At 48.7% G+C, this 57,671-nt stretch carries 49 protein-coding genes (2 of these 49 cut by a window edge); 28 read left to right on the forward strand and 21 right to left on the reverse strand.

Features of this window, described 5'->3' with window-relative positions; all coding sequences use genetic code 11:
* The 5 genes from IC230_RS11145 to IC230_RS11165 form a co-directional block, all read left to right on the forward strand.
* A protein-coding gene (locus IC230_RS11145; RefSeq protein ID WP_191039063.1) for a nucleoside permease crosses the window boundary here: on the forward strand, positions 1–658 show its 3' portion. 566 nt of this gene lie to the left of the window's left edge; the window shows 658 of its 1,224 coding nt (coding positions 567–1,224); its start codon lies off the left edge, out of view; the stop codon is at positions 656–658.
* Between the two features lie 12 nt (positions 659–670).
* Positions 671–868, forward strand: coding sequence for a hypothetical protein (locus tag IC230_RS11150; RefSeq protein ID WP_191039064.1), 198 nt, complete (start codon positions 671–673; stop codon positions 866–868).
* The gene (locus IC230_RS11155) at positions 859–1,350 is read left to right on the forward strand and encodes a DUF6036 family nucleotidyltransferase (RefSeq protein ID WP_191039065.1); all 492 of its coding nucleotides are present in this window, start codon (positions 859–861) and stop codon (positions 1,348–1,350) included. Before IC230_RS11150 ends, IC230_RS11155 begins: the two co-directional genes overlap by 10 nt.
* 30 nt (positions 1,351–1,380) lie before the next feature.
* Positions 1,381–2,157: an exodeoxyribonuclease III gene (locus IC230_RS11160; RefSeq protein ID WP_191039066.1), complete on the forward strand. Its 777-nt coding sequence runs from the start codon at positions 1,381–1,383 to the stop codon at positions 2,155–2,157.
* Between the two features lie 72 nt (positions 2,158–2,229).
* Entirely contained in the window at positions 2,230–2,823 is a 594-nt protein-coding gene (locus IC230_RS11165; RefSeq protein WP_191039067.1) for a pseudouridine synthase, read from the forward strand.
* Between the two features lie 12 nt (positions 2,824–2,835).
* Here IC230_RS11165 and radC read toward each other — a convergent pair whose 3' ends face one another.
* The 3 genes from radC to IC230_RS11180 all read right to left on the reverse strand — a co-directional run bounded on the left by radC (position 2,836) and on the right by IC230_RS11180 (position 4,422).
* Entirely contained in the window at positions 2,836–3,531 is a 696-nt protein-coding gene (gene radC, locus IC230_RS11170) for a RadC family protein (RefSeq protein WP_191039068.1), read from the reverse strand.
* 125 nt (positions 3,532–3,656) lie between these two features.
* A complete protein-coding gene (rpsT, locus tag IC230_RS11175; RefSeq protein WP_191039069.1) occupies positions 3,657–3,920 on the reverse strand; it encodes a 30S ribosomal protein S20 in 264 nt (87 codons plus the stop codon).
* A gap of 103 nt (positions 3,921–4,023) precedes the next feature.
* Complete coding sequence (locus IC230_RS11180) at positions 4,024–4,422, reverse strand: Dabb family protein (RefSeq protein WP_191039070.1); 399 nt, start codon at positions 4,420–4,422, stop codon at positions 4,024–4,026.
* A 103-nt stretch (positions 4,423–4,525) separates the two neighbouring features.
* Between IC230_RS11180 and IC230_RS11185 the strand changes: the two genes are divergently transcribed.
* A complete protein-coding gene (locus IC230_RS11185) occupies positions 4,526–5,590 on the forward strand; it encodes a zinc dependent phospholipase C family protein (RefSeq protein ID WP_223860588.1) in 1,065 nt (354 codons plus the stop codon).
* Between the two features lie 89 nt (positions 5,591–5,679).
* Here the strand turns inward: IC230_RS11185 and IC230_RS11190 are convergent, their stop codons facing one another.
* On the reverse strand, positions 5,680–6,564 hold the full coding sequence (locus IC230_RS11190; RefSeq protein ID WP_191039071.1) for a sugar phosphate isomerase/epimerase family protein: 885 nt from the start codon (positions 6,562–6,564) through the stop codon (positions 5,680–5,682).
* Positions 6,565–6,795: 231 nt separating this feature from the next.
* On the opposite strand from IC230_RS11190, the gene IC230_RS11195 reads away from it, so the two are divergent.
* A complete protein-coding gene (locus IC230_RS11195; RefSeq protein WP_191039072.1) occupies positions 6,796–8,004 on the forward strand; it encodes a class I SAM-dependent rRNA methyltransferase in 1,209 nt (402 codons plus the stop codon).
* Positions 8,005–8,197: 193 nt separating this feature from the next.
* Positions 8,198–9,946, forward strand: coding sequence for a pyruvate dehydrogenase complex dihydrolipoamide acetyltransferase (locus tag IC230_RS11200; protein ID WP_191039073.1), 1,749 nt, complete (start codon positions 8,198–8,200; stop codon positions 9,944–9,946).
* A gap of 97 nt (positions 9,947–10,043) precedes the next feature.
* Here IC230_RS11200 and trxA read toward each other — a convergent pair whose 3' ends face one another.
* Both trxA and dnaE read right to left on the reverse strand, forming a co-directional pair.
* Positions 10,044–10,388, reverse strand: a complete 345-nt coding sequence (gene trxA, locus IC230_RS11205; protein ID WP_191039309.1) for a thioredoxin — start codon at positions 10,386–10,388, stop codon at positions 10,044–10,046.
* A 72-nt stretch (positions 10,389–10,460) separates the two neighbouring features.
* Positions 10,461–14,096, reverse strand: coding sequence for a DNA polymerase III subunit alpha (dnaE, locus tag IC230_RS11210; RefSeq protein WP_191039074.1), 3,636 nt, complete (start codon positions 14,094–14,096; stop codon positions 10,461–10,463).
* A 490-nt stretch (positions 14,097–14,586) separates the two neighbouring features.
* Between dnaE and IC230_RS11215 the strand changes: the two genes are divergently transcribed.
* The 4 genes from IC230_RS11215 to IC230_RS11230 all read left to right on the forward strand — a co-directional run bounded on the left by IC230_RS11215 (position 14,587) and on the right by IC230_RS11230 (position 17,997).
* The gene (locus tag IC230_RS11215) at positions 14,587–15,915 is read left to right on the forward strand and encodes a rhamnogalacturonidase (protein ID WP_191039075.1); all 1,329 of its coding nucleotides are present in this window, start codon (positions 14,587–14,589) and stop codon (positions 15,913–15,915) included.
* Positions 15,916–15,925: 10 nt separating this feature from the next.
* A complete protein-coding gene (locus IC230_RS11220; RefSeq protein WP_191039076.1) occupies positions 15,926–16,750 on the forward strand; it encodes an SGNH/GDSL hydrolase family protein in 825 nt (274 codons plus the stop codon).
* A gap of 147 nt (positions 16,751–16,897) precedes the next feature.
* Entirely contained in the window at positions 16,898–17,407 is a 510-nt protein-coding gene (locus IC230_RS11225; RefSeq protein WP_191039077.1) for a hypothetical protein, read from the forward strand.
* Positions 17,408–17,508: 101 nt separating this feature from the next.
* Positions 17,509–17,997 carry a nuclear transport factor 2 family protein gene (locus IC230_RS11230; protein ID WP_191039078.1) on the forward strand — a complete coding sequence of 163 codons (489 nt, stop codon included), beginning with the start codon at positions 17,509–17,511 and terminating at the stop codon, positions 17,995–17,997.
* Positions 17,998–18,092: 95 nt separating this feature from the next.
* Here the strand turns inward: IC230_RS11230 and IC230_RS11235 are convergent, their stop codons facing one another.
* Positions 18,093–18,611 (reverse strand): acyl-CoA thioesterase, encoded by a 519-nt coding sequence (locus IC230_RS11235; protein ID WP_191039079.1) that lies wholly within the window; start codon positions 18,609–18,611, stop codon positions 18,093–18,095.
* A 202-nt stretch (positions 18,612–18,813) separates the two neighbouring features.
* Between IC230_RS11235 and IC230_RS11240 the strand changes: the two genes are divergently transcribed.
* The 8 genes from IC230_RS11240 (at position 18,814) to IC230_RS11275 (ending at position 29,185) form a co-directional block, all read left to right on the forward strand.
* Positions 18,814–19,686 carry a sterol desaturase family protein gene (locus IC230_RS11240; protein ID WP_191039080.1) on the forward strand — a complete coding sequence of 291 codons (873 nt, stop codon included), beginning with the start codon at positions 18,814–18,816 and terminating at the stop codon, positions 19,684–19,686.
* Positions 19,687–19,821: 135 nt separating this feature from the next.
* A complete protein-coding gene (locus IC230_RS11245) occupies positions 19,822–20,850 on the forward strand; it encodes a fasciclin domain-containing protein (protein WP_191039081.1) in 1,029 nt (342 codons plus the stop codon).
* Positions 20,851–21,069: 219 nt separating this feature from the next.
* Positions 21,070–24,150, forward strand: a complete 3,081-nt coding sequence (gene polA, locus IC230_RS11250) for a DNA polymerase I (RefSeq protein ID WP_191039082.1) — start codon at positions 21,070–21,072, stop codon at positions 24,148–24,150.
* Positions 24,151–24,337: 187 nt separating this feature from the next.
* On the forward strand, positions 24,338–26,080 hold the full coding sequence (locus tag IC230_RS11255; RefSeq protein WP_191039083.1) for a serine hydrolase: 1,743 nt from the start codon (positions 24,338–24,340) through the stop codon (positions 26,078–26,080).
* Positions 26,081–26,289: 209 nt separating this feature from the next.
* Positions 26,290–26,451 (forward strand): lmo0937 family membrane protein, encoded by a 162-nt coding sequence (locus tag IC230_RS11260; RefSeq protein ID WP_171741392.1) that lies wholly within the window; start codon positions 26,290–26,292, stop codon positions 26,449–26,451.
* A gap of 155 nt (positions 26,452–26,606) precedes the next feature.
* Complete coding sequence (locus tag IC230_RS11265; protein WP_191039084.1) at positions 26,607–27,572, forward strand: SPFH domain-containing protein; 966 nt, start codon at positions 26,607–26,609, stop codon at positions 27,570–27,572.
* A gap of 287 nt (positions 27,573–27,859) precedes the next feature.
* A complete protein-coding gene (locus IC230_RS11270) occupies positions 27,860–28,363 on the forward strand; it encodes a GNAT family N-acetyltransferase (RefSeq protein ID WP_191039085.1) in 504 nt (167 codons plus the stop codon).
* Positions 28,364–28,456: 93 nt separating this feature from the next.
* Positions 28,457–29,185 carry a universal stress protein gene (locus tag IC230_RS11275; protein WP_191039086.1) on the forward strand — a complete coding sequence of 243 codons (729 nt, stop codon included), beginning with the start codon at positions 28,457–28,459 and terminating at the stop codon, positions 29,183–29,185.
* Positions 29,186–29,252: 67 nt separating this feature from the next.
* On the opposite strand, the gene IC230_RS11280 is transcribed toward IC230_RS11275, so the two are convergent.
* From IC230_RS11280 to IC230_RS11295, 4 genes are read right to left on the reverse strand one after another with little or no spacing between them, the layout of a single operon-like run.
* Positions 29,253–29,729, reverse strand: coding sequence for an OsmC family protein (locus tag IC230_RS11280; protein WP_191039087.1), 477 nt, complete (start codon positions 29,727–29,729; stop codon positions 29,253–29,255).
* Positions 29,730–29,756: 27 nt separating this feature from the next.
* Positions 29,757–30,101, reverse strand: coding sequence for a cupin domain-containing protein (locus IC230_RS11285; RefSeq protein WP_191039088.1), 345 nt, complete (start codon positions 30,099–30,101; stop codon positions 29,757–29,759).
* A gap of 20 nt (positions 30,102–30,121) precedes the next feature.
* A complete protein-coding gene (locus tag IC230_RS11290) occupies positions 30,122–30,769 on the reverse strand; it encodes a LysE family translocator (RefSeq protein WP_191039089.1) in 648 nt (215 codons plus the stop codon).
* A 7-nt stretch (positions 30,770–30,776) separates the two neighbouring features.
* On the reverse strand, positions 30,777–31,406 hold the full coding sequence (locus IC230_RS11295; protein ID WP_191039090.1) for a pyridoxamine 5'-phosphate oxidase family protein: 630 nt from the start codon (positions 31,404–31,406) through the stop codon (positions 30,777–30,779).
* A gap of 116 nt (positions 31,407–31,522) precedes the next feature.
* Here IC230_RS11295 and IC230_RS11300 point away from each other — a divergent pair, with 116 nt between their 5' ends.
* Positions 31,523–33,001, forward strand: a complete 1,479-nt coding sequence (locus IC230_RS11300) for an aminotransferase-like domain-containing protein (RefSeq protein WP_191039091.1) — start codon at positions 31,523–31,525, stop codon at positions 32,999–33,001.
* Between the two features lie 21 nt (positions 33,002–33,022).
* Here the strand turns inward: IC230_RS11300 and IC230_RS11305 are convergent, their stop codons facing one another.
* Both IC230_RS11305 and IC230_RS11310 read right to left on the reverse strand, forming a co-directional pair.
* A complete protein-coding gene (locus tag IC230_RS11305; RefSeq protein ID WP_191039092.1) occupies positions 33,023–33,280 on the reverse strand; it encodes an Ada metal-binding domain-containing protein in 258 nt (85 codons plus the stop codon).
* Entirely contained in the window at positions 33,277–33,966 is a 690-nt protein-coding gene (locus IC230_RS11310) for a 2OG-Fe(II) oxygenase (protein ID WP_191039093.1), read from the reverse strand. The genes IC230_RS11305 and IC230_RS11310 overlap by 4 nt, the downstream gene beginning before the upstream one ends.
* A 205-nt stretch (positions 33,967–34,171) precedes the next feature.
* Between IC230_RS11310 and IC230_RS11315 the strand changes: the two genes are divergently transcribed.
* A complete protein-coding gene (locus tag IC230_RS11315; protein ID WP_191039094.1) occupies positions 34,172–34,546 on the forward strand; it encodes a nuclear transport factor 2 family protein in 375 nt (124 codons plus the stop codon).
* Positions 34,547–34,593: 47 nt separating this feature from the next.
* Here the strand turns inward: IC230_RS11315 and IC230_RS11320 are convergent, their stop codons facing one another.
* The 6 genes from IC230_RS11320 to IC230_RS11345 all read right to left on the reverse strand — a co-directional run bounded on the left by IC230_RS11320 (position 34,594) and on the right by IC230_RS11345 (position 44,329).
* Complete coding sequence (locus IC230_RS11320) at positions 34,594–35,466, reverse strand: methylated-DNA--[protein]-cysteine S-methyltransferase (protein ID WP_191039095.1); 873 nt, start codon at positions 35,464–35,466, stop codon at positions 34,594–34,596.
* 37 nt (positions 35,467–35,503) lie between these two features.
* The gene (locus tag IC230_RS11325) at positions 35,504–36,226 is read right to left on the reverse strand and encodes a lysoplasmalogenase (protein WP_191039096.1); all 723 of its coding nucleotides are present in this window, start codon (positions 36,224–36,226) and stop codon (positions 35,504–35,506) included.
* A 139-nt stretch (positions 36,227–36,365) separates the two neighbouring features.
* Positions 36,366–40,439 carry a hybrid sensor histidine kinase/response regulator transcription factor gene (locus IC230_RS11330; protein WP_191039097.1) on the reverse strand — a complete coding sequence of 1,358 codons (4,074 nt, stop codon included), beginning with the start codon at positions 40,437–40,439 and terminating at the stop codon, positions 36,366–36,368.
* Positions 40,440–40,718: 279 nt separating this feature from the next.
* Positions 40,719–41,567, reverse strand: coding sequence for a sugar phosphate isomerase/epimerase family protein (locus tag IC230_RS11335; protein ID WP_191039098.1), 849 nt, complete (start codon positions 41,565–41,567; stop codon positions 40,719–40,721).
* A 139-nt stretch (positions 41,568–41,706) separates the two neighbouring features.
* On the reverse strand, positions 41,707–42,684 hold the full coding sequence (locus IC230_RS11340; protein WP_191039099.1) for a pentapeptide repeat-containing protein: 978 nt from the start codon (positions 42,682–42,684) through the stop codon (positions 41,707–41,709).
* Positions 42,632–44,329 (reverse strand): C1 family peptidase, encoded by a 1,698-nt coding sequence (locus IC230_RS11345; protein ID WP_191039100.1) that lies wholly within the window; start codon positions 44,327–44,329, stop codon positions 42,632–42,634. Before IC230_RS11345 ends, IC230_RS11340 begins: the two co-directional genes overlap by 53 nt.
* 328 nt (positions 44,330–44,657) lie before the next feature.
* On the opposite strand from IC230_RS11345, the gene IC230_RS11350 reads away from it, so the two are divergent.
* From IC230_RS11350 to IC230_RS11360, 3 genes are all read left to right on the forward strand, one after another.
* Positions 44,658–44,996 carry a PadR family transcriptional regulator gene (locus tag IC230_RS11350; RefSeq protein WP_191039101.1) on the forward strand — a complete coding sequence of 113 codons (339 nt, stop codon included), beginning with the start codon at positions 44,658–44,660 and terminating at the stop codon, positions 44,994–44,996.
* A gap of 57 nt (positions 44,997–45,053) precedes the next feature.
* Positions 45,054–47,687, forward strand: a complete 2,634-nt coding sequence (locus tag IC230_RS11355) for a permease prefix domain 2-containing transporter (RefSeq protein ID WP_191039102.1) — start codon at positions 45,054–45,056, stop codon at positions 47,685–47,687.
* Positions 47,688–47,774: 87 nt separating this feature from the next.
* Positions 47,775–50,381, forward strand: a complete 2,607-nt coding sequence (locus tag IC230_RS11360) for a permease prefix domain 2-containing transporter (protein ID WP_223860589.1) — start codon at positions 47,775–47,777, stop codon at positions 50,379–50,381.
* 229 nt (positions 50,382–50,610) lie between these two features.
* Here the strand turns inward: IC230_RS11360 and IC230_RS11365 are convergent, their stop codons facing one another.
* Both IC230_RS11365 and IC230_RS11370 read right to left on the reverse strand, forming a co-directional pair.
* The gene (locus IC230_RS11365; RefSeq protein WP_191039103.1) at positions 50,611–51,129 is read right to left on the reverse strand and encodes a dihydrofolate reductase family protein; all 519 of its coding nucleotides are present in this window, start codon (positions 51,127–51,129) and stop codon (positions 50,611–50,613) included.
* 101 nt (positions 51,130–51,230) lie between these two features.
* Positions 51,231–52,028, reverse strand: a complete 798-nt coding sequence (locus tag IC230_RS11370; protein WP_191039104.1) for a helix-turn-helix domain-containing protein — start codon at positions 52,026–52,028, stop codon at positions 51,231–51,233.
* A gap of 185 nt (positions 52,029–52,213) precedes the next feature.
* Between IC230_RS11370 and IC230_RS11375 the strand changes: the two genes are divergently transcribed.
* The 3 genes from IC230_RS11375 to IC230_RS11385 form a co-directional block, all read left to right on the forward strand.
* Entirely contained in the window at positions 52,214–52,552 is a 339-nt protein-coding gene (locus IC230_RS11375) for a PadR family transcriptional regulator (protein ID WP_191039105.1), read from the forward strand.
* A 95-nt stretch (positions 52,553–52,647) separates the two neighbouring features.
* Positions 52,648–55,209 carry an ABC transporter permease gene (locus IC230_RS11380; RefSeq protein ID WP_223860590.1) on the forward strand — a complete coding sequence of 854 codons (2,562 nt, stop codon included), beginning with the start codon at positions 52,648–52,650 and terminating at the stop codon, positions 55,207–55,209.
* Between the two features lie 75 nt (positions 55,210–55,284).
* On the forward strand, positions 55,285–57,671 hold the 5' portion of the coding sequence (locus tag IC230_RS11385) for an ABC transporter permease (RefSeq protein WP_223860591.1). It continues 235 nt past the right edge of the window; the window shows 2,387 of its 2,622 coding nt (coding positions 1–2,387); its start codon is at positions 55,285–55,287; its stop codon lies off the right edge, out of view.

Genomic DNA, 57,671 nt, shown 5'->3' on the forward strand with positions numbered 1-57,671 from the left:
GTTCTCGCAAATTCTGGGACTTGATGCTTTCAAGTTATTCAAAGATCGTTCGTTCGCCATTTTCTTCCTGTCGTCGGTGTTGATCTGTATTCCGCTGTCGTTTTATTACGCCATGGCCAACCCCTCGCTGACGGATGGTGGTATGCAAAATGTGGAGAATAAAATGTCGCTCGGACAGGCTTCAGAAGTGATTTTCATGTTGCTGATCCCGCTGGCTTATACGCGCCTGGGTGTCAAGAAAATGCTGATAGTAGGCTTAATCGCCTGGATTGTCCGTTTCCTTTGCTTTGGCTACGGCGATGGTGGGTCAGGGGAATGGATGCTGTATCTGGCTATTGTTCTGCATGGCGTTTGTTACGACTTTTTCTTCGTAACGGGCCAGATCTATACAGACAATAAAGCGGGCGAAAAAATCAAATCGTCGGCACAAGGGTTGATTTCGCTTGCTACGTATGGTATCGGTATGGGGATCGGCTCCAAACTGTCGGGTATGGTGCTGGATATGTATACTCGCCCTGATGGTACCAAAGATTGGCTGGGTGTCTGGCTCGTTCCGGCAGGTATTGCAGCCGCCGTTCTCCTAGTCTTTGTGCTGTTGTTTTCCGACAAAAAGCGGATTCAGCCTAAAGAAGACGAGTTGGTACCGGGAAATTTATAGAATCACCACGTTATGGAAAGGAAACGTCGTATTACGTTTTATACGGATCTGAATGGACCGCATGAAGATCAGGTTCGGGAACAGGTGGCTATGACACCTGAGGAACGTTGGCAAGTTTATCAGCGAATGAAGCGCAGACATTACGGGTTGTTTGGTAGACCCCAAAAACGCTCGAAACGTATCACATTGGAGCAACCAGCATGGATTTAGACAATGATGATTTTGTTCGATTTGTGGTAGCCGCCAATCTCAACCAACTGGGATACATACTGATTGGCGGACTGGCTCTCATCTTAAACGGTGGTATTCGCTACACTGAAGATGCAGATGTATGGATGGAACCCACGAATGAAAACCGGGACAGGCTTGTCAATACATTACGTGATTTAGATTTTACGGATGATGAATTATTGCCACTTGCATCAACGGATTTTACCCAGCCTCAGATTGTTCGCCTGGAAGAAGGGGTTGATATCCTGACCCAAGTTCACGTCCGGTTGAATTATCGGGAATGTCGCCAGCGGGCCAGACCTTTTACAATGCCAGGTGGTCAGGTTATCTACTTCCTACACATAAATGATCTGCGTGAAACAAAAGTCTTGGCTCGGCGGACAAAAGATTTGAATGATATTCTGATGATTGATGAAATTATTGATGAAGTCAAAAAACGAGACGAACGAGCAGATGACTAGTCTCTTCTGGTTCTACTCTTTCCTTACTAAATGCAACTCATTTCCTATAATATTAACGGTATTCGGGCGGCTCTCCGCAACGGCCTGATCGACTGGCTGGCTCAGAACCAATTCGACATTCTTTGCTTTCAGGAAGTTAAAGCGACGACCGACGTAGTGGATTTGTCAGTTTTTGACCAGTTGGGTTATCAGTATCATTGGCACGCGGCCGAAAAGAAAGGCTACTCGGGCGTCGCAACGTTTTCTAAAATTGCTCCAACTAACATAGTGCCGGGCTGCGGTTTGCCCGTTTACGATTGTGAGGGGCGTATTCTTCGAACAGATTTCGACGACCTGACGCTGCTAAATTGCTATTTCCCGTCGGGCACTACCGGGGAACTGCGGCAGGGCGTTAAGATGGAATTTCTGCGCGATTTCTTCGACTACGTAGAAAAGCTACGGCAGACTCGTCCGAAGTTAATCGTAGTGGGTGACTACAACATCGCCCATAACACCATCGACATCCACGACCCCGTGCGGAACAAGAACACGACGGGTTTCCTGCCCGAAGAACGCGCCTGGATGGACCGCTGGTTTGGGACTGGCATGACGGATTCTTTTCGGTATAAACATCCTGACGACGTAGCGTATAGCTGGTGGAGTTATCGCGCGGGTGCCCGCAGTAGCAACAAGGGCTGGCGTATCGATTACGCTTCTGTAACTGACAACCTCCGCGACCAGATCATCGATTGCAAAATGCTTCCCGACGCTGTTCACGCGGATCATTGCCCGGTATGGCTGTCAATGGCTGAACCAGAATTTGTATGATCTGCTTGATTGACTATGATTTCGTTATCTAACGTAACGGTACCTTAAAATCAAGAAAATCAGTATAATCAGATGAATCCCGGTTCAGACTATTTCATCATCTATAAACCGTATTTAACGCTCTCCCAATTTTCGCGAGAGGGTAATAAACCCACGTTAGCTGATCTGAATTACGATTTCCCCGCCGACGTGTATCCGGTTGGACGACTCGATGCAGATAGCGAAGGACTATTGTTGCTGACGAATGATAAGCAGTTAAATCACCGCCTGTTAAACCCGAAATTTCGCCATAATCGGACGTACTACGTTCAGGTTGACGGGGCACTGACAGAGGATGCCTGCCAACATTTGTCAAACGGGGTTACGATTTCGGTAGACGGGAAATCCTATGCTACGTTTCCTGCTAATGCTCAACGTATTGTGGAGCCTGCCTTACCCGAACGTAATCCGCCCATCCGCTATCGAGCCAGTATCCCAACCTCTTGGCTGTCTATTTCGCTTCATGAAGGCAAAAATCGACAAGTCCGTAAAATGACGGCTGCCGTCGGTTTTCCAACACTGCGTCTAGTGCGCTGGGCCATTGAAGAACTAACGGCTGAAGGAATGATGCCTGGTCAGGTTCGGGAGCTGAGCCGGGCGGAGGTAATGCAGAGTCTAAAATTGTAACCTGGACGGCTACTACAAAATGCCCTCGTCAGCGAAACTGTAATACGCCTTATCGGTAAAAATCAGGTGGTCGAGTACCGGAATGTCTAAAATTCGCCCGGCTTCCTTTAGTTTGCGGGTTAGGTCTTTGTCGGCTTGGGAGGGCATTAGGTTGCCGGATGGATGGTTGTGAAAGAGAATCATCGACGAAGCCAGGTGTTCGATGGCCTGTTTGAAAATAATTTTCGGGTCGGCAACTGTGCCCGATATACCACCTGTACTGATTTGAACGGGCCGCAGAATTTCGTTGGCCCGGTTCATGAGTAGAATCCAGAACTCTTCGTGGGGCTTGTCGATCAGGTGCGGAATCATTTCGTTATAAGCATCGCGGGAGCACGTAACACGCGCCCGTTGCGGTCGATCCTGTTCCTTCCGTCTGCGCCCCAGTTCAAGAGCTGCTACGATGCTGATGGCCTTTGCTTCACCAATTCCCCGAAATTTCGACAGATCTTTAATACTAAGCTTAGCCAGGTCGTTGAGATTGTTACTGACGCTTTTGAGAATGATTTTTGCCACGTCCACAGCCGTTAGGTCGATCGTACCGGAGTTGATCAGAATGGCAATCAGTTCTGCTTCTGAGAGGGCGGCCTTGCCTTTCAGCATAAGTTTTTCACGGGGGCGGTCTTCTTCGGCCCAGCTTTGAATAGTACCGGAAGTTTGATACGACATAGGTGCAAGTATATTACGAAGCTGTTTTCGTTGACAAAGTGCACAAAAAAACCTTACCCGCAAAAAGGTAAGGTTCTCAAAGACGAATCAACCGCAACGATGACTGGACGAAAACGGTGCGGCAATTAAGCAGCAGCTTGTAGACCATTCACCAAACGAGCCAGTTTCGACTTGTTGTTGGCGGCTTTGTTTTTGTGGATGATGTTGCGCTTAGCCAGTTTGTCCAAAGCAGATGAAACCGTTTTGAACAGCTCAACAGCCATGGCATGGTCAGTTGTGAGACGAAGCTTTTTCACCATGTTCCGGGTTGTTACGTGCTGGTAACGGTTCTGCAACCGCTTCTTGGCACTTGACCGGATTGCTTTTTTTGACGACTTGTGGTTTGCCATTGGTATATAAATGAGATCGTTGTCGCGATATGAGGGCGCAAAATTAAGAATTTCGGTTGGAACAACCAAAGCTCCAGCTGAAATTCTTTACATGGTGCAGCGCTTATTGACGAATATCCGCGTTGACTGTCAGCGTTTTTTCCCAGACACCTTTATTCTGCGTCACAAATTGTTTGTAGGCAGGACTATTCTCAAATGTTTTTATATCTGCTTCACTCTGAAACGTCAGGTAATGTACTACGTCATACTCAGAAACAGCCTGATTGGGCAGAATTGTCTTACCAGACGTGTAACCAACGACCTGTGGAATTTCATGCTTTAGGGCCGCAAAACCGTTCATATGCTGCTCAACAGCTTGCGATTCGACCCCTTTTTTGAATTTAATACACACAATTTGCTGTTTCTGGGCTTTTCTGGCGGGTGAGTAAGCACCATAGATTGTTAAAGCAAATGCGCACATTAACACAACAACTAGTGTATAACCCTTTGATTTTGCATTCATGATTAGTTGATATTTTTCGGTTTTTCAGAATTTTATTCGGTATATCATGGCAGTTTAGTTGAATAATTAAATATTTTTCCTTAAAAGTACCATAATTTGTCAAATGTACAACTGTTTTATTTGGCTAATAGTTTCTTCTACTATTTTTTTTGGGAGTTTAGCAAACGGTAAGTCCGAAAAGCATAAGAATCTGAATGACAATAGCGCTGAATGGCATTGTTTAGCTGAGCGAAACTCTGGCTGTCAGCGGCCGGTCTGGGGGTTTTATGCACATCAGCAAATCAACCGGCTGGCGGTTTTTACACTACCAGTCGACATGATGCCATTCTTTAAAAAGCATATTGGGTTTTTAACCGACAATGCGGTCAATCCGGATAAACGCCGGTACGCGGTTGTTGGTGAAGCGCCCCGGCATTTCATTGATCTGGACGCTTACCCGGATACGTTGACCACAACGTTGCCCCGTTTTTATAAGGAGGCCGCCGAGCGTTATGGAGCCGATACGTTGGCATTACATGGGATTGTACCCTGGCAAATTCAACTAACCAAGTTTCAGTTGACAGAAGCTTTTAAACAACGTAACGTCCGACGGATTTTACGGGTAGCGGCTGATTTGGGTCACTATATTGCCGATGCGAACGTACCGCTGCACACCACCCGTAACTACAACGGGCAGTTGACCAACCAGCAGGGCATTCATGGATTCTGGGAGTCGCGTCTGCCGGAATTGTTTAGTGTCGATTATGACTTTCTGACGGGGCGGGCGGAGTACCTTTATTCACCCCAAAAGGCGGCCTGGCGTGCTGTGTTCAGGGCTAATGCGGCTTTGGATTCGGTATTGCGGTTTGAGCAGCAATTAACCGGAGAGATGGGCGAAACCCGAAAATTTGGTTTCGAAGAACGTAACGGGATTACGACCAAAATGTATTCAACTGATTTCTCACAAAAGTATCACGAACGACTGCGGGGCCAGGTCGAACGGCAGATGCGAGCGTCAATCAAAATGGTTGGCGATTTCTGGTATACGTGCTGGGTCGACGCAGGGCAACCCGATTTGCGGGCACTGGCAACGTATCAGCTCACGGAAGAAGAACAGAAGGAGGAAGCCGACGAAAAGAAGAGTTGGCTGAAACGGCTGTTTTCAGCACGGGAGGAATCTGAACCATGATGTTAACAAGATGATAAAGATTTACAGGATTCGAATAATCTTGTGTGATCCTTTCAATCTTGTTAACATCATGGTTCTGAAGGATCGGACTATACTTCCAGTTGTTTCATGTACTCGGCGTCGTTTTTCAGGCTAGCCAGCGACGATTGTGGATATTCTTCCTGTTCAACAAGGTAATATTTTATGCCACTGTCCATGGCGATACGTAGCGTTTTTTTGAAATCTACGTTTCCCTTGCCAATATCATTCTGAACCGGCTTTCCGTCTTTCACGGTATAATCCTTAACGTGGCAAAGCTCGTAGCGCTTTCCGTATTTTTTAAGATGCGATGCCGTATCCACGCCTGCTACGTCAATCCAGCATAAATCCAGCTCGAACATGACGTTTTTCGGATCCGTATTATCCAGGAGATATTCCTGCGGAAGTTTGCCATCCAGCGGGCGGAACGAATAATCGTGGTTGTGATAACCGAATTTCAGCCCGGCTTTCTTGACCTCTTCACCAACGGTATTGAACTGCTCGGCAATTTTTTTCCAGTCGTCCCAGGATTTTTGCGGTCCCATATACGGGCAAAGCAGATACGACAACCCCGCGTCATGCGCCATCTCAATGCTCTTCTTTAACTCATCAGGCTTATCGGCCTGCGCTTTGTAATTGAAGTGCGTACTGACCATCTTCACACCCAGCCCATCCAGGAACGATTTAATTTCTTTAGGCTCCATACCCCACAAAAAACCGTTTGCTCCGCTGAAGCTTTCGAACTGTTTGTAGCCCATTTGTGCCAGTTGCGTCATGACGCCCTTTGGATCTTTGGGCAATACGTCACGAACGCTGAAGAGCTGAACGCCGAATGGGTTAATTTTTTTAGCGGGGGCACTCGTTAACAGGTCAGCCGCCAGTGAACCCGTTTGGCTAAGGGTAAAAGCTCCGGCACTGATCAGACCAGACTGTTTTAGGAAACTCCGTCGTTTCATAGAGAAAAAAAGTTTGCGGGTTTAAAACGTAAAGATGGCGTAGTTATGCGGAATAAGAATCAGAAAAAAGTGAATAAATCTGTGTAGAGAGGGAAAAGGAGGAGAGGGGAAAAGGGACGAAAGGAACAAAAGAATTACCCGGGTTCACTTTTCCCTTTTCTCCTTCTTCCCTTTTCTCCTTTCTTCCCTTTCCTCCTTTAAGCCTATCTTTGCGACCTTTCCCGAAGACGAATGACATTTTCCAAATTATATCTGCAAGCCGGGCGCGATGAAGCGGTTCGGCGATTCCACCCCTGGATTTTTTCCCGAGCCATTAGCCGGTACGAAGGCGATCTGAACGATGGTGATGTCGTAGAGGTATTCGACAGTAAAAAGAATTACCTGGCTACGGGACATTATCACGATGGCAGCATTGCCGTACGTATCTTCTCGTTTGGTGCTACGTCCGGGGGACCCATTACGCCCGATTTACCTTACTGGACACAAAAACTGGCTCGCATTCGTACGATACGACTCGCCATTGTAACCGGTGAGACAAATTGCTATCGTTTGGTGCACGGAGAAGGAGATGGCTGTACAGGTTTGATTGTCGATATGTATAATGGCGTAGCGGTATTGCAGGCTCATTCCATTGGCATGCACCGTGACCGGGAACTGATAACCGAAGCGCTTAAAACTGTTTTTGGTGACGAACTACAGGCTGTTTACGATAAAAGTGCGGATACGTTACCCGATGAGTACGGTGCCACAGTAACGAACGGCTATCTCTTTGGCCGAACACCTGTACCGCATCCTGTTCAGGAGAATGGTAATACATTTCTCGTCAACTGGATAACTGGACAGAAAACAGGATTTTTTCTCGATCAGCGTGATAACCGGGCTTTACTGGCTCAGTATGCCAAAGGGAAGAACGTACTGAATGCGTTTTGCTATTCAGGAGGATTTTCCGTGTATGCGCTCAAAGCTGGCGCCCGTTCCGTTCATTCGGTTGATGTGTCGCAAAAAGCAATTGACTTAACAAATCAGAACGTAGCGGCTAACGTTGGCGAAACGGATAAGCATGAGGCATACGCCGAAGATGTCATGCACTATCTGAAAGAGCACGGTCCGTCGCACGGTGATCATCAGTACGACGTAGTGGTGCTCGATCCACCGGCGTTTGCCAAAAGTTTATCCGCCAGACACCGGGCCGTACAAGGATACAAACGGCTGAATGCTGAAGGGTTTCGGCGGGTAGCAAAAGGCGGGATTTTATTTACGTTCTCGTGTTCTCAGGTTGTAGACCGGGAGCTGTTTTACAATACGATTGTGGCCGCAGCCATCGAAGCGGGCCGGCAGGTACGTGTATTACATCACTTGAGCCAACCCGCCGACCATCCGGTTAGTCTGTTTCACCCCGAAGGCGGTTACCTGAAAGGATTAGTACTTTGGGTGGAGTAATTAACGTAGCATTTGCCGTATAGAATGAATTCGATGACAACCGAATGACTTCAGGAATTGTTAAAGAGAGAAAACCAGAGTTAGCGATACAATCTTACACGGTTTCCGCTAATTTTGACCCTCAACCAGAGTGCTGGTCCAGTGCTCCGGCGGCTCAGTCCTTTCGTATAACCCGATACATATATAGCTACTTATGGCTGAATTAATTCGAATGCCCAAGATGAGCGACACGATGACCGAAGGCGTCATTGCGGAGTGGCACAAAAAAGTGGGCGATAAAGTAAAATCCGGCGACGTACTGGCCGAAGTTGAAACCGACAAAGCGACGATGGACCTCGAAGCCTACGATGAAGGTACTTTGCTCTACATCGGCGTTGAAAAAGGAGCATCTGTACCTGTCGACGGCGTTTTAGCTGTTATCGGCGCCGATGGTGAGGATTACAAAGCGTTACTTAACGGTTCGAGCGGAGGCAGTCAGGAAGCACCTGCGGCTCCTAAACCAGATCCCGCACCCGCACCTGCCAACAGTGCAAGCGGTGAGACGGCGACAAAATTACCCGATCAGAAAGCCGTTTCAGCAGCTCCAGCGGAGAACGTAAACGCATCGGTGATCCGAATGCCGAAAATGAGCGACACGATGACCGAAGGAACCATTGTGGCGTGGCATAAAAAAGAAGGTGATACCGTAAAATCAGGCGACATACTGGCCGAAGTCGAGACCGACAAAGCGACAATGGACCTTGAAGCCTATGAAGAAGGTACATTACTCTATATCGGTGTAAAAGAAGGCGCATCTGTTGCCGTTGACGATATCATTGCTGTTGTTGGCGAAAAGGGAGCGAATTTCAAAGTTTTGGTTGAGGGAGGTGGATCTGCCCCAGCGCCAGCATCCGATAAAGAAGCCGCTACGGGCGAAAGTGGTAGTTCAACCGCTGAACAAAATCCACAAGCCGATCTGCCTGCCGATGCTGATACCGACTTGTCGTATGGCGGTGGTACAGGAGACGCAGCCGAATCAAATGGTCGTGTAAAAGCGTCTCCCTTAGCTAAACGCATTGCTGAAGATAAAGGCATTAACCTGACCCAGGTAAAAGGTAGCGGCCCTGAAGGACGTATCGTGAAGAGCGATGTTGAATCGTTCACACCGGGAGCCGCGCCAGCTGCGAAACCTGCCGCACCACAACCGGTTGCTCAGCCAGCACCAGCCGCTGCTCCTGCTCCCGCAGCGCCACAGGCACAACCTGCAGCGCCTGCACCAGCAGGTGAGTATGAAGACGTTCCGGTTAGCCAGATGCGCAAGACGATTGCCCGTCGCCTGAGCGAGAGTCTGTTTACTGCTCCGCACTTCTACCTAACCATGGAAATCAACATGGACAAGGCGATGGAGTTGCGAGGTACAGTCAATGCGGTTAGCCCGGTTAAAGTATCGTTCAACGATTTTGTACTTAAAGCCGCTGCTGTGGCCTTGAAACAGCATCCGAACGTTAACTCGTCATGGCTGGGTGATAAGATACGAAAATACAAATACGTTAACATTGGCGTAGCGGTAGCCGTTGACGAAGGGCTGCTGGTACCAGTGATACGTAACGCCGATCAAAAAACATTGTCGACCATTTCGGGTGAAGTGAAAGATCTGGCTGCTAAAGCCAAAGACAAAAAGCTCCAGCCGAAAGATTGGGAGGGCAGTACGTTCTCGATTTCAAACCTCGGTATGTTCGGCATTGACGAATTTACAGCGATCATCAACCCGCCCGATTCCTGTATCCTGGCGATTGGTACGATCAAGCAGACCGTAAAATTTGAAGGCGAGGTAGCGAAGCCAACGAACGTCATGAAAGTAACGCTATCCTGCGATCACCGCGTAGTGGATGGCGCAACAGGAGCTGCTTTCCTGCAAACGGTTAAGCAACTGCTCGAAGATCCGATGCGGATGCTGGTGTAAAAAAGGAGAAAAGGGAAGAGGGGGCGGAAAAGGACGAGAGGAAATTGTAAGATTCCCTTTGTCCCTTTCCGCCCCCTCTTCCCTTTTCTCCTTTTTATTAAATCGTTGCTGGTTCCAGAGCGCCTTGCAGTTTTTGCTCCAATACGTTCTTGGGAACGGCACCAATTACTTTATCGACTAACTGACCATTTTTGAAAATCATCAGGGTTGGGATGCTGCGGATACCAAATTTGGCGGGGACTGCAGAATTCTGGTCAACGTCCATTTTGGCGACAACGGCTTTCCCTTCATATTCACCGGCCAGTTGCTCAACAACGGGTCCGATCATCTTACAGGGACCGCACCATTCGGCCCAAAAATCTACTAAAACGGGTTTGTCGGAATTTATAAGATCGTTGAAGTTAGCATCGGTAGCTTCTACGGCATGTGTTCCTGCTGCCATGACTGAAATGAGTTTATTATGTTGAACTTGTTTCATTCACATAAACCGTTTTCAGTACGTTTAGTTCCGAATTTATGCCACCTTACACGTAACGCCCTCTATTGCTTCCAGTGCTCTTAAAAATGAATTGGCAGGTGAAACCTTCAGCGTACGTGACTGTAAACTGATTTCGATACGTTCGTTATGATCTACTACGTTGAGCGATAACGTACAAGTGCCCGGATGCGCATTCGCAAGTTCGTTGAGTTTAGCTACAAGCTGCGCGTTCAGGGAGTCGATGGTTAACGATACGCGGAGTTCTTTGCAGAATTTTTCACGCATGTCGTTGAGCAAACGAATACTTACAGGTTTAAACTCCAGTTGCTCAGATCCCCATTTATTCTGCGTCTTACCCGTAATGTGCAGGAACCGGCCCACCTCAATGTATTGTACCAGCCGGACGTAATCGTCGCCGAAAAGAGCCATTTCGAGCGACGAATTGTAATCTTCGATTTTGAAGATACAGAACGGATTGCCGCTTTTCGTTACGCGCATTTGAACCGCCGAAACAATACCACCAACTTTAATTTCAGGCTGTTTCGTCTCGAAAATATTGGCCAGCGTACAGTTACAGAAGCCTTCCATTTCGAGTTTGAACTCATCAAGTGGATGGCCCGTGATATAGAAGCCAACGACGTCTTTCTCGTATTTCAATTTTTCGATCTGGTTCCATTCCGTTACAACGGGAGGTTTGGGTCGGGCAATCATCGGTTCCCCGTTCATCATAGCTCCGAACAGTGATTGCTGGGCAGCGGCCTTCTCGGCGTGATAATTGTTAGCGTACCGGATGATCTTGTCAAGGAACGGCGACGTATCGCCATCGGCCATATCAAAATACTGCGCCCGGTGGTACTCGTCAATGCTGTCGAACGCACCGGCATAAGCCAGCGATTCCCACGTTTTTTTGTTCACCGTTCGGAGATTAACCCGGATGGCAAAGTCGAATATATCCTTGAACGGTCCGCCCGCTTTCCGCTCTTCGATAATGGCTTCTACGGCGGCATCGCCCGCGCCTTTGATACCACCCAGTCCAAACCGAATTTCGCCCTTGTCGTTTACGCCGAAAAAGCGCTCTGATTCGTTTACATCAGGACCAAGTACCGGAATGCCAATATTTTTACACTCTTCCAGGAAGAACGTAATCTTGTCAATTGTACCCAAGCAGCTTGTTAAAACGGCTGCCATGTATTCAGAACGGTAATGCGCTTTGAGATAGGCCGTTTGATAGGCCACAAAGGCGTAGCAGGTCGAGTGTGATTTGTTGAAGGCGTAGGAGGCAAAGGCTTCCCAGTCGGTCCAGACTTTCTCGCAAACTTTCAGGGGCAGGTTATTGGACGCACAACCATCCATAAATTTCCCCTTCATCTTGTCGAGCGTGGCTTTGTCTTTCTTCCCCATCGCCTTCCGCAGTACGTCGGCGTCACCTTTGGTGAAGTTGCCGAGCTTCTGCGAGAGCAACATCAGCTGCTCCTGATAGACCGTAATGCCGTACGTATCACCCAGGTATTCCTCCATTTCGGGCATGTCGTACTTGACTTCTTCGCGGCCGTGTTTCCGGTTGATGTAGTTCGGAATGTAGGCAATCGGGCCTGGTCGGTAGAGGGCGTTCATGGCAATGAGATCCCCGAAACGGTCAGGCTTCAGGTCTTTCATGTGCTTTTTCATGCCGTCGGATTCAAACTGAAAAACGGCGTTGGTTTCACCCCGCTGGAAGAGCTTGTACGTTTCCTCGTCGTCCAGCGGAATATCATCAATGCCCGTTTCTACGCCATTGATCAATAATCCACCATGATTTTGTTTGATAAGTCGCAGGCATTCTTTGATGATGGTGAGGTTGCGCAACCCCAGAAAGTCCATCTTGATAACGCCCGCATCCTCGATTACTTTGCCCTCATACTGCGTGATAATCAGGTTCGTATCTTTCGAGGTTGAGACTGGCACGATGTCCGACAAATCGCTGGGAGCGATGATGATTCCAGCCGCATGGAGGCCTGTGTTACGTACTGTTCCTTCGAGTTTGCGTGCCTGCTTGAGAACCGCCGATACCTTTTCGTAATCCACGATCCGCATGGCCTGAGCCGCGCTTCGGTCGCCGGATTCGAGTGCCCGCATGCGCTTTACATTGTCGACTTCCTCGGGCTGGATAACGCTCGCCAATCCGCCCGGTCCATCAATTGGATCTTCAAAAATCCGTCGGAGCGTCATGTTGTACGTTGGCTTGTCGGGCACGAGCTTCACAACGGCGTTTGCATCCTGTAAGGGCAAATCCATTACCCGCGCTACGTCTTTTATGGACGATTTCGACGCCATTGTACCATACGTAACAATCTGTGCGACCTGTGCCTTACCGTACTTCTGAACAACGTAATCAATCACCTTCTGCCGACCTTCATCGTCAAAATCCGTATCAATATCGGGCATCGACTTTCGGTCGGGATTCAGGAACCGCTCGAACAGAAGATCGTATTTAATGGGGTCAATGTTGGTGATACCCGTACAGTAGGCCACCGCGCTCCCCGCTGCCGAACCACGTCCGGGTCCGATCATTACGCCCAGATCGCGACCAGCTTTAATGAAGTCCGATACGATCAGGAAGTACCCGGCGAATCCCATCGTTTTGATGGTAAATAATTCGAAGTCAAGTCGTTCCTGAATGTGCGGCAGAATATCGACGTAACGTTCTTTGGCACCTTCGTACGTCAGGTGACGCAAGTACTCCCACTGATTCAGTACGTCGTCGGTATGCTGCTGAAACTCCTGCGGAATTGGGAAGTTGGGCAGCATGATGTCACGCTTCAGCTTCAGCGTCTCCACCTTTCCTACGATCTCGTTGGTATTATCAATTGCTTCGGGAAGATCCTTGAACAGCGTCGTCATCTCCTGCGTGTTCTTGAAATAGAACTGATCGCTGAAGAAGGCAAAGCGCGTGTTTTTGGGCATTACATCGTCGTCGCTGAAATCTTTCATCGACGGTGTGCTTTGCTTTTCGTTGGTGTTTACGCACAACAGAATATCGTGCGCTACCCAGTCGTCCTGATCGACGTAGTGCGAATCGTTCGACGCAATGATCTTGACGTTGTACTTCCGGGCAAACTTGATCAGAATTTCGTTCGCTTTAATCTGATCGGGAATGTCGTGACGCTGTAATTCAACGTAGTAATCCTCGCCAAAGCGGTCTAGCCACCATTTGAACTCAATTTCGCCCGCTTCTTCGCCCTTCTTCAGAATCGTTTTCGGTACGCTGGCACCGATGCAGCAGGTAGAGGCAATCAGTCCTTCTTTATATTGATCAATCAGGGCTTTCGTTACGCGCGGATACTTGCCATACAATCCCTCCATATACCCCAGCGAGCAGAGCTTCGCCAGGTTTTTATAGCCCTGCGCATTCTTTGCCAGTAAGAGTTGGTGATAGCGAACGTCCTTTTTCTCTTTGGTAAACTGCTTGATGGTATGATCTTCCACGACGTAGAATTCGCAACCCACAATCGGTTTAATACCCTGTTTGCTGGCTTCGGCTACAAATTCAAACACACCAAACATATTCCCGTGATCGGTAATGGCGACAGCAGGCATGTTATCGGCTTTCGCCTTCTTGATCAGCTTTTTAATATCGGCCTGACCATCGAGCAGCGAGTATTGGGTGTGGCAGTGAAGATGAGAGAATTGCATAGCGAATGAACTGTCTGAACCGCACCGGCACCCGGCAGGTTTTTATGATTTTCCTGATTTGCAGGATTACGTTCCACTGTAAAAATAGGAAAACTGACGGGGACAGTGATGGTATTGAGCAGGGATTTTTAGAAAGATTTAGATAAGGCACTGAGAAGCAAAGAGATTACATCAATTCGTTGACTGCCTGCAAAAGCCGTCGCTTCACATCGATCCAAGTTATAGGGGTAAGTACACTAAACTTGCTGTAACGCGGGTGGGAACCCGCGATATTGTCGCCATCATCGCGGGTTCCCACCCGCGTTACAGCAAGTCTATAAGTCGCTTTAGTAGTTCCAGGATACTGGGTTCGATTGTTGCCGGGTGTAGCCATTCTTCACTATGTATCTAGCTTATCATAAAATGAGGGAAAGGGTAGGAAAGACGAATCAGTAAAGATGAGCATCTTGCTTGTTTAACAGTCAGATCCTGTGGACAGAACGTAGTGAAGATGAAAAAAATAGTGGTTGCGCTGTTATGCATGCTTGCGCTCAGTGCACAGCTTGTCGCGCAAAACGTATCCAAAGCGGCATTCCCGGATGGTAGTCCGATCAGTGGCTGGTTTACGACAACCCAAAAGGTTAGCCTGGCTCAGCTTGGGAAAACGTACGTGATTACGAATTATGGCGTAAAGCTGGATAGTACGGTCGTGCAAACCGACGCGATTCAGAAAACCATTGATGCGGCCGCTCAGAAGGGTGGGGGCGTGATTGTTATTCCGAAGGGTACGTTCATGAGCGGAGCTTTATTTTTCAAGCCCAGAACCCATTTATACGTAGCAGAGGGGGCTGTCCTCAAAGGCTCCAATAACATTGTCGACTACCCAAAATTACCGTCGCGGATGGAAGGCCAGAGTCTGGATTATTTTGCGGCTCTGGTCAATGCGTATCAGGTTGATGGCTTTACGATTTCGGGAAAAGGGACGATCGATGGCAACGGGTTGCGCTTTTGGGAGGCCTTTTGGCAACGACGTAAAGAAAATCCGAACTGCACGAATCTGGAGGTTTCCCGCCCGAGACTGGTCTTTATCTGGAAATGCAACAACGTACAGGTTCAGGATGTGAACCTGCACAATGCGGGTTTCTGGACCAGTCACTATTATCAGTGCCAGCATGTGAAAGTGCTGGATGCGCATATTTATTCGCCCTACAAGCCCGTCAAAGCACCGAGTACGGACGCCATCGATATCGATGCTTGTTCCAACGTACTGATCAAAGGGTGCTACATGTCGGTCAATGATGACGCGATTGCGCTCAAAGGGGGCAAAGGACCCTGGGCTGACCGTGTGCCGAGTAACGGAGCCAACACCAACATCATCATTGAGGATTGCGAGTTTGGCTTTTGCCATTCGGCGCTTACCTGCGGCAGTGAAGCGATTCACAACCGAAATATTGTTATGCGAAATTGTCACGTCAGCGAGGCCAGCCGGGTGTTATGGCTGAAAATGCGTCCCGATACGCCACAGCTTTACGAATACATTCGCCTGGAAAATATTAAAGGTCAGGCGCATAGTCTACTGTATGCAAAGCCGTGGACCCAGTTCTATGATCTTCAGGGCCGTAAAGACGAGCCCCTTTCATACGCGAACCACGTGACGCTGAAAAATATCGAGCTGGTGTGTGATACGTTCTTCGACGTAGCGGTTTCAGCGCGCGACAAGCTCTCCAATTTCACGTTCGAGAACTTCGCCGTCGAAAGCAAAAACGCGGCCATCGACAAATCGGTAGTCAATGGGTTTATCCTCAAAAATGTGAAAGTCAACAATAAAATAGTGGAGTAGCATAAGCCTCATGAAAAATCGAATAATCTTCCTTGTTCTGGTCTGTTTAACCAGTTCCTTCACCCACAAAGAGCTTACATGGGTGGCTCTTGGCGATTCCATTACGTATTTGAATGACCATAGCAACGAAACGGGGGATCGTATCACCAAAGGGTATATGACCCGTGTGACTGAGAAACTGCCATACATTCACTACGTTAATCAGGGACATAATGGCTGGACAGCAGTTCGGATTGCCGAGCAAATTGACAAATTGGGCTTAACCAAAGCAGACATTTATTCGGTTTTTCTGGGGACCAACGACTGGTGGGGCGGAAAGCCGCTGGGTCGTTTTGCCGATTATGAGCAAAAAACGGGTACGGGTACAGTGTATGGTTCTTTCCGGGTAATTGTCGACAAACTACGTAGTCTGAATCCGCAGGCGCAAATTCTACTCATTACGCCCATGCAGCGCGTCGATTTTGTATATCTGACTAATTTCAAAAACAATGCGTTCGGGTCATATAAAGCGAAGAATGGGCAGTACCTCGAATCGTTTGCCAATGCACTTGATTCAATTGGCCGTTATGAAAAGCTTCCGGTTGTTGATCTGTATCACCTGAAAAGCCTGACTCATAAGAAACTGGTAAAATACAAACGCCTAAAAGATCCGCAAACGGGCGTTTACACCAACTACGCTTATCCGAAGTTTATCGATATCCCGTTCAATCCCGAAACAGATGACTATCCGTATCCAGTCGACGCAATCGATCGGACCTACGATGGTCTGCATCCATCCGATAAAGGGTACGAGCTGATTACGCGTAAACTGGTGAAGGTGCTGAAAAAATATTGATTCCAGAGTTATAATTCACCACCCTGATAGGTGAATCATTCAGCGGATTGAGGGCATTCTGACGTTCTTTTCAGGCGGCTGTATATTGGATAAACAGGAAGTTACGTTTGATAGATGTGTCAACAAAACCATTGAACAAACTTAACCATGGCTAATTCATACATCGGCTGGTCATTCCGTAATCTGATTATTCTTGCAGTTGTTTTCGGCTTTCTGACAACAGGCTGTAAAAAGTCAGGCGGTAGCGATCCCGAGATCGATCCCCGCGATCAGTACGTTGGTACGTATACGGGTACGTATCGAAATAGTATTTATAATGTCGAAGATCTATACGATGAACCAAAAGCTGGGACAGCTACTGTTACCATTACAAAAGGATCGAATCCTAAGGAAATTTACGTTGAAATTCTGACGGCTGGTGATCGTACCGGCAACCGGACGCTGAAGGTTACGGCCGATCTGGACGGGGTAAATTTTACGGTTAATGATAAAAATACGGACACAATTCCATTAGCTAGACCTGTAGACGGTGATTATACAGCGGCCGGGGTATTTGATCCAAGCAAAAATCAGTTCTCTTACTCATCCGTCACCAGAGCAACGCGGAATGGAGCGCAGTACAAACAAACGTATGAAGTTGTCTGTACAAAACAGTAGCTGCGCTACGTAGCCGAGCTAGTTACAGACACACGAAATTGAACCGGTAGATTGATCGAATGGACTACTTTTTCCTTCGATCAATCTACCGGTTTTTGTTTATGAAAAGGTTATTAATTCTCAGCTTTTCTATTGCCTTTCAGCTTGTTCGTGCCCAGACGCCAACGTCTCCCACGGCGGGTGCTGTCGCCGTTACGTCTGAGCGGGTATATTCGCCGTCGGCGGATGAAAAAGCTGTTCTAACTACTGAAAAGCAACGGTTCGACGCACAGGTAAAGAAAGACTACGCTGTTTTGGATCAGGTACTGGCTGATGACTTGATCTATACTCATTCTCACGGTGGGACCGACACGAAACAATCCTACATTCAATCGATCCGCGATGGTAAGCAGCGATACGACGCTATTGACATGGAAGAACACAAAGTGCGTATTTACGGAAACACGGCTGTCATCAATGGAATATGTATGGTAAAGGCCATGAGTAATGGTCAGACAATCAATAGCCACCTGAAATATACGGATGTGTATGTCCGAAATGGGAATCAATGGCAGATGGTAGCCTGGCAGTCGATTAAGCTGGCTAAATAAATAGGAGAAGAGGGAGGAGTGGGAAGCAAGGGACGAGGGGAAATTAGCAAAAAACCTCTCGTCCCTTGCTTCCCGCTCCTCCCTCTTCTCCTAAGTTATTCCACCTTCAAAAACTCTCTCAATTCCGTCGCGTCCTGCGGATTCATACGGCCAGCCAGAACCAGGCGTAATTGCCGACGACGTAGTGCGCTTTCGTAGCGCTCTTTCTCGGCGTCGGTTTCGGCGATGATAGCTGGCACTTCAATCGGTCGCCCGCTCTGGTCAACGGCAACGAAGGTGTAGAAGGCGCTGTTGGTGCTTACCCGGATGCCCGCCGGAATATCCTCGGCCCACACTTCAATAAATACTTCCATCGAAGAGCTAAATGCCCGGGTTACCTGCGCTTTCATCGTGACGATATTGCCCAGCCGGATGGGTTCCGCAAACGATACGTTATCGACCGACGCGGTGACCACAATCCGGTTTGAATGCTTTTGAGCAGCAATGGCAGCTGCAATGTCCATGAAGTGCAGCAATCGCCCGCCCATCAGATTGTTGAGCGTATTGGTGTCGTTGGGCAGCACCATTTCGGTCATTACCGTCATGGATTCGCGGGCGTGTTTGGGTTGGGGCATAGCGTACATTAATCAGTCTCGATTGCTTCTTTATCCTACGAATTGGCGACTGATGGCTGTAAAGCAACCATTCAAAAGGCAAACGGACAAACCAGAGGATAAACTTTCTGTTGATACGTTAAGTCCATAAGCTGAAAGATCGAAAAGCAGTATTATTTCGTTGTAAATTTGTCTGATAGTCATAAAGAATAGGATAGAAGTTATGGAGCGACTAGTGAATTACTTCGAGCATATTCCGTCAGCACATCGGAGCCTGATTCTTGTGGGGGGAATTACCCTTTTCTGGCTGATCGAAAGTGCTGTTCCTCTGTTTCAGTTTGCGAAGACGACGCCTGGCTACCGAAAATTACATCACGCGGGTATCAACATTTTCTTTACCCTAACTACCATCATCGTCAATTTTGCGCTGGCCTTCCTGCTATTACGCACCAGTGATTGGGCTGTTCAACATCAGATCGGCCTGCTGCCATGGATTCAGTGCCCATTGTGGATCGAAGCAATACTAGGTCTGCTGGGACTTGATCTGATTGGTGCATGGCTGCCGCACTGGGTTCAGCATCAGGTTAAATTTCTGTGGCGGTTTCACCTAATTCATCATAGTGACGCTTACGTTGACACAACCACCGCCAACCGACATCATCCCGGCGAAAGCGTTGTTCGATTTGTCTTTACGTTACTGGCGGTGTTGATTATGGGAGCGCCCATGTGGCTCGTATTTTTATATCAGGCCTTGTCAGTGATGCTGTCGCAGTTTAATCATGCGAATATCGAACTACCCCGCTGGGCCGACCGACTGCTGGGGCTTGTCATCGTAACCCCGAACATGCACCACGTGCATCATCACTACGTACTGCCTGTTACGAATACGAATTATGGCAATATATTTCCCTACTGGGACCGCCTGTTCGGCACGTACCACGAAATGGCTGGTAAAGACCTGCACTATGGGATCGATACCCATCCTGATTCACAGGAACATTCGCACATTGGTCGCCTGCTGAAAATTCCGTTTCAGAAATACCGCCCCCCGGTCGGTGAGCCTGCTCCCCGAAAAGAGCTATCGCAGCAAGCATAAGAACATCCGGTAATAAAGTTAGTTATAAAGGCTATACGTCGTCCGTATTTGGTTAATAGTCAGTCGGACGATAATTTTAGCCCGTTCTATTCGAACGTATACTTAATTCCATCTTTTTTCTAACTCAACTCAATTATGTCGTTTAAGCACAATTTGTTTGTAGGGAGAGCCCTAAGCTTATCACTCACGTTATTTATTGCATTAACCGTATTTTTCGCTGCCTGTAAATCGGATGACCCGACTACGCCTACTGCCCAGACAATTATGGAGCAGATTAACGGCAACAGTAACTTTACCTTACTTAGGGCCGCTCTGGTGAAAGCAGGTCTGGATGGTACGTTAGGAGGATCTGGCACGTATACGTTGCTGGCGCCAACGAACGAAGCCTTCAACGCATTTGGCCTTACCAGCGAAGCTGTCATTGCATTGGCTCCTGCCGATCTGGTAAAATCGGTACTGCAATACCATGTACTTACCACAAAGCTGGAATCATCAGCCATTACTTCCACAACGAATACCGCACAGCCAACGCAGTTTACAGCCGTAGCGCCCGGTAATTCGGTCTATTTTACAAAGCCCGTAGCCGTAACGACGGCTACCGCGTCTGGCACAACGATATCAGTCAACGGTGCTTATATCCAGCAGGGTGACGTACAAGCCAGTAATGGAGTTATTCACGTGATTAACCGTATTCTGCTGCCACCAATCTATGGTAACATTCCGAATACGATTGGTAGTATTCCGTCAATTTATGCGCTGTTAGCGCCCAGCGCCGGTATTTCCTTTAAATTGCTTCAACAGGCGGTAACAAGGGCAGGAATTGGAGGAGCATTGACGGGAACGACTCCCATAACGGTATTTGCCCCAACGGACAATGCATTCAGAGCTGCGACTTACGACTCGACAAAAATTGCGAACACAGCCCCGGCTACACTCGCTACCGTATTGGGATACCACGTCGTTTCTGGCAGAGTTTATACGCCTATCGTATCGAATGGCGCTAGCCTGACGAATGCCGCGGGTACACTTACAATTGGTAAAAGCACGACCGCCATTACAGTTACGGGCAGAGGTAATACTGGTACAGCCTCGAACATTATTGGTCCGGACGTAACAGCAACCAACGGCGTGATTCATATCATCGACCGCCTTTTGATCCCATAGTTTTCTGACGTTTTTGTGACGAGTGACCCGGAGCGACTCAGGAAAACGCTCCGGGTTTTTTATTGATACCTATTGATTTTGAGAGGAATCAAAACCGCCGTATACCTGTTTTGTTTATAGAGAAACTCTTTCGCATTACTTCGCAATTTGTCGGCCCTAAACTGCGTGATTGTCCGCAAGACTTTCGACCTTTGGCGCCTTGACCTGTGACCTTATCGAATGGCCAAACCACAAAAAAAACTGTTCCTGTTAGATGCGCTGGCACTTGTCTACCGCGCTCATTTTGCCTTTAGCAAATCGCCCCGCATTTCGTCACGCGGATTAAATACCTCGGCTGTCTTCGGCTTCATGAACGCCATGATCGAGGTGTTAACGAAGGAAAAACCCACCCACATTGGCGTTGCGTTCGACTCGGCGAAGAAGACCTTCCGTCATGAACAATTCCCGATGTATAAGGCGACCCGGCAATCGCAGCCCGAAGATATTAGCGTAGCGGTGCCGTACATCAAAAAGATTATTGAGGCTATGCACATTCCCATCCTGATTCTGGAGGGGTATGAGGCCGATGATATCATTGGTACTATTGCCAAGAAAGCGGCACTGGCTGACTTTGAGGTGTATATGATGACTCCCGACAAAGATTACGGTCAACTGGTCGAGGAGCATGTTCATATCTATAAACCTGCGTTTATGGGCAAGCCTGTTGAAAAACTGGGCGTGACCGAAGTGCTGGAACGCTGGCAAATCGAACGGATCGATCAGGTGACGGATATGCTCGGATTAATGGGTGATTCGGTCGATAACATTCCGGGTATTCCGGGCGTCGGCGAAAAAACAGCGCAGAAGCTGATCGCTGATTTCGGATCGGTTGAAAATCTCATTGCCCGTGCCGACGAACTAAAAGGAAAACTGAAAGAGAACGTCGTGAATTTCGCCCAGCAGGGATTGCTGTCTAAACAACTGGCAACCATTCATCTGGACGTCCCGGTGCCGTTCGATGAAAATTTGCTGCGTCATACGGAATACGACAAACCCAGGCTGTCTGCTCTGCTGGATGAACTGGAGTTTCGCCAGATGAAAACCCGATTGTTGGGGGCTGGGTACGATGAGCAGCCATTGCCAGCGGCATTCAAAACGCCGGAGTCTGGGCAGATGAACCTGTTCGATTCGTCGGGTGGCGATGCTCCTGCATTCATGCCGTTCCCGAATATGAGCGCCGTTAACCCATCCGGAGCGGATGATTTACCGTTTGATTTTGGGTCAATCGACACGCCGACGCCCGCGCCCAAGCCGAAAGCTGCAAAAACCTCAAAGATAGCGGTTCGGGTACCGGTAGCCTCTGCTTCGGAAGCTACGCCCAGCAACGTAACAAATACGATTACTACGGATGATAAGCTGTGGACTGAAGTGACTGAACAACCGGAAACCCCAGCGTACCTCGACGTTTATCCTGACTACGAAATCGACGAAAATCAGCCCGAACGACGAAAGACGATCCTGTCAGTTAAGCACGATTATCGGTTAGTCGATACGCCCGAACTACGGGATAGTTTGATTCACTACCTGAACCTTCAGGAAAGTATCTGTTTCGATTCGGAAACAACGGCCATCGATCCGGTTGAGGCCGATTTGGTTGGCCTGTCGTTTTCGTACCGGAAAGGGGAGGCTTTCTACGTACCTGTCCCGGCTGACCGTGCCGAAGCACAGGCCGTCGTCGATCAGTTCAAGCCGGTTTTTGAGAATGCCAACATTAGTAAGATCGGACAGAATCTGAAATATGACCTGCTGATGCTGAAAAAATATGGCGTTGAAGTGCAGGGGAAACTCTTCGACACGATGATTGCTCATTACCTCATTGAGCCAGAAATGCGCCATAATATGGACATGATGGCGATGACGTACCTGAACTATAGCCCGGTTGAGATTGAATCGCTGATTGGCAAGAAAGGCAAAGGCCAACTGACCATGCGCGATGTTGATGTCCAGAAGATAGTTGAATACGCGGGTGAAGACGCCGACATTACGCTGCAACTCAAGGAAGCGTTTGCGCCCCGACTCGAAAAGGATAGTCTATACAAACTTTTCGATCAGGTTGAAATGCCGCTCGTGCAGGTATTGACCGACCTTGAGCTGGAGGGCGTAACGCTCGATACCAACGCTCTCGCTGACTTATCCGCTACGTTGGAGACCGATATGCGTCAGGTACAGCAGGAGATTTACGATATAGCGGGTGAGTCGTTCAACATCGGTTCACCAAAGCAACTGGGCGAGATTCTGTTTGACAAACTAAAGCTGGACAAGAACGCTAAAAAGACCAAAACGGGTCAGTACGCAACGGGCGAAGAGATTCTGTCGAAACTCGAAGCCGAACACGAAATTGCTCGTAAGATTCTGGATTACCGCGAACTGATTAAACTCAAAAATACGTATGTCGATGTATTGCCGTTGTTGATCAGCAAACGGACGGGACGGGTTCACACGTCGTTTAATCAGGCGGTTGCATCAACGGGTCGGTTGTCGTCCGTTAATCCGAACCTGCAAAACATTCCGATACGTACGCCACGGGGGCAGGAAATTCGGAAAGCGTTTGTGCCCCGTGGGCCAGAGTTCCTGATTATGTCGGCCGATTATTCGCAGATCGAACTTCGGATCATGGCCGCTTTCAGTGGTGATCAGACGATGCTCGATGCGTTCAACAACAACGTCGATATTCACACGCAGACGGCCAGTAAAGTCTTTCACGTGCCGATCAGCGACGTAACGAGCGATATGCGCCGGAAAGCCAAAACGATCAATTTTGGTATCATCTACGGTATTTCGTCGTTTGGCCTGGCGCAACGGTTAAAAATTCCCCGCAAAGAAGCCGCCCAGATTATCGACGACTATTTTGCCGAGTTCCCGGCCGTGAAAGGGTACATCGATCAGTGTATCGAAAAAGCACGCGGCTTTGGCTACGCCGAAACGATTTTAGGCCGACGCCGGTATCTGCGCGACATCAACTCACGTAACCAGACCGACCGCATGTTTGCTGAACGTAACGCGGTCAATGCGCCGATTCAGGGGAGTGCGGCTGACATGCTCAAGATTGCTATGATTCGTATTCATGAGTTTATGAAGCAGGAGCAACTGAAATCAAAAATGATTCTGACCGTTCACGATGAACTTGTGTTCGACGCCCACCGCGATGAGATCGATTTGTTGAGCGCACGCGTCGCTGAGATCATGCGAAACGCAATTCCGATGGGCGTTCAGATGGAAACAGGAATCGGTACCGGCGAAAACTGGCTGTTAGCACACTAGTACAGACTATAATTTAAGGATTTACCAAACGGCGTAGTCTCTCTGGCTACGCCGTTTGGTATTCTAGACTTTCGTTGTTCTATAGTCAGTCAGTCACTGACGGATTGTTTATCAACTGACACATTCACGTAGCCAAAACTCGCTAAACCACTTATCTTGCATACGTATTTAGCCTATACCCCTCCGTATGCAACTACTAACTACCCTCCGTCTCCTTACTGTATTCATTTATATTTTTATAACGACTAGAGCGACTTTTGCTCAAACGAAGGCCGAGAAAATTGACGCGCTGGTTCGCCAATATGTATCGAACCGGCAGTTTAATGGATCGATTTTAGTCGCGGACAAAGGAAAAGTAATCCTTAAAAAAGGCTATGGGATGGCCAATATGGAATGGAATATTCCAAATACGGCTAGTACCAAATTCCGACTCGGTTCGATCACGAAGCAATTTACGTCAATGCTCATCATGCAGCTGGTCGAGCAGGGTAAGCTGAAATTAGACGGAAAGATCACCGATTATTTGCCGGACTATCCCAAAGCAACGGGTAGTAAAATCACCATCCACCACCTGCTGACGCATACGTCAGGTATTCCAAGCTACACCAGTTTTCCCAAGTTTTTCGAAACCATGAGTCGGGACCCGTATACACCCGACGCTTTTGTCAAGAAGTTCTCCGATTTGCCGCTGGAGTTTGAACCTGGCTCAAGGTTTTCATACGATAACTCGGGCTATTTTCTGCTGGGCGTGATCATCGAAAAAGTGACAGGAAAGCCGTATGCAGACGTATTGAAAGAAGCTATTTTCGATCCGTTGGCGATGAAAGATACAGGCTACGACTTAGCTGGGCCGATCATTTCCAAACGTGCTTCGGGCTACGAGAAACGTAGTGAGGGCTACGTCAATGCGCCGTATCTGGACATGTCGATTCCGTATGCAGCGGGGTCATTGTATTCAACTGTTGAGGATTTGTACCACTGGGATCAGGCTTTGTATACCGATAAATTGCTGGCTGACAGCGCGTCAAAAACCACCATGTACACTCCGTTTTTGAACCATTACGCTTATGGATGGGGCGTAGGTAATATTGCGGTTGGTCAACTGAAAGACAGCCTGTTATTGATTGAACACAGCGGAGGTATCAACGGATTTAATACGTTAATCAGTCGAATACCTGCCGATAAACGACTGGTGGTATTGCTGAATAATACAGGTGGTGCACCCCTGAGCGCGATCCGGAAAAATATTCTTAGTATTCTCTACAACCAGCCCGTAGAACCCTCCAAAAAACCAATTGCTGAGCTACTGCGGAAGTCGGTTCTAACCGAATCGGCCGACGTATCGAGACAGAAATTCAAGATCTGGCGGGGCGGGAAAGCCTATAGTCTGGACGAGAGCGAAATGAACACGGTGGGCTATGAACTTATGAGCGATGGTAAACTAAACGAAGCCATGACGGTGCTTGCGCTTAACGCCGAAGCCTTTCCGGCATCTTCCAATGTGTATGATAGCCGGGGCGAAGCTTACATGAAACTGGGTAATAAAGCAGCTGCCATTCAGGATTATAAAAAGTCAGTGGAACTGGACCCAAAAAATACGAATGGATATATAAAACTAAAAGAACTCGGTGTGGCCGTCGCCGTACCCAACGATGTACTGACTACAGCTGATACCACTACGTTGCAAACCTACGTCGGTACGTATCAACTGGCTCCTACGTTCTCAATTGCGATTACTCGTGAGAGCGACCACCTGTACGGGCAGGCAACAGGTCAACCTCGTTTTGAGCTTTTCTCCGAGTCGAAGAATAAGTTTTATCTCAAAGTGGTCGAGGCAAAAATCACGTTTGTTACCAATGAGCAGGGTGGAGTTGACCAACTGATTCTGCATCAAAACGGGCAGGATATGCCGGGTAAACGCGTGCGCTAAGCCTATAGAAATTACCAAACAGATACCGAGCCACCCAGGACAGAAGATCTTCGCAGACTTTATACCTGGGTGGCTCGATGTTCTTCTACCGTTACAAACGAGCAATCAACGGATCGATTCGCTCATAAATAGAATTATATAACATATTAGTGCAAGACTGGTTACTATCTGCAGTGCACCTAATTTCACTATATAAACAAAACAGTATCATGGGCAATCTTTTGTACACCATCGCAGTCGTGCTGATCATCATCTGGCTGCTGGGCTTTTTAGGATTCAATAGTTTTGGTCTTGGCGGTATTATCCACGTTCTGCTGGTAATCGCTGTGATTATGATTATTCTGCGATTGATTCAAGGCAGAGGGGTGTGAACGAGAATTTGTCAACAACCATTTAGCAGAAAAGCCAGCTTGTTAACAAGCTGGCTTTTCTGCTAAATGCGCACCACGGTTAGTCAAAAATTTTACCAGCGCACTAACGGATTCTGTACCTTGCAGAGGTCGTTTTCCTGCTTAACCCATCCTGTATGAATTTCTTGATCATCATTCTTGTCCTGGCGCTGATCGTCATTTATCTCTCTGTTGTTATCGTGCAGCAGGGAACCGTTGCGGTTATCACCATTTTTGGGAAATATGCCCGCGTCATGGGGCCGGGGCTGAACTTTAAAATTCCGTTTGTCGAAGTTATTTACCGACGTATTTCGATTCAGAACCGCTCCGTCGAACTGGCATTTCAGGCCATTACTGCCGATCAGGCAAACGTCAATTTTAAAGCAATGCTGGTCTACTCCGTACTAAATCAGCAGGAGGAAACGATCAAGAACGTAGCGTTTAAGTTTATCGATGAAGCGTCGTTTATGCAGGCGCTGATCCGTACCATCGAAGGCTCGATACGCAGTTTTGTGGCCACTAAACGGCAGTCGGAAATTCTGGCGCTACGTTCCGAAATCATCGAACACGTAAAATCCCAGCTCGATAGTCTGCTCGAAAGTTGGGGCTATCACCTCACCGACCTGCAATTGAACGACATTGCGTTCGACGAAGTCATTATGCGGTCGATGGCGCAGGTTGTAGCTTCGTCAAATCTGAAAGCGGCTGCCGAAAACGAGGGCCAGGCCTTGCTCATCACGAAAACCAAAGCCGCTGAAGCGGAAGGGAACGCGATTCAGATTTCAGCCGAAGCGGAAAAAACAGCATCTCAATTACGCGGACAGGGCGTGGCGCTTTTCCGCGAAGAAGTGGCGAAGGGGATGGCCGAATCGGCCAAAGTGATGAACGAAGCCAAACTGGACGCATCACTGATTCTGTTCTCGATCTGGACCGAAGCGATCAAGCATTTTGCTGAGAATGGAAAAGGGAACGTGATTTTTCTGGATGGATCAACCGAAGGCATGGAAAAAACCATGAAGCAACTGCTGGCCGTAGAGAAATTAAATACGGTTCCTGAAGCGTCGTCAATCGTTACATCCGCTTCCAATCCACGTAAACCGTAGTGACCTTCAGTTCTTTTGCAAAAAAACAAGCTGCATTGACCCGGTTTGGAGCGATGCCAATGGCCTATCGTTTCTGGATGTGTTTTTCCCTAAGAATAAAGTGTTGCGCGTTCGGACCACGACCGGTAATGCCGCTATTGACAGCAACGTAGCGAATGGTGGGCAGTACGATCTGCTAGTAATGTAGTACTCCTGGTAGATTTTGAGGAAGAGCTGTTGAATACGTACTGCCGCGACGTAACGGATAGGATCAGTGAAAAAGAAATGGGTTAATATCTTTCTTTAACGTGGAACGAACCCTCAACATGAATTACCTGATTCGAAAACACCGTCCCGACGAGCCGATGCCTTATTATTTGCTGCTGTTAGCCGATGAGAACCAGGCGCTTATCGATCAGTATCTGCCTGATAGTCAGGTATACATGGTAGAAATCGATGAGAAAGTAGTTGGCGTTGGAGTGTTGCAGACAAACGGTATAGCCGGTGAAATCATGAACATCGCTATAGCACCCGATTCCCAACGTAACGGATTAGGCCGGGCGTTGCTACGGGCATTGACCGAAGCGGCTACACATCAGGCTGTCCAGTGGCTTCGGATCGCAACGGGCAATTCCGGAATCGGCCAGTTGGCGCTCTATCAACAGGAAGGATTCGATTTGATTGCTATCGACCGGGATTATTTCCTGCGCAACTATCCCGAGCCGATTTGGGAAAATCGTATCCAATGCAAACACCAGGTGATTTTCGAAAAACACTTGAGCGAGATTACGGCCAATGATAACAAAAATTGATTGTGCTGCAGATTTCATAAACTATTAGCTGAGCTACTGGGAAGGTAGCCCGTTTTTTTTGTTACGTTTAAAACACCATGCTACGTAGTACTCATGACAAGCTTGCTCTTTCCCACAGATTTTTCGATCAGTACCAATGCCGCTCTGGATTGGGTACGGCTTTTTGCCCGCAAAACGGGCGCAACCATTACGCTGCTGCATGTATACCAGCCCATGATACCCGACTCAACGTTGCCCACCATTGGCGATCCGGGTTTGGGTGTAATGGCCTCGCAGGAAGTAGAAGATATTAGTCGTCAACAACTAGGCAAACTGGCTACAGAACTACGAAAAGAAGGGTTACCCGTGCGGGTCGATTGGCGAATTGGTGCCGTTGAAGAAGGTATTTTAGAGGCAGCCCGCGACCACTCCGCCGACCTGATTGTAATGGGCCGCTCTGATCTGAACACGTTTTTCGACCGATTGGCAGGTAGCGCTGTAACGGAGGTAGCCGACGAAGCACGCTGTCCCGTCCTGATTGTGCCAACGCCCCCCGAAGGAAAAACGGTTCGCCCCGCGCAGGTACATACGATTGTGTACGCCATGCAGCCCCAAACAACGCAGGGGCTAATAAGCTTCCAGACTGAATCGCTCGTGAAGGCTTTTGACGCCCAGCTTGACGTACTGACTGAAGATGAAATTGATGATACCAAGGCCGACTTAATTGTGATGCAGCTATATCCGAAAGCGGGTTTTCTGGATGGTTTATTGCACCCCAACCACGTAGCGAAACTGGTCGAAAAATCGGATGTACCCGTATTAGTTTACCATGAGCGTAAATAATACAGGGTGTTTGCTAGAGAAATTAATGCGTTGTCTCAACCCGTCTACTTAATTGTAGGCGGGTTATTTAGTTATCTGGAGCACTACAAGAGGGTTCGTGTCGAATCGGAAAGTTGCAGGAATTGGCGATGAAACACAGTTTATTGGCCTGATGATGCAATGCATTAGCGCCAGCAATCATGGCCTCTTCTGCAACAACAACAGCAGGACGTAGCATTACCTCACTGAAATGGCCACCACCATCGGCTGTTTCGACCATCGTACCGGTGGCATGATCAACGTAGTCCAGAACGATAACACCTGCTTCGGAACAGAGATGTAAATACCACAGCATGTGGCAGCTCGAAAGGGAGGCAACGAGCAGTTCTTCTGGGTTATACCGCGTTTTATCACCCCGAAACGAAGGGTCCGACGAGCCTGGAATGTCGGGTTTATTATCGGCGTTGATGACGTGGTTCCGTTCGTAGGCTCGGTAATGACTCGTCCCCGTCCCAGTATTACCAGTCCACTTCGTCGTTAGTGTGTATGTATGCTGCTTTGCCATTTTTCATTGACTGAATCTAGTCTGAAACTAAGTCTTTGTTGCTTCTCCACCAGCGGGCCCATAAAATAATACCCACGTAGCAAAATCGTCAGTAAACTCCTCAAACCGATGTTCGACACCTGCTGGAACAACTAGTAAATCGCCCGATTTAAACGCTGTTTGTGTTCCGTCGTAATTGAAAAGTCCACTTCCGGACGTAACGACGTACACCTCGTCGCGCTCGTGAGGTTGTTGTTTATCAACTTGGTTAGGTTTGTAATACTCAACTACCAAACTACCGTGCGCGAACAAGTCGACAAACTCGTTTGATGTCTCCTGCAATTGGCGGAGTCCTTCTTCGGGAGAGAAGTGGATTTGGCTTAGCGACGGCATCAACTGAAAAACAGTATAAATTACTTTCCTTTGTCGATAGCCATACGTACTGCCAACCCAGTTAGGATACTGGCCATGAACCACTTTTGTATCCGAATGTAAGCAGGCCGAGCCTTAAACCAATGCGCCATACGAGCCGCCGACAACACGATCAGAAAATTTACGGTTGCACTGATTACTAGTTGTGTCAAGCCTAACTGGATAGTCTGGCTCAGCAGCGAACCGTATTCGGGTCGAGTAAACTGCGGAAAAAACGATACGTAAAAAACCGCCACTTTGGGATTTAGCACATTCGTTAGAAACCCCATCCGAAACAATGTCCAGTTGGACTGGTCAGCGTTAGGGCCATGGGCGAATGACTGCTTTTCGAACAGCGACGTAGCACCGGGTTTGATAGCGTCCCAGGCCAGGTAAAGCAGGTAACCAACACCAAGCCAGCGTAGTAGCGCATACACCATCGGAATCGCCATGAACACAGCCGTTAGTCCGAAGGATACCAGAAAAATATGTACCAGAAATCCGGCTATCACGCCCAGCAACGAAACCAGGCCAGCTCGTCGCCCCTGCGTAATGGACCGGGAAATCAGGTAGATCATATTGGGGCCGGGCGTAATAACAAGACCCAGCGCAGCCAGAGCGAACAGCAGTAACTCGTTCAGCGGTAGCATAATTAGATTATATGTTTTGCAAGTAATCAGGCAGGTTCGTATTTGCACTATACTCAGCTGGAACCGGCGTCTGACGTACTGTTTTTAACTGAATCACGCCCGCCCAGGTTGGCAGGTCTTTATCTTCGGGCTCATCGTTCGGTCCGCCCGTGCGTACTTTAGCTGATGCCTCAGCCAGTGAAAAGGACAGTACGGTTGTCTTCCGCATTTCGCTGTCCGTAGAGGGACGGAGATCGTCCCAGCGGTTTGGTATGAGGTGATCGGTAATGAGCGCTAACGCTTCCATACGTTCCGCTTCGTCGGTAACTTTTTCGGCGTTGGCAAAAATCACAACAGAGCGGTAATTGACGCTGTGGCTAAACGCTGATTTGGCTAAAACCAATCCATCCGCCAGCATAACCGAAATGCAGACCGGCGCGCCGTGTTCGATGGTACGGATAAAATGACTGCCTACCGAACCATGAATGTAAAGCTTATCGTCTTTCCGGGCAAAAGCGGTTGGAATCGCCATCGGCTGACTATCAATGACATAACTGACAGTACAGAAGAGGGCTTCGTCCAGAATCGGGTGGATGGTGTCGGCGTCGTAGTGAGCACGCTTGGCTAAACGACTGGGGGTTGTACGAGTGGTTTGCATGCTTGTAGAGACACAATACCTTGTGGCTTATTTTCTTTATCCTGTTTTCAAAACAAATGTCGTTCTTTGCCGGACTACTGAAATGGTCCAGTTCGTAGACTTCTAATAGTCCGGTTATGCTTCCGTTTAAGTCACTTATTCAGCTTGATAAAGCCTTGTCAACGCCCATATTCGTACAGCTAAGTAATCAGCTTGGCCGGTTAATCCGTCAGGGAACGTTAACGCCAGGGCAACGATTGCCGGGCACACGTCAACTGGCGGAATGGCTGGACCTGAATCGCCAGACAATTGTGGCCGCTTACGATGAAGGGTTAGCACAGGGATGGCTCGAAAGTCGTTTGGGCAGCGGTACGTACGTTGCCGCGCATTTCCCCGAGATTGAACCACAGCTATTACCGCTGGATAACGACGTAATTTCTTTGGAAAGCAAACAGCCGGGTTATCACGTTGAGTCGCTCGATTTTCTGGCTCGACCCGTGCTGACGAATCATAGCGGATTACGGTTAGACGATGGCTTTCCGGATAGTAGACTGGCGCCGATGGAGGAATTGAGTCGAGCATATCGTTCTTATTTTCGCTGGGGAAATCCACAGCAGCATTTTGGCTACGGCGATACCAAAGGTCATCTGCTGTTACGTGAACAGCTTTCACTTCATTTAAACGAAACCCGCGGACTGCGTACTACAACTGATAATGTGCTCATTACACGGGGGAGCATCATGGGCCTTCATCTGGTCTGCCAGGTATTGCTCCGACCGGGCGATATGGTAGTGACGGGTGAGACGACCTGGGCAGGGGCTACCATGAACATTCAGAAAACGGGCGCATCGCTGATAACTGTACCCGTTGATCAGCATGGTATAGATGTAGACAGGCTGGACGATTTGTGTCGGAAACAACCCGTGCGGATGGTGTACGTAACTCCGCATCATCACTATCCAACCACCGTTACGTTACGCGCAGACCGTCGTGTTCGACTCCTGCAACTTGCCGAGCAATACGGTTTTGTGATTCTGGAAGATGATTATGATTACGACTTCCATTTTCTGAGCCGACCGATTCTGCCCCTGGCCAGCGCCGACCGGAAAGGCATGGTGGTGTACGTTGGCTCGTTGACCAAATCAGTCGCTCCAGCCTTTCGCGTTGGGTACGTTGTGGCGCCAACCACTTTAATCGATGAACTGGCCCGGCTCCGACGGATCATTGACCGACAGGGAGACCAGATGCTTGAATTCGCCATTGGTCAGTTGTTCAAAACGGGCGATTTAAAACGACATTTTCGAAAAGCACTACGTACCTACCACGCCCGTCGTGACCATTTCTGCGACTTGCTCACGACTGAACTAGCGAATGTCGTTACGTTTACAAAACCCGATGGCGGCATGGCCGTCTGGACTACGTTCGAGCCTGGAACGAATATGGAAGCATTGGCACAACGTGCGGGTCGTAAAGGACTTTTTCTGTCGAGTGGCGTATCACACAATCCACCCGGCCAGCGACTCAACAGCACCCGGCTTGGCTTTGCGTCGAGTACGGAAGACGAATTGGAACGTAGCGTAGCGATATTGAAGCAAGTGATTGCAATGGGTCAGTAATCTATTGGACGAAGCAAGTCACTAGCTTGCTTTCCATAGCTTATATTCTCTGGGTAGACATATGGCACAAGGCCGGTAGCCTAACGTAACGGCGTCAGTTTCGCTCTGGAAAAAGACACGGTTTTCGGGCTTCATTCGTTTGCCTGTCCGGCAATCAAGCCGTCCGTAAATCTTGCCCGGACGGTTACCCGCTAACGTAACCGTCCCGTTTTTCATCAGCCTTGCCAGGGCACGGAGACGAGCATAAGGGGCTGAACCTAAGTCCATATGACGAATCATGCCGCGTCGTGAAAAATCAAACCCAAGTTAACACGAGTGCCACTTTTAACTTCACTAACCCCATGCCGCATCGCTACGCGATGATAACCACGTGTGCCCTTTGCTGGTCGGTATTTAGTCGTGAATAATAAGATTTGCCCTTGTTCGGGTTGCAAAACAATAGCTTTCGACTGCATACGAGGACGTTGTTCGACCAGAACAAACTCACCACCCGTATAGTCTTGTCCGGGTTGATTCAGAAACAAAACGGCCTGAAACGGAAAATACAGGTCGCCATACATATCCTGATGAAGCGCGTTCCAATCCCCAGCGCCATATTTAAGAATCAGCGGTGTTGGTCGTTTCTGTCCCGCTTCATGACAAGTCGCCAGCCAGGAATCAAGGTCTGCCGGGTAACGTAGTACGATGCCCAATTTTTCATTCCAGTCATTCGCAACGGGTGCTACGTTGGCGAACAACTCATGCCGAAGCCCATCGACAATGGGTGGTAACGGATAATTGAAATACTTATACTCACCACGCCCGTAACCGTGCTGTTGCATGACAATCGATTTTCGATATAAATCCTGCGCATCGAACAGCTCCGCTACTTGATGGCATTCGGCGGCTGATAGGAGAGGAGGAAGCAACACAAACCCGTTTTCGGACAGCGTGTTCTGGTGATTCTGCCAATTGAGTTGAGGCATAATAAAGAGGGTGGTTTTTGCCGAACTTTGGAAAAAGAGATCCAATCTGGTCGTATGTTGAGTCAATTCAAAATAGTTTCTCTCAGTACCAGATTGGATCAAAGCGCTAATTTGCATTAGGATCCACTTCTGCAATACGTAACGGTACTATTTGTTTTCTCCGATTACTCCGCTAGGTTTAGGCTTTGGACGAATTGAAACAACTATGAACGATAACGTAGCGCAATTGCTGGCAGATAGTCTGCTAAAAGTTTGGAGTGAACGCGACGACGAGCAGCGGATGAACGTGATGAAACGGATTTATGCATCCGACATCGTTTTTTATGAAACCGATAACGGTCCAGCTATCACAGGTCATCAGGCGATCGATTCACTTATAAAGACATTGCAAAACCAATGGCCACCTGAATTTGCCTTTACACTGACAAAGCCAGCAGTAACAAACCATGGCGTTAGCCATGTGGCCTGGACATTGGGAGCTGCCAATGCAATACCTGTCGCTAGCGGAATGGATATTGCCATCATTGAGAGTGGACTCATTAAAGAACTATACCTCTATCTGGATGAGCCCGCAACTTAAGCTGGTGTCAGGACAGTATGGAAGCAACATAAACAGCTGTGGTCTGTTTAGTTGCCGTCAATCCGGGCGGCTTCCCAGCCAAGCATCGCTTGTTTTCGTTCGGCGCCCCAGCGGTATCCACCAAATAAACCTGTTTTCTTGATAACCCGATGGCACGGAATCAAATAACCGACTGGATTGGAGCCGATGGCCGTCCCAACTGCCCGCGATGCGGTAGGCTGCCCGATGAATTCAGCAATCTGATCATAACTGGCCAGCTGACCTTCGGGAATTTTCAATAAAGCTTCCCATACTTTAAGCTGGAAAGCCGAACCGCGTAACAGAACCGACAACGGCTGGGGAGCCTGACCAGATACCGTATTGTCGGATGCTGGAAAGATCTGGTTGGCGAATGGTTGTAGCAGATCAGAATCGTAGCTAAGCGAAGCTTCGGGCCAGGCAGCGGTCAGAATGGTTTCCGGATTGTCATCTTCATGGAGGAAATGCAAAAGCGCAATTTTTCTGCCAACCGTTGTTGCGTTGATGGCGCCCAATACGTATTGCCCAAACGGACTATCGAATACGGCGTAGGTAAGTGTTATACCTGAACCAGCCTGTTTGAATTGACCCGGCGTTACGCCCTCAATCGTGACAAACAAATCATGCAGTCGACCCGTACCGGAAAGGCCAGCGTCGTAGGCTGCATCGATTAATGGGGCACCGTTACGTAGTCGGGTCTTGGCGTGTTCGAGTGTCAGGTATTGACTGAATTTTTTAGGACTCACGCCCGCCCATTCCGTGAAAAGTCGCTGGAAATGAAACTCGCTTAGATTTGCTTTTTCGGCTAGCTCGCTTAATGACGGTTGCTCCCGATAGTGGGTTGTCAGGTGCTCGATGGCGCGGGCAATTTGCTGATACGTGTACGTGCTGTCGGTTGTCATTACGTTTGTTGTTTTTGTAGAACAAAGGTCGCCAGAACTAACCCGTCGACAAACCCGATTCTTGCTGAGTTAAGGAAACCTGAGTCATACCGGTTACAATTAGGTATTGGGCGGCCGCGTAGGTAGTCATGATCAGCCAGGGGGCGCCCGGAATTGGTAACAGAAACTTATCGATAGCAATAACGGAGTCAGAAAAAATAAACAGCAGCGCTCCAAGAACGACCTGCCCGTAAGAGGGTAATTGTGGCCGCTGAGTCGATAACGTTCCCATGGCACCCAGGCAAATCGCATACAGAACCAGGGGCCACCAGATTACCGATAGCGCCGGATCTTGGGCAAAAACAGGTCTGAGAACGGCCAGAAAGCTGATGACATAGAGCAAAAATGGAAGCGCCTTTAGCCACAATGATTTGCGCACAATCTTATGACCGCTCAGACGTATCGATTTGACGAACGCTACGCTATAGCACACCTGCATTGCCAGAAATGCTCCCAATCCTGGTGCGAACAAGTCGATTTCCTGAATCATCAGAAATACGTCGCCAGCCAGCGCAAAAAACATACCAACGAATAGCCAGCGTACCGGCTGAGGATAAACTACGGACTGGTAACTCTGCCAAACGTATAGTAGCAGCAACCCAATAATCAACGGTTTACAACTATAGTGTAGCCATTCCCTGTGCGTGACATCCCCTATAATTTCGAGTAACGTAACGACTGCAAAGACGAGTGGGAATAAGAGCCTGGCTCTAGAGTGCATGGTATGAAATTTCTATCTTGGCTCTGTATAAACCCCCACAGCAACGAACGACTGTTTGAATAAAAACTGTTTTAAAGTTGGTATAGCCAGTGGCCAATTGTCGGGTCTGACAGGTACTAACTCTTTTTGCAAGCATTTGTCAGGCTTTACTAAGACCCGAGGCCGCAAATTCAGTGGGTGTCTTCTGGTAAAATTCTTTGAAGACAATTGTGAAATACGATGGCGTTTTAAAACCCACCCTATAGGCCGTTTCGGAAGCATGATAGCCCGCCCGTAGTAAGTCGGCCGCTTTGCGAAGGCGATACTGGCGGATGAGTTCGTTGGGAGCCAGTTGCACCAGATTATGAATCTTGCGATAGAGCGTTTTGCGGCTCATAGCCATCTGATCAGCCAGCCAGTCGACGTCAAGGGACGGATCGCTGAGATTATCTTCCAGCAGTTTATACACCCGATGCAGAAAAGCATCGCCAACCATATTAATTGGGCTGGGCATATCGGGCTGGGCAAACTGCTGACGGTAATGATCGCGCAATTTCTGCTGATGCGAAATCAGATTTCGTAATCGCAGATGCAGCTCATCCAGATGAAAGGGTTTGGACAGATAATCGTCGGCCCCTTCCTTAAGCCCTTCGATGCGGCTGGTATGGGCGGCCTTGGCCGTCAGCAAGACAACCGTAATATGGTCAGTATCAGTATTAGTTTTAATAAGCCGAGTTAATTCATACCCATCCATTCGGGGCATCATGATGTCAGAAATGACAATATCGGGCAATTCGGACTGGGTCAACTGCCAACCCGTTTCGCCATCAATCGCCCGTAGCACCCGATACGTTGCGGCTAATTCACCAGCCAGAAATTCGCGCAGCTCTTCATTGTCTTCAACGATAAGAACCAGCGGGACCTGATCTTCTCCAACTGACTGATTCGCAGCGGACTCGGGTATAACCACCGGATTAGTACTGTCGTATTTTGTGCCCGGTAAGATTACCCTGGGCGCCTGGTCATTCATTAGAACAGGTTTGACGGGCAGTGTCACCACAAACGTAGTACCGATCGTTTGCTGGCTGTCAACGCGAATCGTGCCCCCTACCAAATCGATTAGTTCTTTAACCAGCGCCAGCCCAATACCCGTGCCTTCATACGCGCGGGTACGTGAGTTATCGACCTGGTAGAACCGATCGAAAATATGCGGCAGATTTTCGGGCGAAATACCAATTCCAGTGTCGGTAATTTGAATTTGCACGTCAGAAATCGCTCCTGCTACGTTCGATGAAGCCGCTGTGAGCTTAACCGTTACGTGTCCGCCTGAACTCGTGAATTTTACTGCGTTCGATAACAGATTCGTCAGGATTTTCTCCCACTTATCGGCATCAAATAATTGCTCTTCCTGCGGCAACCCGTCGGCCGTGTATTCCAGGGTTACACCTTTCTGCGCTGCTGCCTGCCGGAATGGCTCAACAACCTGAGTGATGAACTCCAGCACTTCACCCCGCATCAGCGAGATAGCCATGTGGTTGGCCTCCAGTTTAGACAAATCCAACAACTGATTAATCAGACGTAGCAGTTGATCGGCATTCCGTTGAAGTAGTGTCAGTATTTGCCGAGTCGGCGCGTCAAATCGATTTTCCTGTAGTAGTTTCTCGACCGGCGAGATGATCAACGACAGCGGAGTTCGAAACTCGTGGGTAATGTTGGAAAAGAAGCGGGTTTTCAGCTCATCAACTGTTTTTAGCTGTTCAGCCTCCCGCCGATTAAGCTCAAGCTCCTGCCGTTGGCGAATCCGATTGGTATAGAATCGTATGTACCTCCAAATCGCTCCGCCAGCCAGCAGCGCATAAAGGCAATACGCCCACCACGTAGCCCACCATGGCGGCTGAATGACCAGCCGAATTGACGCTCCTTTTTCGTTCCAGATCCCATCGCTGTTGGCTGCTTTTACGCGGAAGACATACGTACCGGGCGGTAGGTTGGTGTAATTGGCGAAATGCCGGTTCCCGCTCTGAGCCCAGTCTTTATCGACGCCAACAAGTTGATAGGCATACTGATTTTGCCCAGCCTGTGTGTACGTCAGCGCGGCAAAACTGAATGACAGAAAATTCTCATCGTGTTCGAGCGTAATCACGCTGTCGTTGAGCGGCCTAACCTGATCACGCACTTTCAGCTCCGTAATATATACAGGAAACGGTCGGGTATCATCGCGAATACTATCGGGGTTGAAATAAACAATGCCGTTCAGGCTCCCGAAATAAAGCCGGTCTTTCTGACGAAAAACGGCGTTCCGTAGAAAATCATTACTGGGTAATCCATTCGTTGTCTGGTAGTTGCGAACCGCTTTCGTGCGAAGGTCAAATCGACAAAGACCTTTATCAGTACTCAGCCAGAGATTCCCGGCATTATCGTTGGTAATCCCAACCACATTATTGCTGGGTAACCCATCGCGGGTTGTGAGAGCGGAGAAGCGACCCGTTCGGGCATCGAACCGATTAACGCCCCCCTGCTGCGTACCGACCCAGATAACCCCCGATCGATCTTCGTAGATCGTCTGCATATCGTTGTTGTTCAATCCGCTTCTGGGACCAGCTACGTAGTGAATAAGGCTTCCTGTTCGTGGATTCAATCGGGCAATACCGTTTTTTCGGAATGGCACCCATACATCACCTGACTGACTCACCAGCAGCGAGTGAATGTACTGATCCGGCAACCCATTCGGGTCTTTTGGATTGTATTTATAGTATTTGTATTGATGAGTACGGGGGTCAAAAGACGCAATACCCGAGTTTGGTACGATATATCCCCCTACCCAGATTTCTCCCGTTAGGGCACGACTCACGTATTCAATCGGTATTTCTGAAGGGTATAGATCAACGTGCCCGGTTTTCTGATCGAAGTGATACAAGCCCGTCCAGGTTCCCAGCCAGATTCCATCCGGTCCATCGGGCAGAAAAGCTTGTGTATAATTTCTGAATTGAGCGTCAGAGCCAAGGATTTCAGGGGCCAGTAACTGAGTGCGATTGGTGCCTACCGCTGGCCTATAAACGTTAAAGCCACTACTTGTCCAGAAGTGCTCTTTCGCGTCGGGCAGTAGAGCGACAACTTTGTTTTCAGCCAGATTCGCAATACCGCTGTTAGGACGTACCTGATGAACCATAAAGGGCTTCATGTTGACCGCCTGCCGATCAATCCCATTGTCGGTTCCGACCCAGAGTGTACCCGATCGGTCGTAGTAAACGGTTTGAACGAAGTTGCTGCTGATTCCTTTTGGGGCATTCGGGGCTGGCAGAAACGTGAAAGCCTGATTATGAACGGGATCAACACGATGAAGGCCGTTGGTTGTAGCGACCCAGAGATTCCCCTTCGGATCGGTACGTATTGAGTTCAAAAACGTATACGAAATGATTTTCCCTTCCGGATTATACGGTTCCAGATGCCAGGGCTGACGACGCAGATCCAGTCGAAACAATCCCTTCCCAGCGGTTGACGTACCGAGCCAAAGTACCTGCTGCGGGTCCAGGTAAAAAGCGATAAAGGTAGGCTGGGCAGCGCCAGCAGCCACAGGTGCCGGTATCAATGTAAACCGCCCCGTAGATCGGTCAAATAAATACAAACCCTCGTATGTCGCCACCCAAAATCGGTGCTGAGGATCTTCAAATACGGTTTTGATGGTTGCTTCGGGCTGGGGTAATGGATACAGCGTAAATCGATGAAGATCCGCTTCGTACCGAGCCAAACCACCTAATGTGCTGACCCACAATATTCTCTGGCTATCTTCATAAACAGAATGCTGGTAATTCCATTTGTCGGCGTTGCTGGCACGTATGGGATGGGGCGTAACCTGGCCTGTCCGCTTGTCAACCTCATGCAGGCCGCCTAACGTAGCGACCCATAACCGGTTTTTATAGTCTTCGCATAAATGATAGATCTGGTTGTTCTGAAAACCATGAACCGTGTCGTTCAGATCACGCTTTAAGGTCGTAAAGGTATAGCCGTCATATTTGTTCAGACCGTCGTTGGTGCCAAACCACATAAATCCTTCCCGATCCTGAAGAATGCACATAACTGAATTGCTTGACAGGCCATCTTCAACCGAGAGGTGATCAAAATAATTCGTAAGCGGCTGAGCGGCCACCCGGTTTGCCTGATCTGTGTGAGAAGTCTGAGCAACCCCCTTTGTTACAAGAATTAGTGCGGTCAAAAAAAGGAATAGACGTGGCATACAGATAAGCCTATGAGTTAGCATGCAACAACTATGTAAAAAACGGCGCTATCTTCTATTTTTTATTCAATAATTACCAAATAAATTCATACTAATACAAATATATTCAATTCTCCGTCTGGCTTATCGCTTCTTTGAGCAAACGGCAATAACCGTAGTTCAGCTGGGCAGCCTGGTTTGCGCAGGATGCGAGGTGAGCGCAGGGCATGGGGGTAAGGGCAGAGGCTACTAAGAGTTTACTCGTAACCCTCTGCCCTTACCCCCATGCCCTCTGCTCCTTTACTTCCCGCCGTTGTAGAATTTGCGGAAGTTTTTTACGCTTTCGGCAATTTCGGGACCGTTATTTTCCCAGTGGTATTCATATTCCGCGGAGATTGGTCCTTTGAACTTCTGACGTTTCATCTCAGCAATTACCTGCTCTACTTTGCTATCGCCGGTTCCCCACACTACATCGTGGTATTTCCCCTCAGGCGTATCTTTTTTTACATCCTTGAAGTGCATGCCCAGTACGTGGCCGTTCAGTTTTTTCAGGCATTCAATGGGGTCAAGTCCCGAGCGTACCCAATGGCCAATATCGGAGCAGGAACCGACGTATTTGCTGTTGCCAATGGCGGCCAGCACCGTATCAGGATGCCAGTAGCGGGATGGTTTAGGATGATTGTGCAGCGCTACGTTGATCTTATACTGATCGGCCAGTTTGCGGACCAACGGCATTTGCTCGGGGGTAGGTTCTGAGTTGATATTCAGGATGCCCATATCTTTGGCAAACTCAAACAGGGTTTTCCATTCGTCATCGGTTTTTGGATTGACAACGCCATAGGCAACGATTGTAAGCCCCCGATCGTTGAGCAGACTTTTGACGGCCTGCCGGGTAGCTGCGTCCATCGTAAAGTCCATTTTGGCTTCACCGCCCCCACCAATTGGCTGACCCGGAAAAGCCTCGACGTATTTGAGGCCGCAACTATCAATTTTACGTAGTGCTTCGGCAAACGGGAACAACCGGAACGAATACGCCTGCGCGCCGAGTTTCCAGCCTGCTTTGTCTTCCGGTCCTTTCTGTGCCAGCAACGTAGTGGCACTTGCTACAACTGTTAGCCAACATAGCAGGTATTTGTTTAGATAATGCATGAGCGAGTTCTTCTTTGTTTCTGAACAAAAAGAGAAACGCTACGTCTCCTTACCTATTGAAGATTAACCACAGAGGCACAAAGAGCACAGAGAATAAGAAACCTCTGTGCTCTTTGTGCCTCTGTGGTTAACATATTTCTCACTCAATCGGAACCGTATTGGCGGTTGCCGTTCTGGCACCTGTTACGTTAACTGTTGCTGGTCGGGGATCGCTGAAATTCAGGATCGGTTTCTGAGAGAAAAAGAAGGCATTCTCAAACGAAATAGCTTCGCTTTTGACCGTCACGAACGAGGCTTTAGTGTCAAAAAAGGCTTCTTTGAAACTGGCTTCTTTTAAGGTTGTATTATTGAAATCCACGGCGTTTTTGAAACGGCAGTTATCAAAAATACTTCGGCCCGTAAACTGAGCATAGTTAAAGTTGAGTAATCCATACGTTGTACATAACGAAAAATCGAGATTTCCTCTAAACTCAGCCAGATTGAACTGCGTATCGCCATTCAGAACGGCGCCTTGAAAATAAGTCGCTCCCGCCCAGACAGACTTCCAGAAATTAGCCATTTTCCCGAAATAAGCCCCTTGAAAACGACTTTCCTGCGTAAAAAATGTATTATCAAAATACGCTTCTGCTCCAAACTGAGCGCCTTCAAAGGAAGCCAGCCGGTTAAACTGGCTCTTCGAAAAACAAGCAAACCCTGATACTGTAATCGATTGAAAATTAACCTCGCGGTTAAACTTACAGCTCAGAAACGTAAGATTTTTTCTAAAATCGCCGAGCGTTGTCTGGTCGTTACGTTGGCTAAATGCCAAGACCTTGCCCGTAAAAACACAGTTCTTAAAGAAGACTGGCGACTCGATCGTTACTTTGCGCCGACTCTCCGTTTCGGGATAGGTTGCTAACGTCGTAAAATCCAGGTCGCCATCGATCGTTACGTTTTCCAGCAACACAGGCTCCTGTTTTCTGATCGTTTCCAGGATACTCGCAGCCGATACGTTCTTGCTACTGGACGTAGCATTTGTAGTGCAGGATACCCAGCTCATACCAACCAGCAGCATCGCGAGCACTTTACTTGCTCTTAGCTGAGCGGATAGACGACTGAGTTGCGTTCTGACGGTCATGTTCCCGAAGTTTTTGAGTGAAGGCTCCGCTCTTTTTCTGTTGACGAATGAAGCTAAAGATTTCCTGGGGCGAGTACGCATTCAGATTGCCAGGCTTAACCACCGAATTAAATTCTCGACGCGATTTCAACGGACTTTTAAGGGTCATCTGGTTTTTGAACGAAAAGGCGGCACCGGCCACCTGGTCGTATCCTTCACGAGCGGCATAACCATTTCTGAATTTGATCGGTCGGTCGGTCGTGTAAAAGAAGTTGTCATCTTCGTATGACTCATCGAAGGTGCCATCCGCATCCACAACCAGGACCAAGTAGTACGAACCGTTCAGGTTAGAAGGCATAATGTACTCAACCTGTACGCCCTCGTCATGACCGAAGAGTTGATCGGAGAGATTACTGCCCGACGGTATGGGTACGTTAAGATTGCAGTTACCGCTTCCATCGCAGTTAACTTTACCCGACGCGAGGTTTTTGTTCGTATACGTATGGTGGAACAACACGCCATAATCATTCGCGTTCCGGGCATTGTAATAGATGTAATACGCCGTCCAGGGGGTTTGCGGCTTTGCATCGGCGCTGCCATCGTTGTAAATATTCAGATCTACGGTTCTGGACGTAGCATAGCCCGTACTTTGATAGCTTGAAAAATCCTGATTGACCCAGGCCACTAAATCGACGCCTTTTGTGCCGGGATTTGGCTGTGGATCGTCCTGTGGCTTGGTCGTAGTTTCACTGATGACAATCAATTCTTTGTTTCCCTTCTCATCAGGCGTAATGAATGTATTCAGCAGGAAGTTATAGTCGACCCAAATAAAGCCCTTGCTCCCCCAGGTCGTGCCCCAGGAGTTAACAATTTTGAACGCTCCGTTTGCTCCTTTGTGATCATCGTACCCTACGATCGTCAACGCATGATAAGCGTGCTGACCAACTTTCGTGTAGGTTGTATTCGACGACAGAACGTTGTCGCTGTTCCAGGTCATAAAGTTATCTGCCAGTTTCGCTCCCAGAATAATGGGTACTTTGTTGACAAGCTGCTGTTTGATGCTGACGATAGTGGGATCAATCAGACGATAACTTTTAATTTTATGCTTGGCAGCTTCGGCATCCCAGGCAGGTGAGGAACTAGCCTTACTGCAATTTCCCATGTTGGTGTAGGGAACTACGCTTAGGGTAGCAGCCCCGCGCTCCTGCAGTACATCCAGATTATCCGTAAACGAACTTCCATTGCAATTGTCGCCTTTCGCACTACTGGCTCCTTCCGGAATGGCCGTAAACAGATCACGCGGACTAATCTGATAGGCAGCGTTGCTCAATTGAGTAGCTGTGTACCCTTTCGCAATGCCTTCCGAGGTAGTTTTAGCGTAGTAGCCCGTTGACCACGACGCACAGGTGCCGTATTGCCCCTGATGACCAACTGGTGGCAGATACGGGCTAAGATCTACTGAAGAGGGCAAATTATCAGCCGCTGTATAGCCGAATTTAGTAGAAACTGGCACTTCACTAAGGTCTTCATTGGCAACCCCACCCAGACCAAATTCTAATTGATTTGGGTTTCCCTCATCGGGGGTAAGAATTTTGTCTTCTTCTTTTTTGCAACCGAACAACACGGCTGCAATACAAGCGGTAAGTACTAGTTTTTGAGGTCTCATTTAATTTGATTAAAAAAGAGAAAAGTGTGGATAATGACCGGGGCAAAGTTGATCGCTTTGCGTCCAGAGAGAAAAGGGAAGCGATACCAACCGTCAAAAACAACGAATGAATTGAGTAATTCAGGAAGTGAATACGTTCTGAGCGAAGTATGATGCGAGTAAAGCATCTCACCGCCTTTACGTCCTGTCCCAAACCGTACATTTCCTGTCCGCTTTCGGACAGGACGTATGTCAATAACTCACAGGAAAGGGTTATTGGGCTACGTCAACAGCCTTTTTGCATTCTGGCCGATCATTTGCTCAGCAAAAATAGAACTAACCAAAAATCATGAAACGGACCTATTTGGGCGAGTTTGAAGAAATTGTCCTGCTCACCGTCGCCGTAATGGAAGGTGGGGCCTATGGTGTGGTGATCACCCATGAGATTGTTGCACAAACGGGTCGATCCGTGCGTTTGAATCAGATTCACGCGGCCCTTCAACGTCTGGAAGACAAAGGCATGGTGAAGTCTGAAATGGGTGAACCGACGGCTGAACGCGGTGGTCGTCGAAAGCGCCTGTTCACCGTGACAGCCTATGGTCGGCGAACCTTACAGGAAATTCATGAGGTACGGGTCAGTTTCTGGAATCGCCTGCTAAACCCGCTAAAACTAACAACAAGCCTGTAAATAAGGGCATGAAGCCGTGGACTCTTACTCCTGGCGCTACGTCCTTACCCCTATGCCATGACACAACCGCCCCGCTTTGCAGACCGGCTCCTCAAGCTTTTCTGTTCGCCCCATCGGCTGGAAGAAGTGCAGGGTGACTTGCACGAAGAGTTTGCCTGGCAGGTTCGGCGGGTGGGCGAACGGCGCGCCCGCTGGCGGTACTGGCGGGATGTGCTGGGGTTCCTGAAGCCCCGGTTTGTCAAGCGAGTCGCTGAACCCTACTCAAATCCATCAAACATCGACATGTTACGGAACTATCTCAAAATCGCTTTACGGAATCTGGTCAGACACAAAGTCTACTCGGCTATCAACATTGGAGGGCTTGCCGTCGGTATGGCCGTAGCGATGCTGATTGGTCTGTGGATTTACGACGAACTCTCCTACAATACGTATCACCAGAATTACGACCGTCTTGCCAGGGTGATGCAGCATCAAACCACAAACGGCCATACCGGTACGCAGCAGTCTATTCCAGCTCCGTTGGAAAAGGAACTGAGGACTAAGTATGGCAATAATTTTAAACACCTGGGGATGGCTACCTGGCAGGATGGCCATATTCTGTCGTATGGCGATAAACACGTAACGCGTTCGGGCAACTACATGGGGCCCGAAATCCCCGAAATGCTGTCACTGCATATGCTCAGAGGCAGTCGGCGTGGCCTTAACGAGACGAATACCATTCTGTTGTCGGCGTCAACAGCTCGGACACTATTTGGGGCAGCCAATCCGATGGGGAAACTTATCAACATCGATGGAAAGTCCGATGTTCGCGTAACAGGCGTTTATGACGACTTACCGTTCAATACAGAGTTTCGCGAGTTGACGTTCATCGCTCCCTGGGCATTATTCGTTGCTATGCAGCCCTGGGTACAGCGGTCACTTAGCGAGAGTAGGTGGGGAAACAACTCATTTCAGCTGTTTGTCCAGCTTGCCGACAACATGGACATGGAAACGGTAAGTGCCCGAATAAAAAATGCCAAATTAAACAACGTATCGCCCGACGAGAAAAAATTTAAATCAGAGATGTTTCTGCATCCCATGAACGACTGGCGTTTGCGCGGCAATTGGGAAGAAGGTGTTCATATCGGCGGGTATATTCAATACGTTCGGTTGTTTGGCATTATTGGCTTATTCGTTCTTTTACTGGCCTGCATCAACTTCATGAACCTTAGCACGGCCCGTTCCGAAAAACGGGCCAAAGAAGTGGGTATCCGAAAGGCCGTTGGGTCGCTACGCCGTCAAGTCGTCAATCAGTTTTTCAGCGAGTCATTCCTGGTCGTCATTTTCGCTTTTGTGGGTGCTATCGTACTCATTCTGGGGACTTTATCCTGGTTCAATGAAGTGGCCGATAAGCATATTCTGTTTCCCTGGGCCAAAGCACCCTTCTGGCTGGCCAGTCTTGGTTTCATTCTGGTTACTGGTTTGCTGTCGGGCAGCTATCCGGCTCTTTACCTTTCGTCATTCCAGCCCGTCAAAGTGCTGAAAGGTACTTTCAACGTTGGAGGGTGGGCAGCGGCTCCGCGTAAAGTGCTAGTAGTGGTTCAGTTTACGGTTTCTATTACGCTCATCATCGGCACCATCATCGTTTATCGGCAGATTCAGCATACCAAGAATCGACCGGTTGGCTACAATAGCACGGGTCTGGTTATGATTCAGATGATATCGCCCGAGTTCAATGGTAAATACGACGTACTGAACACTGACCTCAAAAATGCGGGTGTGATTCAGGAAATAGCCGAATCGTCCAGCCCTTTAACGGATGTTTGGTCTAACAATGGCGGTTTTAGCTGGCAAGGGAAAGATCCCTCGCTTGACGACGATTTCGCAACCATCTGGGTGACCCACGATTTTGGAAAAACCGTGGGTTGGCAATTCAAAGAGGGTCGAGATTTTTCGCGAAAATTTTCGACGGATTCACTATCTCTTGTCGTCAATGAAGCCGCCGTTAAATTCATGGGTCTTCAAAACCCGCTCGGCACGATTGTCAGGTGGGGAGCCAAAGATGATCCCACAACTAAACATTTCACGATTATAGGTGTCATCGAGGACGTGCTGGCCACATCGCCATATGAGCCGGTAAAACAAGCGTTCTACTTTATGGACGAGAAGGAGACCAATTGGATCATGCTCAAGCTTGATCCCCGCCGAAGCGTCAGTGAATCAATGGCTGCTGTCGAATCCGTATTCAAAAAACACCTCCCATCAACTCCGTTTAATTACAAATTTGCCGATCAGGAGTTTGGAAAAAAGTTTGCATCGGAGGAACGATTCGGCAAGCTGGCGGGTGGATTTGCCGTTCTGGCTATTCTCATCTCCTGCCTGGGCCTGTTCGGGCTAGCTTCGTTCACGGCCGAGCAACGGACCAAAGAGATTGGGGTGCGGAAAGTACTGGGCGCTTCCGTGCTGAATCTATGGGGCTTGCTCTCGAAAGATTTTGTTGTGCTGGTTATTATCTCCTGCTTCATTGCCTCACCCATTGCCTACTATTACCTTAATCGCTGGCTGGAGGAGTATACCTATCGTACAGAATTGTCCTGGTGGATTTTTGTAGTCGCTGGTGTGGGTGCGCTGTTCATTACGTTGCTGACGGTCAGCTACCAAAGCCTGCGAGCCGCTCTGATGAATCCGGTCAAATCGCTACGTAGTGAATAAATGGTATAGAGCAGAGGGGTAGGGGCAGAGGGTAAAATGCCTCACTTCTCTTCACTGCCCTCTCCTCTGCCCTTACCCCTCTGCCCTATGCACACTACCCCACCCAAACTCGCCGACAAACTTCTTACGCTTTTCTGTGCTCCTCACCGACTGGAAGAGGTACAGGGTGATCTGCACGAAGAGTTTGACTATCAGGTCAGGCAACTTGGCGAACGCCGGGCCCGCTGGCGTTACTGGTGGGACGTATTGGGCTTTATCAAACCATTTGCCATAAAACGACAATCTTCCGATACGTATTCAACAGCTTACCTAATGAACGCTTCTATGCTACGTAATTATTTTCGAACAGCCTGGCGCAGCCTGGTAAAAAACCGCTTCTATTCGCTCATCAATATGACGGGCCTGACCGCTGGGCTGGCCGTCGGTATTCTGATTCTGCTCTGGGTGCAGGACGAGTTTAGCTTCGACCGGTTTCATCGTCAGTCAGCCAACATCTATCGACTCGAAAACTGGGCCGGGACGGGCAGCAGTCGGCAAATCTGGACATCAACTGTAGCGCCCATTGCCGTGATGGGTAAAAAGGAACTGCCGGAAATAAAGGATGCTGTCCGTATAGCCTACAATGGCATGTATACCTTGTTCAAATACAAGGGCAAAGCCATAAATGAAGAAAATACACTATTTGCTGATCCCACGCTGTTTTCAGTATTTGACTTTCCACTGATCCAGGGAAATCCAGCGAATCCGTTTCCAGATAATCACTCGATTGTCCTGACAGAAACCACCGCGAAACGGTATTTTGGCAACGAAAATCCAATTGGAAAAATACTGGCAGGTACGGATAGAAACGCCTTCAAAGTCAGTGGTGTCATCCGTGATTTTCCGAAAAATTCGAGCATACGGCGCGACATGGTGCTGCCTATTTCGCTTCTGTTCGACACGATGTACCAGAACCGAACCGATGGCCGCAATCGCGACAACGACTTTGCTACTTTTAACTTCGATACGTATTTGCTGTTGCAGCCGGGCGCGTCAATCAGTAATCTGACCGATAAACTACGTACCATTCACCTGCGTAACAAACCCGACGATACGGACCTTACGTATCTGCTGCAACCGTTGCCCGACATGCACCTGTATAAAGCCGACGGCTCGGAAGGTGGTATTGAAACGGTACGTATGTTCTCGATTATTGCCCTGCTGATTCTGGTGATTGCCTGCATCAACTACGTCAATCTCTCCACGGCCCGGTCTATGCTACGTTCCAAAGAAGTGAGCATGCGTAAAATTGTGGGTGCTGCCAAGAGCCAACTTTTTATGCAGTTTGTGGTTGAAACGACGCTGCTCTTTTCGCTGGCTGCGGTGCTGGCCTTAGGGTTGATGTATGTACTGCTGCCTGCTTATAATCAGCTTTCGGGAAAAGAACTGGTCCTTGATTTTGCAGACGAGCGGCTTTGGAAAATTATCGGCCTGACCATTGTTGGTACGTTGGTTGCTTCAAGCATTTACCCTGCCTTACTCCTGTCTTCGTTCGAGCCACTCAAAGCCCTGAAAGGAAAAGTGTCGGCACGTTTGAGCGAAGCTGTATTCCGTAAGGTATTGGTCGTAGCGCAATTTGCGGTTTCGGTAATTCTGATTGCCAGTACGTTCATTATTAGTAATCAACTGCAGTACATCCGCGCTAAAGAACTGGGCTACGACAAAACGCATGTGCTCGGGTTCTTCATGCGGGATGACATGAGTAAACATTACGACGCGGTGAAAGCCGATTTATTGAATCAACCTGGCGTAACGGCCGTTACCCGCGCCAGTAGCAATATTGTGCAACTTGGCGCACAAACCGGCGATAACGAATGGGCTGGCAAAGAAAAAGGAGAGACTATGTTCGTGCGTCCCGTAGCGATTGATAAAGATTTCATTCCTTTCTTCAGAATGAAGGTCATGCAAGGAGCCAATTTTACGGGAACCGTATCCGATTCAACCCATTTCATTCTCAACGAAACTGCCGTTAAAGCGGCTCGCATCAACAACCCCATCGGAAAGTCATTTCGGTTGTGGAAACGAAAAGGTACGATCGTCGGCGTGGTAAAAGACTTCCATTTTGCGTCCATGCGCCAGAAAATTGAACCCGCTATTTTCTACTACGATCCGAGCCAGATGTGGGCGCTATACATTAAAACAACCGGCCAGGATGCTAAGCAGGTGGTTGCCGCAGCGGAGCGCTCTTATAAGCAATACAACCCAGATTATCCGTTCGAGTATTCGTTCCTGGACGATGTGTTCAACAATCTTTACAAATCGGAGCAACAAACAGGGTTGTTGTTCAACGTGTTTGCGAGCATTGCCATTTTGATTTCCTGTTTAGGCTTATTCGGGCTGGCAACGTACACGGCGCAGGTACGTACTCGTGAGATCGGTGTGCGAAAAGTACTGGGCGCCAGTGTAACCGGCATCATTCAGTTGTTAGCCACCGATTTTATGAAACTAGTCGTCATCGCGATACTTATCGCGACACCCATTGCCTGGTACGCTATGAGCCGATGGTTGCAGGATTTTGCGTATCGGATTGATGTGCAGTGGTGGGTATTTGGTTTAGCTGGTCTGCTCGCTTTAGCCATTGCCCTACTTACGGTGAGTTTCCAAAGCATCAAAGCCGCGCTGATGAATCCGGTCAAATCACTACGTAGCGAGTGAATAGCTCGTTTATATAACTTGGCAGACACCCGCTTTACCTGCCTTTGTTACAGCCGTGCTGAATTTGAACCAGTTTCTCAACGCGCTATCCCCAATCAGAGATGATACCTGGCAGCAAGTGCAATGGCTTTTCATGCTGGGATTAAGTATACTAGCTCCCTTGACTCTGCTTGCTGCGGTCACTCGCCTAATCCGAATTTTTGGCAACCCTAACTAGTCCCTGGTTTTACTACATCCGATACGTCAGCGACACCAGCCCCGTTGAATAGGTTTGTGAGTCGATCAGCTTCAGGTTAACACGGTCTTTGATATGCTGGAAAAGCGGCTTTCCTGCGCCTAAAATAATTGGGTGAACGGCTAAGAACAGTTCATCAACTAATCCTTCGTTGATAAACGACGTAGTAAGATCGGCTCCACCATACAGCCAGAAGTCTTTACCAGTCTGATTCTTTAATTCGGTCACCTTCGTTCTCCAGTCGCCACTAATCAGTTCCATGCCTTCACCCACTCCCGTAAGCGTATTCGAAAATACGTATTTTTTATACGATGGAAACCCGTAGTTGCTGGCTTCCTCACTCACGTTATTGAGCAGCTCGTAGCTTTTCCGGCCGATAAAGAGCGCGTCAATACGTTCCAAAAAAACGGTCATACCGTAATCCTGATCGGTGAAGCACCAGTCGTATTCGCCGTTGGGTCCTTCGATGTATCCGTCCAGACTGACGGCTAATCCTAAAATTACCTTGCGCATGAATAGTATCATTGATTTGACCGCAAAGTTAGCAGCAGGCAACCAGCGCTAATTGTACAAATCGGACATCAGACACATTGCCATTTGTAGTAATTAGCTGGTTAATAAAGCACGTCACTTGTTGCGATCAGCTGACCTGGCGTAAGGCCAGCATGATCCCGACAGGCGCGAATGAAGTGCGCCTGGTCGTAATAACCACTTTCGTAAGCGATTTCGGTTAGACTAAGGGATGGGTATTTTTTGAGGTGTTTTAACGCATTCCTGAACGTAATGATCCGGGCAAATTCTTTGGGCGAAAGACCAATGCACTGATTGAATCGACGGACCAAATGCCGATTCGTGATGCCGGTTCTGTTAGCCAGATCTTCCAGCGAAAGCTGTCCATTCGTCCGGTTAATCTGCCCGATGCAGAAGCCAATACCCGCGTCGGGTTGGCCGAATTTCCGAAGCTGGGCAATCAGATACTGCTGAATAAGTTGAACCCGCTGAGCCGTTGTTTCAGTCTTGTCGACACGGTCCTGCATCTCGTCTGCGCTACGTCCCCATAACTCCCGGAGATCAATCGCCTGGTTGGTTACGTCGTGCATCGACACCGGGAAAAACGGGTATGCGCTGCCGTCAAAGAACCAGACGGACACAAACCCTACCTGGCTGTGCGTCCGAACGGTCATAAACTTGTTCATCCGGGACGTAATGAAACTCCTGCTCAGCAATGAGGCAATCTCCCCGGCAGGAGCAACTTGCTGTGGTTCGCAAAAATTCACAAAAAGCTCAACACTGGCATCCGGCAATACACGTACCGGTGCGGGCGAGCCAATTGACGAGTCATTCTCTACCGAGCAAATGACTTTAACGAATGGCTGTAGCAGTGGGTCAATATCGTAGATCCGGTAGTGCATTTACCAAAGATAACTGTTTAGCAACTGATCGGGTTCGGTGTCCGTTTTGCGGACATCTGCTGTCCAGAATCGGACATCTTCCGTGGCTATATTTTTACAAAAAACGGCTTCTGGTATAAATCAATACGTATATCATCAAGTTGGCACCGCATTTGTTCGACATTATCGTATAAAATACCTATACCATGAAAAGGGCCTTTCTTGGAGAGTTTGAAGAAGTCGTTCTACTGACCGTAGCCATCCTTGACGAAGGTGCTTATGGCGTCAGCATTACGCAGGAGATTGAGCAAAAAACCGGACGAGCCGTTGGCTTTAGTACGGTCCATACGACACTGCAACGCTTAGAAGAAAAAGGCTTTCTTTCCTCGCGGATGGGTGGTGCTACAGCCGAGCGGGGTGGTCGTCGAAAGCGCTTCTTTAACGTAACGGCGGCTGGACGGAAGGCTTTGCAGGAGGTTAAGCAGGTACGTATTGACTTGTGGAATGCACTGCCTCCGCAGACATTGCAACTGATGGGCGGGTAAATGAGCAATGGGGATAGGGGTAAGGGCATAAGCTCCTGGTCTCCTGTCTGCCATTCTAGCAATCGTTCATTCCTCTGCTTCATACCCTTACCCCTATGTTTGTTCCACCCCGCTGGGCTGACTTGCTGCTGAAGACCTTTGGCCACCCCGACACACTGGAAGAAGTGCAGGGCGATCTGCTTGAACTTTACACTTATTGGGTTGAAACGGTGGGCGAACGCAAAGCCCGATGGCGCTACATCCTGAGTGTCCTCAAACTGCTACGGCCTCTGGCTAAATCAAAATCAACGGAATACCCGATACCTTTTTTCCTAAGTCCTGCTATGATACGTAATTATTTGACAGTCGCCTGGCGACACATCACCCGTAATCGTCTGTTGAGTTCAATTAATGTGATTGGGTTAGCCCTGGGCATGTCGTGCAGCCTGCTTATCTGGCTCTGGATCAGCGACGAACTTAGTTTTAACCGGGGTTTTAAAGAGGCCGACCAGATCTATTTCGTCAGGCAGACGAGCGGTATGTATACCAATGAATACACGCCCGGACCACTGACCGAAGCCCTGAAAAAGGATGTCCCCGACGTGGAAAAAGCAACTAGATTCAGGTCGTGGACGGATGATTACCTGATCAAAGCTGGTCAGGTGGCTGCTAAGGAAGTGGGCATGTATGCGTCCGACGATTTCTTCGACATTTTTCAATATCCGGTTTTGCAGGGAAGTCCTGTTTCATCGATTAAGTCCCCGAATTCTATTGTGATTACCCGCCATGTAGCCGAGACGTTTTTTGGCACGACGGAGGCCGTTGGACGCACACTTCAACTCAACAACGACAAATATTATCGGGTGGGTGCTGTGATTGAGGATATTCCCAAAAACTCGTCCATTCAATTTAGCTGGATCGTCAATTTAAGCGTAGTGGAAGAAGACTGGATGAAAAACTGGGGCAACAATTCCTTTTCTACGTACGTGAAACTTCGGCCGAACAGTAATCAGGCGCAGGCGGAAACGCGCATGAAAGGATTACCAAAACGCTACAGGTCAGACATAACGGATACCCCCATCTTACAACCCATCGGCGATACGTATCTCTACGGGGAGTACGTCAACGGGAAGCCCGTGGGTGGGCGTATTAGCTACGTCCGCACGTTTGGTCTGGTTGCTCTACTGATTCTGCTGATTGCCTGCGTTAATTTCATGAATCTGGCAACAGCACGCGCATCGTTACGCGCCAAGGAAGTCGGTATCCGGAAAGTAATTGGGGCGATGCGCTCGTCGCTGGTGGGGCAGTTTCTGGGCGAATCCGTTCTGCTAAGTCTGCTTGCCGCTGTGCTGGCCATCGGCCTTGTCATCGGTGCTTTACCCCTTGTGAATCAATTCGTTCATAAGCAACTATCGATCAATTTCTTCGCGCCAACATTCTGGATTAGTATGCTGTTTCTGATCGTATTTACCAGTTTAATTGCGGGTAGCTACCCAGCGTTATTTCTGTCGGCGATGCAGCCCGTTCGAACCCTGAAAGGTGCTCTGACGACGGCACCAACGGGGGCTGTATTCCGCAAATCGCTGGTTGTCTTTCAGTTTACGCTGTCGTTGTTTCTGATCATTGGTATGTTGGTGATCGGGCAGCAAATGCACTACGTCCGAACGAAACAACTTGGCCTCGACCGGGAACATATTCTTTGGGTACCGGTTGAAGGAGCGTTATTACCGAAAATGGAAACATATCGTCAGGAAATTCAGCGTTCCGGGGCGGTTGTTTCAGTAACTACCTCAGGCGCATTGCCCATCGAGATAGGCAGCAGCTCAACGGGCGGCCTGACATGGCCCGGTAAAGACCCGAAGGATGAAGCATTCGTCTATTCGATGAAGGCAGGCTACGATTTCGCTAAGACAATGAACGTCAGGCTGGTAGACGGGCACGATTTTACGTCGCCCGACAGTGGGGCTCGCTATTTGGTTAACGAGTCGGCGGCCCGGATTATGAAACTTAAAAATCCGGTAGGAACCGAAATAAGCTACCAGATTGGGAAAGGACCTATTGTTGGTGTCATGAAGGATTTTCACTTACGATCGTTTCATGAACCGATTCAACCGCTGGTGATCAGTCTTTATCCGAAGTGGACAAACTATTTTCTCATCAGAACCCGCCCCGGTCAGACCGATAAAGCCATTCAGGTGGCGGAGCAGGTCGCCCGAAAACTAAACCCAGCGTATCCGTTTTCCTATCATTTTCTGGATGAAGATTATGAGAAGTTATACCGCAGCGAAACGCTCGTTAATACGCTCATCAATTACTTTGGTCTACTGGCCATTCTGATTTCCTGCTTAGGTCTGTTCGGTCTGGCTACGTTCACCGCTGAACAACGGAAGAAAGAAATCGGCGTTCGGAAAGTCCTCGGCGCGACGGTGACCAGCATTGTCGGTCTGCTCTCGAAAGATTTCCTGAAGTTAGTGATGATCGCGATCCTGATTGCTTCGCCGATTGCGTGGTACGTGATGAACCAATGGCTCCAGAATTTCGCCTACAAAATCGATATCGAGTGGTGGGTGTTTGCGCTGGCAGGCTTATCCGCCATCAGCATTACGTTACTGACGGTGAGCTTTCAAAGCATCAAGGCGGCTTTGGTAAATCCAGTCAAATCACTACGTAGTGAATAAGTGTAGTACCGACCGGGACGGTCGGTCGTGAATTAGGAATTGTCCAGCCGACCGGGACGGTCGGTACTACAAATCATGAAACCACCCCGCTGGGCTGACTGGCTGCTGAAGACTTTTGGACACCCCGACACGCTGGAAGAGGTGCAGGGCGATCTGCTCGAACTCTACACGTATTGGGTTGAGACGGCGGGTGAGCGCAAAGCCCGCTGGCGCTACGTCCTGAGTGTGCTCAAACTGCTACGTCCACTGGCCAGCCGTAAATCAAACGAAAACTATTACTCGACACCCTTTTTTCTGCATCCTGACATGCTACGCAACTATTTGAAAATCGCACTGAGGAATCTTGTAAAAAACAAGATCTATTCCTCCATCAACATTGGCGGATTAGCCGTTGGTATGGCCGTGGCGATGCTGATCGGCCTGTGGATCTATGATGAACTGGATTATGATAACTATTTCCAGCATTACGACCGCATTGCCAAAGTCATGCAGCGTGGAACAACCCCCGAAGGCGTTGTTTTTAATGGCGGGCACATGCCACTTCCGTTGGGGAATGAACTGCGTACATCGTTCGGTGACGATTTTAAACACGTAGTGATGTCGTCCTGGACGGGCGAGCATATTCTGGCCTATGGCGATAAGAAGTTCACCAAAACAGGCAATTATCTGAGCCCGGAAGCGCCCGATATGCTCACCTTAACCATGCTGAAGGGCACACGGGCTGGCTTAAACGAACCGTCATCCATTTTACTGTCTGAATCGGTTGCCAAAGCTTTGTTCGGGGATAGTGATCCGCTGGGCAAAATCATGAAAATTGACAACAGACTGGCTGTCAAGGTAACGGGCGTGTACGAAGATCTTCCCTTCAATACCGAGTTTCGGGACATGACGTTTATCGCTCCCTGGGCTTTATACGTATCGTCGGAGGATTGGGTAAAACGGGCGCAGGATAATGCACAATGGGACAATAACTCCTGGCAAATTCTGGCTCAGATTGCTCCGAACGCCGATTTCGATGCTGTGACGGAAAAAATAAAAGGCTTGCGGGTGAAACATGTCCCGGCAACGGCGGAGTATAAAGCGGAAATTTTTCTGCACCCCATGCATCGCTGGCATCTGTATACAGGCTGGGATAAAGCGGGTCATGTAGATGGGCGCATCCAGTACGTGTGGCTGTTCGGCATTATTGGTGTGTTTGTCCTGCTGCTGGCCTGCATCAATTTCATGAATTTAAGTACGGCACGTAGCGAAAAACGAGCCAAAGAAGTTGGCATCCGAAAGGCCGTGGGTTCAGTACGTAGTCAATTGATTAGCCAGTTTTTTAGCGAGTCATTACTGGTTGTTACGTTCGCGTTTGGGCTATCACTGCTATTCGTGTTACTCCTGCTGCCCCTCTTTAATGAAGTAGCCGATAAACAACTACACATTTTATGGGACAACCTTATCTTCTGGCTTTCCGGTGTTGGATTCACCCTGATTACGGGCCTGATCGCCGGTAGTTATCCAGCGCTCTATCTGTCGTCTTTTCAGCCGGTAAAAGTCTTGAAAGGCACCTTCCGGGTTGGCCGCTTCGCATCGGTCCCGCGAAAGGTACTGGTAGTGATGCAGTTTACGGTATCGGTAACGCTGATCATCGGCACGATCATCGTTTTTCGCCAGATTCAGTACGCTAAAAATCGACCCATTGGTTATGATCGGAATGGACTGATCACCGTTACCATGAACACGCCTGAGTTGCACGACCACTATAATGCGTTACGAAGCGATCTGTTACGAACGGGAGCCGTGGTAGACATGTCAACCTCATCGGCCCCGGCAACGGATCTAAACTCTCAAAATGGTGGATTCGACTGGGAAGGCAAAGATCCAAATTTTAGAGACAGCTTTGGTACCATTGCCGTAACCCACGATTTCGGCAAAACAGTGGGCTGGACGTTCAAACAGGGCCGTGATTTTTCCAGACAGTTTTCGACCGACTCAGCGGGCATGGTTCTGAATGAAACAGCCGTTCGGTACATGGGCTTAAAAGATCCGGTTGGCAAAACGGTCAAATGGAATGGCAGGCCGTTTCAGGTCGTGGGTGTTATTCAGGATATGGTGATGAGGTCGCCGTTTGAACCGGTTTATCAAACCGTTTTCATGCTGAATTACGGCTGGGCCAATGTCATCAATATCAAACTAAATCCCGAACGTAGCACCAGCGAATCGCTGGGTAAAATAGAAGCCGTATTCCGTAAATTCAACCCTGGCAGCCCATTCGATTACAAATTTTCGGATGAACAGTACGCCTTGAAATTTGCGACCGAAGAACGTATCGGCAAGCTCGCGTCGGTCTTCGCCATTCTCGCCATTTTTATCAGTTGTTTAGGTCTTTTCGGCCTGGCCTCCTTCGTGGCCGAACAGCGTACCAAAGAGATTGGCGTACGCAAAGTATTGGGCGCAACGGTATTGAACGTGTGGAG

Origin of the sequence: Spirosoma validum, assembly GCF_014699035.1 — a bacterium.
Taxonomy (GTDB): Bacteria; Bacteroidota; Bacteroidia; order Cytophagales; family Spirosomataceae; genus Spirosoma; species Spirosoma validum.

Bases quoted from the DNA above. Each gene is read 5' to 3' on its own strand.
- IC230_RS11150 (WP_191039064.1), top strand. From the start codon at position 671: ATGGAAAGGAAACGTCGTATTACGTTTTATACGGATCTGAATGGACCG.
- IC230_RS11155 (WP_191039065.1), top strand. From the start codon at position 859: ATGGATTTAGACAATGATGATTTTGTTCGATTTGTGGTAGCCGCCAAT.
- IC230_RS11160 (WP_191039066.1), top strand. From the start codon at position 1,381: ATGCAACTCATTTCCTATAATATTAACGGTATTCGGGCGGCTCTCCGC.
- IC230_RS11165 (WP_191039067.1), top strand. From the start codon at position 2,230: ATGAATCCCGGTTCAGACTATTTCATCATCTATAAACCGTATTTAACG.
- radC (WP_191039068.1), bottom strand. From the start codon at position 3,531: ATGTCGTATCAAACTTCCGGTACTATTCAAAGCTGGGCCGAAGAAGAC.
- rpsT (WP_191039069.1), bottom strand. From the start codon at position 3,920: ATGGCAAACCACAAGTCGTCAAAAAAAGCAATCCGGTCAAGTGCCAAG.
- IC230_RS11180 (WP_191039070.1), bottom strand. From the start codon at position 4,422: ATGAATGCAAAATCAAAGGGTTATACACTAGTTGTTGTGTTAATGTGC.
- IC230_RS11185 (WP_223860588.1), top strand. From the start codon at position 4,526: ATGTACAACTGTTTTATTTGGCTAATAGTTTCTTCTACTATTTTTTTT.
- IC230_RS11190 (WP_191039071.1), bottom strand. From the start codon at position 6,564: ATGAAACGACGGAGTTTCCTAAAACAGTCTGGTCTGATCAGTGCCGGA.
- IC230_RS11195 (WP_191039072.1), top strand. From the start codon at position 6,796: ATGACATTTTCCAAATTATATCTGCAAGCCGGGCGCGATGAAGCGGTT.
- IC230_RS11200 (WP_191039073.1), top strand. From the start codon at position 8,198: ATGGCTGAATTAATTCGAATGCCCAAGATGAGCGACACGATGACCGAA.
- trxA (WP_191039309.1), bottom strand. From the start codon at position 10,388: ATGGCAGCAGGAACACATGCCGTAGAAGCTACCGATGCTAACTTCAAC.
- dnaE (WP_191039074.1), bottom strand. From the start codon at position 14,096: ATGCAATTCTCTCATCTTCACTGCCACACCCAATACTCGCTGCTCGAT.
- IC230_RS11215 (WP_191039075.1), top strand. From the start codon at position 14,587: ATGAAAAAAATAGTGGTTGCGCTGTTATGCATGCTTGCGCTCAGTGCA.
- IC230_RS11220 (WP_191039076.1), top strand. From the start codon at position 15,926: ATGAAAAATCGAATAATCTTCCTTGTTCTGGTCTGTTTAACCAGTTCC.
- IC230_RS11225 (WP_191039077.1), top strand. From the start codon at position 16,898: ATGGCTAATTCATACATCGGCTGGTCATTCCGTAATCTGATTATTCTT.
- IC230_RS11230 (WP_191039078.1), top strand. From the start codon at position 17,509: ATGAAAAGGTTATTAATTCTCAGCTTTTCTATTGCCTTTCAGCTTGTT.
- IC230_RS11235 (WP_191039079.1), bottom strand. From the start codon at position 18,611: ATGCCCCAACCCAAACACGCCCGCGAATCCATGACGGTAATGACCGAA.
- IC230_RS11240 (WP_191039080.1), top strand. From the start codon at position 18,814: ATGGAGCGACTAGTGAATTACTTCGAGCATATTCCGTCAGCACATCGG.
- IC230_RS11245 (WP_191039081.1), top strand. From the start codon at position 19,822: ATGTCGTTTAAGCACAATTTGTTTGTAGGGAGAGCCCTAAGCTTATCA.
- polA (WP_191039082.1), top strand. From the start codon at position 21,070: ATGGCCAAACCACAAAAAAAACTGTTCCTGTTAGATGCGCTGGCACTT.
- IC230_RS11255 (WP_191039083.1), top strand. From the start codon at position 24,338: ATGCAACTACTAACTACCCTCCGTCTCCTTACTGTATTCATTTATATT.
- IC230_RS11260 (WP_171741392.1), top strand. From the start codon at position 26,290: ATGGGCAATCTTTTGTACACCATCGCAGTCGTGCTGATCATCATCTGG.
- IC230_RS11265 (WP_191039084.1), top strand. From the start codon at position 26,607: ATGAATTTCTTGATCATCATTCTTGTCCTGGCGCTGATCGTCATTTAT.
- IC230_RS11275 (WP_191039086.1), top strand. From the start codon at position 28,457: ATGACAAGCTTGCTCTTTCCCACAGATTTTTCGATCAGTACCAATGCC.
- IC230_RS11280 (WP_191039087.1), bottom strand. From the start codon at position 29,729: ATGGCAAAGCAGCATACATACACACTAACGACGAAGTGGACTGGTAAT.
- IC230_RS11285 (WP_191039088.1), bottom strand. From the start codon at position 30,101: ATGCCGTCGCTAAGCCAAATCCACTTCTCTCCCGAAGAAGGACTCCGC.
- IC230_RS11290 (WP_191039089.1), bottom strand. From the start codon at position 30,769: ATGCTACCGCTGAACGAGTTACTGCTGTTCGCTCTGGCTGCGCTGGGT.
- IC230_RS11295 (WP_191039090.1), bottom strand. From the start codon at position 31,406: ATGCAAACCACTCGTACAACCCCCAGTCGTTTAGCCAAGCGTGCTCAC.
- IC230_RS11300 (WP_191039091.1), top strand. From the start codon at position 31,523: ATGCTTCCGTTTAAGTCACTTATTCAGCTTGATAAAGCCTTGTCAACG.
- IC230_RS11305 (WP_191039092.1), bottom strand. From the start codon at position 33,280: ATGATTCGTCATATGGACTTAGGTTCAGCCCCTTATGCTCGTCTCCGT.
- IC230_RS11310 (WP_191039093.1), bottom strand. From the start codon at position 33,966: ATGCCTCAACTCAATTGGCAGAATCACCAGAACACGCTGTCCGAAAAC.
- IC230_RS11315 (WP_191039094.1), top strand. From the start codon at position 34,172: ATGAACGATAACGTAGCGCAATTGCTGGCAGATAGTCTGCTAAAAGTT.
- IC230_RS11320 (WP_191039095.1), bottom strand. From the start codon at position 35,466: ATGACAACCGACAGCACGTACACGTATCAGCAAATTGCCCGCGCCATC.
- IC230_RS11325 (WP_191039096.1), bottom strand. From the start codon at position 36,226: ATGCACTCTAGAGCCAGGCTCTTATTCCCACTCGTCTTTGCAGTCGTT.
- IC230_RS11330 (WP_191039097.1), bottom strand. From the start codon at position 40,439: ATGCCACGTCTATTCCTTTTTTTGACCGCACTAATTCTTGTAACAAAG.
- IC230_RS11335 (WP_191039098.1), bottom strand. From the start codon at position 41,567: ATGCATTATCTAAACAAATACCTGCTATGTTGGCTAACAGTTGTAGCA.
- IC230_RS11340 (WP_191039099.1), bottom strand. From the start codon at position 42,684: ATGACCGTCAGAACGCAACTCAGTCGTCTATCCGCTCAGCTAAGAGCA.
- IC230_RS11345 (WP_191039100.1), bottom strand. From the start codon at position 44,329: ATGAGACCTCAAAAACTAGTACTTACCGCTTGTATTGCAGCCGTGTTG.
- IC230_RS11350 (WP_191039101.1), top strand. From the start codon at position 44,658: ATGAAACGGACCTATTTGGGCGAGTTTGAAGAAATTGTCCTGCTCACC.
- IC230_RS11355 (WP_191039102.1), top strand. From the start codon at position 45,054: ATGACACAACCGCCCCGCTTTGCAGACCGGCTCCTCAAGCTTTTCTGT.
- IC230_RS11360 (WP_223860589.1), top strand. From the start codon at position 47,775: ATGCACACTACCCCACCCAAACTCGCCGACAAACTTCTTACGCTTTTC.
- IC230_RS11365 (WP_191039103.1), bottom strand. From the start codon at position 51,129: ATGCGCAAGGTAATTTTAGGATTAGCCGTCAGTCTGGACGGATACATC.
- IC230_RS11370 (WP_191039104.1), bottom strand. From the start codon at position 52,028: ATGCACTACCGGATCTACGATATTGACCCACTGCTACAGCCATTCGTT.
- IC230_RS11375 (WP_191039105.1), top strand. From the start codon at position 52,214: ATGAAAAGGGCCTTTCTTGGAGAGTTTGAAGAAGTCGTTCTACTGACC.
- IC230_RS11380 (WP_223860590.1), top strand. From the start codon at position 52,648: ATGTTTGTTCCACCCCGCTGGGCTGACTTGCTGCTGAAGACCTTTGGC.